Source organism: Acrocarpospora catenulata, assembly GCF_018476525.1.
Lineage (GTDB): Bacteria > Actinomycetota > Actinomycetes > Streptosporangiales > Streptosporangiaceae > Acrocarpospora > Acrocarpospora catenulata.
In genome coordinates this window covers 1-55995 of record NZ_JAHCST010000010.1, presented here as the reverse complement: position 1 = coordinate 55995, position 55995 = coordinate 1, and the positions used below count along the sequence as shown (strand labels likewise).

Here is a 55995-nt window from a genome sequence, read left to right as displayed (position 1 = left end):
AATTGCGTCCAGACCTCGTCGGGGTCTTCGAGAAGCCGGAAGAGCAGTGCCACCTTCTCCTCCGGCCACGAACGACGCCCGGCGTTGGATTTGGTGAGCCAGGTCAGCCGGTTTCTGGCCAGATCCATCGAGGGTTCCCTGACCACATCCCGGAGCCCGTTGAGCTGTGACGAGGTCACCTCCTCCGGCAGGAAACGGCCCCGCCTGACCGGATCGGCCATGATGAGCTCGCAAACGCGGTGCACTTCGGCGCGCCAGGCCGCCCGCTCGAAGATCCTGCCCTCAGTGTGGCCCCTCTCTCCCGGTGCGAGCGGCTCAACCCGCGCGGCGTCTCGATCCTGGGAATCCGCGAGGGTCGGCGTTCGCCCCTCGAAGCTTCGAAAGAGGAGCTCATGGTCGATCTCGATTTGCCCGAATCCTTCTGCCCGGCGTTCCCCTATTCCGGCGGCGCGCAACTCGTCCAGGACTTCGGCGGTCACCTGGCCGCCCTCGACGGTGAAGGTCAGGCAGGTTCCGGCGGCCAGGCCGTACAGGGTTGGGCGGGGCAGGCCCCAGCCGCGATGCCAGCTCTCGGTGCGGCCGGTGCCCATCGCGGTGACGGTAGCCGCCACGTCGTCCGGATTGCCCACTACTTGGGTGAGGCGCAGGTGCGGTGCGCCCGCTCGCGTGAGCGCCTGCGCCAAGGCGCGGGCGACGTCGGCGGGGTCGGTGCTCGGACGCAGCCGGCGGTCGCGCACCAGTAGGTCGGAGAGCAGCCACACCCGGAGCAGACCGGGTGTCCGCTGGCCGGCGGCCACGGCCGGGACGACCGGCCGTGCCTCGACCCGCACCCGCCCATAGTCGTCCTTGGCGGAACGGCCGATCCGCCAAGTCCCGCATAACCCCTTCTCCCAGTCCGGCGGCAGCGCTCCAGTCCGCACCCGCACCTCCGCGCGGAGCATCGTCCCGGCGGCCAGCGCCTTGTAGGTGTAGACCCCGCCGACCTCCTGAGTCGGTCGCTGCTCGCCGTCTCCGACCGTGTTGTGCATGCGCAGTGTGAAGGCGGGAGCCACCACGGCGCCCAACTCCTCGCCATCCACCACCACGTAACCGTCCCGGTAGGGCTTGCCCTCCGCCTGGTCTCCGGCCATTCGATTGCCGATGACGGCCTTCTTGTCGTTCTTCTTGTGCACGAGAACCCTCGGCACCGGCGACGTACGCGCCTTACCCGGCGACAGCGGCGTGGCGGCCGTGACCACCAGGTCGCCGGTACGGACGAGAGCGTGCGCCGGGCCGCCCAGCCGTCGGGCGACCTCCGGCATGAGACACCACCCGGGCAGATGCCCCTGTCCCTGCGTCAGGTTCCCCTGGACGACGGCTCCGGCCAGAACCGGTTCCTGGACGGTGAAAACGAGTTCGACCCGCTCCCATCCACGCCCGCCTGCCGCCGTCACCGGCGTGGGCCGGTCCTCCACCGCGTACGGCGAACCGCCCGGCGGCACAGGAATCGGCCTCTGGACCAGCACGGCGAAGTCCGGGACGACAGCGCGAAGTTCCAGCCGGCATCTGCCCGCCCCTCTGCGCCGCTTGCCGCCGATCCGCTCCAGCAGCCGCGCCCCGGCTGTGAGGAACGCGAGCGCGACCTCCTGTTGCGCGGGTTCCATCTCGTCGAAGCCCCGCAGAGAGGCGTTGCCGGTGAGCGTGACACCCGCCCTGGCCATCTCCTCGAATCGCAGCTTCTCGGTTTCCGCGGTCCCCGTGACGGGGTCGATCGCCACGCCCGGCTTGCGGAATGTCGCCGCCCACGCCACACGGGGCTGTCCGCGCAGCAGGTCTGTGAGACGCTGGGGCAGCCGAAGCGGACCGTCGAGGGCAAGCGCGGCCGGCCGCACCGGCTCCTCGCCCGCTCTGTACTGCCCGCCGAACAGGAATTCCAGCCAGTCGTGCCACGCCCCAGAAGGACCGGCGTCCAGCGCGTGCGCCACCACCTCGCAGGAGTCCCGCCAGACCCCGATGAGCGTCTTGGCCGGAACGATCGGCGCGTCCGGCGCGGTCGGCTCACGAGCCGCGTCACGCTGCACGAGGCGGTCGGCGTACCCCCTGATTCCGGTGCCCGTTCCGATCCGCCAATCGCTCAGCATGAGCAGGTTCAGTTCGATGTTCACCTGACTCCCCCACCGGTGATGAAAGGCGCGGCGGCCATGGCGTCGACCAGGCCGGTCACCAACGTCCCCTCGTGATCCCACACAAGTCGCCCGGAGTCGTCGCCCAGTTCGTCCAGTGCGCGCAGACGATTCAGATCCCCCGCGAACCGGGTCCGGAGCAAGCCCAGCCGGGCGTTTGCGACATCCACCCCGAGACACAGGCCCTCCCGCAGGTCGTGCGCGGCACCGCTCGGCACGAGCGGCTCGCCTGAGCGGGCGTCCTTACGCCCAAGCGCGGCGACACGCCCCTCCAGGTCGCTCCACCGTCTCCCCTTCGCTCGCGGATCTTCACTCCCCGCTCCCACGATGTACGGCGAGGCACTGGCAGCCGCTCCTCCTGACGCCATGATCGATTTCCGGAACCGGGTCAGGTCGGGAGCGGAGCTTTCCATCAATACGGCGAACGCCATAGCGGATGTCCACTCCTTGACCTGTTTGGCCTCAGACGTGATCAGCTCCTCGGCCAGGTCGTAAGCGAACCGGAACGGATAGTTCCGCTTGACGATCGCCACTCCCGCAGCCGCTGTCAGCCTCGGCAGGCCCGCTCTGTCCAACGCGGGACGCAACGTGGAGTCATGCTCGGTCTCCCGCTCGAACTCCTCCAGATAATGACGGGTGAACGACAACGCAACCTCACCGTGGCAAAGCACGGTCAGATCGTCGCCGCCGAGCACGAGCGGGAGCACCAGCGGCCTGCCTTCGACATTCCAGCGGCTCTGTTCAGCGGCCAGCCGGTCGAGTGCCAGATGGAACGCCTTCAGCGCGCACCTGTCCACGCCGCGCGACAGTGCGCGCAACTCCTCCAAATAGGTGGCATCTACCTCTCCACGCGGAGAGACGGCCCCATCGAGGCCGCCCTTACCGATCTCGCGGAAAAGCTGACCGAAGCCGTTCCCGTCCGCGTGCACCACAGCCACCCAGTCGGCCCTCAACCCCAGGGAATCGACGATCTTCGACATGGTCTGGGGTGTTGTCAGCGCGACCTCTGCCAGCCGTTTCAGCGCGGCCGGGAAATGGGCCAGCTTCGCCACCGAAGCCGCTGACCTCGTGACCAGCGGCTCATCGGGCGCCTCCCGGCGCAGCCCGGAAGCCGGCAGGCCCGTCGACTGGCAGTCCGCCACCAGCGGCAGCCGGAGAAACCTTGCCTGCGGTCCCGGCCTGCCCTCCTGCAGGGCGGCCAGCGCCTTGCCCGCCCTCTCCCGGCTCGCGGGTAGCGACTCGCCCTCGATCACCTCCTGGACGACCCCGCAGACGTCCAACCCGGGGGCTTCGCGCAGGGCCCGCCTGGTCAGCTCCGTGACGAGGCGCCGTCCCGCATCCGCCTCTCTCACCAGGGCGGTGACCATCCCCGCGCTTGCCGTGATGAGTTCGACGGCGTGGCCGTCCTTCAGCCGCCACTCCTCGTGAAACCCCGGAAACGTCGTCGCCAGCGCATCCTCCGCCCAGGAGCCGTTGACTCGCACAATCAGATCGGAGGCTCCGACGATCTCCTTCCGCTTCCGCGAGGAGAAGATGTAACGCTGCTTGCCCGCCGTATTGATCACGACGAGATACATGGCTCGCCTGCCTTTTCAGTAGATGTCTGGTACGGATGGGGGACGGCCTTCACCGACTGGCCGATCAGCCAGCCCAGCGCGAAGGCGACACTCGCCGGGGCTGCGATGAACAGCCGAGGACGCAGGTTCGCGTACTGCGGCCGCGCCCCGATCCAGCTGCGCCACGCTGCGTGGACATGCCGCACGGCCAGTTCGAAGTCGGCCGTCGTCTCCGGAAGGTTGGCCGGCTCGCCATCGATGACCAGCGCCGCCCGGCACCGCTCCCAACGTCCATCGGTGTCGGCGCAGCCATCACGTGCGGCCCGCAGCGCCTGGTCGACCATCAACGGAAGGTGCGCCAGGTGCACGACAATGGCCACCGCCGTGCCATCGGGCGCCCCCTCGAAGTCCGGCTCCTCGATCACCTTCGCCAATCCCGCAGCTCGTGACGTCTCGGCCGGGCTCAGCGGCTCCTTCAGGTGGCTGGTGATCCGGATCGAGGGAAAGAAGTCCGACCGGCCTAGCTCCGACCGCTGCGGCAGCACCACCTGGTGAGACAACTCGACCAACGCGTCAACTGGCTCCCCAGCCTGATCCTCTTCCCGCTTCTCCGGCTCAACCGGAGAAGCAGCCTGATCCCCAATCGCCGCCCCCGTGCCACGGCGAACTACGGGAAGGCCCCCGCCGGTGGCGCGCAACTTCCGCTGCACGTTGAACTTGAACATCGCGCCCAGCTCAAAAGCGTCAGGCAGGGAGGCATTGATGTACAGCGACACCGGCGTAGACGGATCCGCCTCGGACAACTCGGTCAGCCGCGCTGTGGCCAGCTCGTACGCCAACTCCAGCGAATCCCTACGCCTTTCGCGGACCTTCGCCAGACCAGCCAGGTCGTCACCCGGCCTCGGCGCCGGAACCGTTCGTCGTACGACGAAGCAGGAGTCGTGGCTACGGCGAGCATGGTCAGCCGCGGCTGCCGTCCACTGACTACTCCACGGCCCCCGCCAGGTGCTCTGCGGCAGGGAGATCACGATTCCCACACCCTTGGTGCGCTGCTGCCACAGGTTGACCCCCGCGAACATCAGCGCCGACACGAGGCACAACCCCGTCAGGAGAACTCGCTGATCGCCCAGCCACCCCTTGATCACGTCAGGCAGAGTCCCCGCAGCCACAGCACCGGCAATACCGGCAACGGCCACGACCCCCCATCCCGACACGACATCCAACAGCGACCTCACCCTGCCCACCCCGGCCCGCTCCCGGGAGATCCTGGTCACCTTGGCCCCCTTCACCACGTTTCCGCTCTCACCCTCTACAGATGGACGAAAGAAGACAGACCGATGAGTGGTGATGAGGACGCCACAGATCAGCTGCCAGTCTCGCCGGTCGACTTGTTGCCACCCCTCGTAGGGGCGATGAGGACGAGGCGTCCGTCAAGCCTGCCGCGCTCGCGTGGGGTGGTTGCGACCCCCCGTAGGGGCCGATGAGGACAGGACAGCCGAGCCCTTGATCGCACAGTGGAAGGTGCGGTTGCGACCCCTTGTAGGGGCGATGAGGACCGTGTACCTGGACACCGAGACCACCCACCTGGAAGAGTTGCGACCCCTCGCAGGGGCAATGAGGACGGCCGAGTTCGGCGACGAATGGCACTTCTACCTGTTGCGACCCCTCGTAGGGGCGATGAGGACCCGGCCGTGGACGTGCTGTGCCTTCAGGAGGCGCGGTTGCGACCCCTCTCAGGGGCAATGAGGACGGCCGAGTTCGGCGACGAATGGCACTTCTACCTGTTGCGACCCCTCGTAGGGGCGATGAGGACCCGGCCGTGGACGTGCTGTGCCTTCAGGAGGCGCGGTTGCGATCCCTCTCAGGGGCAATGAGGACGGCGACTGCCAGGGATGAAGGTGGCGAGCAGCCGGACTGGTCAAGTCCTCGCTCCGACACGTTACGCCGCCAGCCATAGTCTCGCCTCATGGCGGTAGTCGCGCGAGCCGCAAGGTGCATAGTATGTAGAGGTACTACACTCGATATAATGGGTTCGTGATCTATCATCTGGAGATCGTTACAGAGGTACGGGAGTGGCTCCATCAGCTTCGCCATACCGATCGTGCCAGCGCCATCCTGGTGGGTCAGGCGATCACCGCACTACTTGAGGAAGGACCCAGTCTCGGCAGACCCTTAGTTGATCGGATCAAGGACTCGAAGCTGCACAACCTGAAAGAACTACGTCCTGGCTCCACTGGGACGACGGAGATAAGGATTTTGTTTATCTTCGATCCGGCTCGTAATGCGGTCCTCCTCGTGGCGGGCGACAAGGCCGGACAATGGACCACGTGGTATCGAGAGTCGATCCCTGTCGCCGAGGCTCGATATGCGATCTATTTGAAAGAAAAGGAGGAATCATGAGCAGCACCCACGGATACGACCGCGAAAGCTTCCTTTCCGAATTCTTCCCTGACGCTGATGATCGGCTCGAGGTCGAGGCTGGCGCGCAGGCTCTCGTCAGCGTCAGCAGGGCCCATCGGCTGGCCGAGATGCGCAAGCGTTTGGGATTGACGCAGGCTGAGGTCGCAGCGCGAATGCACGTGCGCCAGGAACGCGTCTCCGCCATCGAACGCGCCAAAGTCGATACCAGTGAACTGAGAACCCTTGCCGCCTACATCAAAGCCCTCGGCGGACGAATGGAGATCATCGCTGACTTCGGCGGCGAACGCCTTGTAATCGGCTGACGCGAAGATGCTCGATGTGAGCGTTTCCCAAACTCGTCGACGACATGTTCGGCTGTGGACGATAGGCGAACGCCGCCGTGCTGGTCGTGATGATCTATAAACAAGATCGGCGCATCGACAACCCGGCCCGATTCGAGATGGACCTCAACTCCGTCGACCTGAACTCCTCGTCCGCGTCGTTGTCACTTAGGGCTGAACTGCCCCAGTTCTGCCGCGATTTCGCGGAAATTGAAGTCGGGCTCCTATCGCGGCGCATCGGAAATGCGAAATGCAGCGCTGCGACCTGTCGTAGGGGCGATGAGGACCTGGGAGACGGTTCACCTGCTCCTGACCACGATGTTGCGACTGCTTGTAGGGGCGATGAGGACCAGGGCAACCGGATCTCCCCACATGGTGGTGGCACCGTTGCGACCCCTCGTAGGGGCAATGAGGACTGGCTCGCCGGGATGGACCGGACACCCCGACGACTACCTCGAGTTGCGACCCCTCGTAGGGACGATGAGGACCCGAGGAGTGCCCGGAGACCACCATCGGCGGCATCTGGTTGCGACCCCTTGTAGGGGCAATGAGGACCTCCCGCACGCCGCACACTCCAGGTCACGCAGGACCAGTTGCGACCCCTCGTAGGGGCGATGAGGACCTCGCCAGCGGCAAGCTCCAGCCGGGCGATCGCCTCCCGTCGTTGCGACCCCTCGTAGGGGCGATGAGGACTCCCAGTCGTTGGGTCCATACTCAAGGTGATGAACGGGTTGCGACCCCTCGTAGGGGTGATGAGGACTGGGGTTGTCCGCGTCCTGGTTGGTGACAAGACATACGTTGCGACCCCTCGTAGGGGTGATGAGGACCGGAAGGTCACCGTCGTCGTGATCCACACCGGCTCGAGTTGCGACCCCTCGTAGGGGTGATGAGGACTACTGGGCGAGCCGGTGGCCGGTCGCCTCGCCGGGTTGCGACCCCTCGTAGGGGTGATGAGGACCCGTTCGCCGACGTGTGCACCCCGCACCCGCTGCCGTTGCGACCCCTCGTAGGGGTGATGAGGACTCACCGCGAGCTGCCTCGAAGGGGTCCGCTGGTTGTTGCGACCCCTCGTAGGGGTGATGAGGACCGCCGCTTGGGACGACTCCCCGGGCCGAGACCACTAGTTGCGACCCCTCGTAGGGGTGATGAGGACCCGATCGTGCGCGGGCTCACCACCCGGGTTGCGGTTGCGACCCCTCGTAGGGGTGATGAGGACCCCAGTGTAAAGACGCAGGTCAGGGTAGGTCTTGTCGGTGGTTTGGGGCCGGGTTTTGCAGTGAACCTCCGGTTGTGCAGGAGACCCGGGAGGTTTGCTGCAAAATCAAGATCGAAACGGGATGGGCTGGGTTAGAGGATATCGGTGGGGGCCGGCTGGGGGATGCCCCATTCTTGGCGTTGTGGGTTGGTGCCTGGGGGGAAGGTGAAGACCAGGACGCTGTCGTAGGACTGGTCGATTACCTCTTCTACGCGGTGGCGGAAGCGGCGGAGTTGGGCTGGGGTCAGTGCGCCTTCGAAGACGCTTCGTTGTACGTGATGCAAATATTGGCGGCAGAGGCGCAGGATGGCGGCGTTGCGTTTGGCCAGGGTGTCGTAGACGACCACGACGTACATGCGGGGTCACCACCAGATCCGGAACGGCTTGTACGGTGTGCCCTCCAGGCAGGTGCGGGTGAGTTGTAAAGCCTCCAGGTACAGCAGTTCTTCGTAGGCCACGTTCCGGCTCAGCCCCCGGTGCTGGATCGTCACGGCCAGTTCGTCCCGTACGGTCTGGATCACCAGCTTGCGGCCGGATTCGCTGAGCATCGCCTGGTTGACGTCCACGTCGAAGTGGCCGGGTTTGAGCTGCCCCCGGCCCGCGAGCCGGAGCAGGAGCCGTTCCGCGAACAGTGGCTTGAAGACCTCGGCGAGGTCCAGGACGAGTGAGTGGCGCTGGCGTTCCATCGAGCTGTGCAGGAAGGCGACGCCTGAGTGCAGTGGGGTGAGCCGGACTGCCGACAGTACGCGCGCGTAGACGATCCCGTTGACATAGCTGATGAAGGCGTTTCCGGCGTTGAGCGGAGGCCGGCGGCTCCGCCCCTCCAGGCGCAGCCACTCGGGCAGGCGAGTGTCCAGCACCGCCCACGCCGACCGGCGGAAGGTGCCTTCGGCGCCCATCAACTCCTCCTTGGTGGAGGCATCCGCGAGCGAAGCTTCGAGAACGGCCATCGGCCGGGCCAGGAGCTTGCGGTCGACCACGCGACGGATGTTCGCGGCGGCACTGGCCACGATGGCCCTTGCGACCCCAAGCGAGGCGCCGGGATCTTCGGCCAGTCTGACCTGAGCGATGACGGTCTGCCCCGAGACACTGGTCTCCGAGGTCAGCAGAGATCCCGCATAGTCCCCGTAATGGCTCAGGAAGTGGACGTTGATGCGGTGCTGGTTGAGCAAGCTGATCACGGACGTGTTGATGTCGACGGCCTCGCAGGCGACGATGTCCCGCACGTCAGTGATCGGGATGTGCACAGGAGCGCCTTCAGCCCGTTCGATGCGCAGTGATTGATCTTTGCGACGGATCCGGCAGGGCGCTGTCAACCAGTAGGTACGGGACGCGGTGGGCATCTATTCGTTCCAGCAGTAGTCGGCGTAGGAGCAGCCACGGCAGGCCGATCGAGCGAGCCGGGGTGGGGAGTCGGGCGCGGCCAGCACCGCCAGGACCTCGGCGATATCGGCCCGCGCCTGCTCGGCCGCCTGCTCCGTGTACGGCAGGCGTCTGGTGCGACGGGTCTTGGGATAGTGCAGGATGCCGCCCTGCGCGGCGACCCCCACATTGATGAGCCGATAGCAGTAGTGCATCGCCTGGGCCTCGTCCGCCCGGCTCGGTCGGGAGGACGACTTGACCTCGTGCACCCAGGCCGCGCCGTCGAGATGGTCGAGCCGCGCGGCGCCGAGGTCGATCGGTGAGCTGCGGGTGTAGGAGGTCTCGTGAACGGCCTCACCCAACTGGACGCTGACGCTGAGCTGCTCGGGACGTATCCCCCGGGCGTACAGCCAGAGTTGCCGGCGGCAGTGGTAGAGGTACTTGATATGCACACCGCCCACATCGTCGGCGCTGATCACAGCACTTCTCCCGGTTGGTAGACCTGGGCGGCCCGTCCGCGGATCGCACCGAGTCCGAACTGCTTGTCGTAGTCGGCCTCGATGACCCGTACGCCGAGACGCTTCTCCCACGTCGACAGCGGCGCGGCCCAGTACGGCATCGGAATCAGATAGCGCTCGGCGAGCAGCCGCCCGGCGGCCCGGCTTCCGGGCACCTGGTTGAGGCTCGCCTCGTAGTCGTCCTGATCCTGGGCGAGCACGGCTTCGGTGCCGTCGAAGAGTTCGTCGAATCGCTCGGCGAGATCATCACGGCTGGCGAACGGATGGGCGAACCCGAGAAAGGCGTCCGCGAACTCTTCCCGATGTTTCTGTACCTCGTCGAACCAGTCCTGACCCCACGGCGTGCCGTACACCTCGTCCAGCCACAACCTCGCCTGCGCCTCGTCCACCTCCGTCCCGTCGTTCCGGGTGAGGATCGTCCAGCCGAGTTCGACAGGCACCCGCGGGTAGACGCCATCGGCGTGGTCTCCGCCGCCCCTCCGCCGGGATACATATGAGGGCAGATGAACGACGACGTCGGCAGGCGGGCGCGAGGCGACCCGATTCACCCGGCCGAACCGCTGCAACAGCGCCTCCAGGGGTGCCGCGGAGGTGAACAGGCAGTCGAAGTCGACGTCCAGGCTCACTTCGACGACCTGGGTGGCCACCACCAATCCGCCTTGCCTGGGCTGACCTGTGCCGAATCGATCAATGATCGACGATTCCAGGGCTGCCCGGTCCATCCGCCGGAACCGTGAATGCAGCAGGAAGGCCGATGCGGCGTACGGAGCCAGCTCGGCGAACAGGTGCTGAGCATCGGCGACGTTGTTGGCCACGACCAGCACCGACCTGTCGGGCGAGGTCACGAGCCTGTCCCTGATCTCGCTCACCGAGGCCGGGTCGGTCAGGTGTCGCTCGCGCAGGGACAGCCGGTGCCGCGGTCGGCCCTCCGCCTTCCCCTCGGCAATGTGGACATCCCGTCGCAGCGTCTCCCGGAAGAGCCGCACCAGTGCATCCGGGAGCGTGGCCGAGAGCACGGCGATCCGCCCGCCAAGCCGCTCCCACAGCCGTCCCATGGCAAGGATGTAGCCGAGCCGTTGAGTGTCGTAGGCGTGCAACTCGTCGAGCACGAACACGGAGTTCGCCGCGTCGATCAGCGTTCCCGCGTGGGACGGTCCGGCCAGCACCCCGCGCAGGATCTGGTACGGCGTGCCCACACGTACGGTCTCCCGGAACAGCCGGGTCGCGGCGGCCCGGGAGACGGCTTTCCGCGCCTTGTTTCCATTATCTGCCTCCTCGTCCTCCGGGCAGATCGCGGCGGCCAAGTGGTAGGAGGCGGCCCTGGAGTGCATGACACCCACCAGTTCCTCGTCCCCAAGCAGACCACCGAGGCGTACGGCCATCGCGTTGATGGAGGCGAGGTAGGGCAGGGTGAAGAAGACCCGCGGCACACCTCCGGTCGCTCGGCCGATCGCCACGGTCTGCGCGGCTGCCCAGAGCAGGCCTGCCTCGGTCTTGCCCGAGCCGGTCGGCGCGCGCAGCAGCAGATGGCCGTCGACCTCGCCCGCCTCGATCTGATGCGGACGCAGTTCTCGGCCCCGGCTCGCGAACGCCTCCTCCAGCAAGGGCCGGAATTCCGGCCCGAGCGGCTGGTGCCCGTGCAGCGCGCTGTGCGCGGAGGAGACGTGGTCGGCCAGTGTCACCGCTCCCTGCAGGAGCACCGCCGTCAGCCCTTCGTCCGGAGACACCGGCATCTCCCACCGGTCCAGCAAGAGGTCGAAAACCTCGCGGGCGGTGCCGATCACGTCCAGGTCAGCCCGTACGTCATGAACGGCCGGCAGTCCCGCCCGCCTCGCCGTGTCGGCCAGCCATTCGGCTAGTTCGGCGGCCACGTCATCGGGAACCGGGGCGAGTCTGGCTCGCCATTCCGGTACGGACGCCCCGCCATACTTCCGAACGAGCGGCCTGCTGCCGCCCTCCAGGCAGCGGTGGTGAGTGGCGACGCCGGTCGCGGTCCAGGCGAGAAGATCCTCGTCGGTGATGAGGTTGGGCAGGAAGCCCAGGGAGACTACCTCGTGCCGCTCACCCCAGGCTCGAAGATGTCCTCTGAGCATGGCCTGGAACCCGTCAGGGATCTTTCCGGCGTCATGGCAGAGCGCGGCCAGGCAGGCTGCGGACCAGAACAGCCCATCGGTGACCTGGTCCGCCACGGTGATCGTTCCCACCCGTCGCCGCAACGCGAGCGCCCCGGCCAGCGTGGCAGCCAGGTGAGCTGTCAGCGCCTCCACCGGATCGCTCTTGGCGAGCGTGTCCCGGAGCGCCATATCAGCCCTCCGCCAGCCGCGCTGGATGGGTCGGCGGCAACTGGGCGACCACTTGGCCTTGGTCGTTCACCCAGCAGGCCTCCACGATGGTGTCGCTCCGTCCTGAGGCGTCGAAGTAGTAGCCGTCCCACCGGGTGCGCTGCCGGTCCAGCGAAACCGCGGTCGGCAACCGCAGCAGAACCCCTGAAGGCCGGACTTCGGTCTCCTCGGGAAGTACGGCCGCGCCCTGCCGTCCGGGGCCAGGCCGTACCGTCACCCGTCGGGTGGTGACCCATACCAGGTCCTGGCTTCGGCCCAGGCGCAGCGGCCAGACGGGCCTGCGTAGCCTTCGCTCCCACAGCTCCACGTCCTGGGTGAGCCACACCGTCAGCGTGACGTGAGCCAGGAATTCGCGTTCCCGAGGGGTGGGATCCGCCTTCTTACCGGTGGCGTCCAGCGGATGGTAGGTCTCCAGGTCGACGCCGACGCCGGAAGCGTGGAACGCCATGGCGAATCGCGTCTCGGGAGAGACTCTGTCCCAGCCCCCGGCCGCAGCGGCCAGCATGCCGCCCACGGTGGAGGGCGGCGGGCAGGGCAGCGCCACCTGCACCCCGGCGTAGAGGGGGTTGCGAAAGGAGACGACCGGCGCGGTGACCGTGACTTCAAGCGCCTCCACCGCGGCTCGGACTGTCGTCATGCCTTCGGGTCCTCGAACCACGCGTCCCGCTCACCACGCTCTATCTGGTCCGCCAGACCGCCGAGCAGAATCCGCGGATGATCGATGACCAGGCTGCCGGACTCGATCAGGTCGGCCAGCTCGGAACGGGTACGGTCCCGCTGGTCTCCGAGGAAACCGGGCGCCCAGCCGAGCAGCACCGGCCCGTCCAGTTCGTCCGCCCAGGCGGCCATCTCGGTACGCAGGACCGTGGGATCGAATCGCACCTGGTCGCTCCGGACCCCGAGCACCCGGGTGAACGGGTTGACACCGCCTTTGAGGGGAGCGAGCAGGACCAGCGCGGGGGTGCGGTCGCCGTAGTGCATCGACTGCTTGGCGCCACCGCGTACCGCCGCGAGCGTGCGCAGCAGCAGCGCGGCGCGACGTCGCCGTTCCCCGAGGCCCAGACGCAGCGCCGTACAGCCTCGGAAGGTGACCTGCTCGGCACCGCCGTCTCGTGCCTCCTTGGCGGCGGGCTCGGGCAGCGCCACCTTCAGGCCGCTGCCGTCGATCTCGAAGACGCCGATCCGGGGCAGGTCCAGCAGCACGTCCCCGGCCAGCTCCGCGCTGTAGAACTCGTGCCCGTGCAGGACCGGATTCTCACCGGCCGCGAAACCCCGGCTCATCGTGCCGAAATCCCGTACGGGCGGACGCGGCGCGACCGACACGAAGGTTCCTGTGGCGAGCACCGTGTCCCTTTGGCAGGTCTTCGCCTTGTCACCCTTGACGGCCACCATGTACCCGAACAGGTCGTCGTCGAGGTAGAGATCCGGCCGGCCCTTCGTGTACGCCTGCTGCTTCTGGCCGCTACCGGACCGGATGACCGGCGACATCGGCTCGGAGGCGGGCAGCGATTCGCGTAGCCAGCGGCGGAACGCCTGGGCGGAGACGTAGGGGTGGACGTCCCGGCCGATCCGAAGCTGCTTCACCCGGGCGACGTTGTCCTCGCCCAGCCCGTTGTTGGGCGCCCCGGCCACCACATCCAGGACGATCTTTCCCACCAGGTAGCTCATCTACGACTCCTCGCCTTTCATGAACGCGACGTCCTCGTCGTTGTCCTCGGCTGCCAGATCGGCGGCCACCTGCGCCCGGTCGGCGGGTGTGAAGCCCAGTTCGTGCAGCCGCCGTACGACCGACACGACCAGCAACTGCCGGTGAAACCACGCCTGCTCGACCTCGGGATCGAAGAGCAGCCGGAACTGGTCGTCCGTGATCAGCGGGCCGTCCACCCCAGGGACCGGAGCGAGCAGGGTGTCGATGTTGCGGCGCATCAGCCAGTGCCGCATGCGCTTCTGCTCCTTGAGCGTGGCGTTGAACTCGCGGAGCTTCCCCGCGGAGTTCTCCGCCGCCAACCAGGCCGCCACCTGCGCCCCGGCCGACCTGATCTCGTCGACCTCGTTCTGGTTCATCCGCATCACCTCGGTCACTAGGGAGAAGGACAGCTCGGCCAGGTCGGCTGCGTCGGCGCCGACCACCCCTTGATCGAGCCGCTTGGCCAGGTAGCGGGCGCAGGCCCCAGCGATCAGCTCCGGGGATCGGAACGCGTTCCGGGCGAGATTCACGACGCCGGGCCGGTCCGGCGTCGAATGAGCGCGCAGCAACGCGGGGAAACCACGCCGCCGCGACGGCTGCCGTGCCGAGCGGCGCAGCCACTCGGCGAGTGGCTGGTCCATGGACTGGATCTCCAGCGTCTGGCCCCGGTTGTTGTTGCTGAAGACGAGCAGTTCCACGCCCGCCGTCAGCCGGTCCTCGTGGTCGCGGAGCGCCTGTAGGGCCACGACCTCCTTCGCGCGGATGGCGCGGGAGTCTGGGAGGCCGAGGGCGATCAGTTGGCGGTTGCGCTCCACCCGGCGTGACACGGTCCGTGCCATGAAACGCTCGTCCCAGCTGTGCAGGGCGATCGACGGGCCTCCCGTGAGGCGGCAGCCGTACGGGAGGGCGTAGAAGCTGCACAAACACGGCCAGCACAACGCCATCCCCAGGTGTCCCCGTGGGGTGTTGTTCCGATAGAGGTCGCTTTCGGCCAGCGGCACGTCGACCTTGCCGAAGAAGCCGACGGCTGCCCGTCCGCACAGCACACACGCCACTCCTGGCCTGGCGCCGTACTCCGGCTCGCGACGCCACAGCCGTACGGCGGCGCGAATCTCCTCGTCCTCCCTTCTTGCATTGGTGTGATGATTCATCTTTGAGTTTGGGAAGAACGACAGGCTGGCCTTGAGCCAGAAACCGCGCTCACTCTTGGTGTCGCGGACCAGGGCCGCCGTTATCGCATGCTCCGTGATTGTGCCGACGGCGTCTCGGAACCCTTCGGCGGACAGACCTTCCGGCGTGGTTGTCCTGGCAAGAGCCGCCAGCGCGTACGCACCGACCCGCTGCAACGGGTGCGCGCTCAACGCGACGAGCAACCCCTCATCCTGATCGTCCTCGCTCACGCCGTGACCCAGCCGAAGCCGGCGGCGTTGGCCTGCCCGAGCCCCCAGCTCCAGATGGCCTGAAGGGTCTCCGGAGGACCCGCCAACTCGACCTCGATGGGCGCTCCCGGCTTCGCCCCCTGCGCTACAGCGAAGGAACGCTTGGCCCCCACCCAGGAGATCTCCGTGAGCGACACATCCGGATCCAGCCCCAGACTCTCCGCCTTACGCCGAAGATTCCGCTGAAAGAACACGGGGAACTCCCGGTCAGTCGGCAGCAGCCACGCTTGCCGCGTGGTCCGCTGGCCCGACTGGTCCTGACCGGCCCCCTTCATAACCACCGGAGTGCTGGTACGGAAGCGCCCTCGCCCGGATGCGTACGCCGGGGGTTCGACGACTCTGACCTGCAGAACGCGGAACGCGGCGCCGCCCCAATCGAGCAGTTCCCGCTGCTTGATCCCCTGTGTAAAAGCGGCCATCACCTCGAAGAGAGGGCTCCCCAGCTCAACCCAACCCCTCCCACCCACCGCGTACGCGCCACGCCGCCGCACGGCCTGCGGAAACACCGGAGCCCCATACCCCAGCGGAACCATGCCGTACGGCCCCGCCCCCTGGGCGTGCAGCCGCTGCCCCAATTCCGGCGCCTCCCGCGCAAGCAGGTCGTACGCCAGAGCACGGCCGGGCGCCAACACCTTCGCCCATGCAAGCTCACTGGCCCCCGTGGTGACCTCTATCCGTAACCTCACGCTTCCTCCCGTGCTCGTGCTTCACCCAATACAGATGGACGACGGCAAGCACGACCCGAACGGATTGCTCCTCGCGCAGGTCAGGGCTGGTGAGTAGCCACAGATCCTCAATGAGGGAGATCATGCGCAGACAATCGAGCTACGCTCCTCCCAAGGAGGCAAGGAGTAGCTGATGATCATGCTTTTTGCAGCAGACCTCCCGGGTTTTCTGCACAACCGGAGGTTCACTGCAAAAAGGCAGCCCAAAGCGTGAACCTTGCTTGAGTTCACCTGCGGCTTTACCTTTGGGTCCTCATCGCCCCTGAGAGGGGTCGCAACGTCATCGAGGACTACCCGAAGCGCGGCGAGCGCAGGTCCTCATCGCCCCTGAGAGGGGTCGCAACGCTGTTGGACGGTCTCCTTCCACGTCCTGTTCTGAGGTCCTCATCGCCCCTGAGAGGGGTCGCAACGGTGCATCGGCCGCGCGCCGGGGCCGGACTCCCCGCGTCCTCATCGCCCCTGAGAGGGGTCGCAACCGTGACGCATGGCGTCATCCGACGCGTCCAGCGGTCCTCATCGCCCCTGAGAGGGGTCGCAACACTGCGGAGACTGCCGCTCGGGCGAATGCCATTGGGGTGGTCCTCATCGCCCCTGAGAGGGGTCGCAACCCGGCGAACTGCCACATGCCCTGAGCGCTCACGCCCGTCCTCATCGCCCCTGAGAGGGGTCGCAACCCGGCGAACTGCCACATGCCCTGAGCGCTCACGCCCGTCCTCATCGCCCCTACGAGGGGTCGCAACTACGGCGGATGGCCGATCGCGCGGAACGGACGGGTCCTCATCGTCCCTACGAGGGGTCGCAACCTCAGTGACGACCAGGTGTCTTTGCAGGTGGCTACGCCGGTCCTCATCGTCCCTACGAGGGGTCGCAACCTGATGAGGTTTTTGGGGCAAGGGCACGGTGACCCTGTCCTCATCACCCCTACGAGGGGTCGCAACCGCACGCCATCGGTGCCGCGAGAAAGGCGTCAGGCGTGGTCCTCATCGCCCCTGCGAGGGGCCGCAACGCGCACTTCGCGGCGGGGTAGGCGGCGCCTCGCCCCTCGAAGGCTCAGACAGTGAGCAGGTAGGAGGCCAGCCAGAGGACGGGCATTCCGGCCAGTAGGGCGGTGCGGGGCGATCCGGTGCGGGTGACGGCGGCCACGGCCGCCGTCACGGCGAGTAGGGGTGGTATGGCCGAGGTGAGGGGGCTCTGGGCGCAGGTGGCGATCACGCTGGTGGTGGCCAGTGCAGTGAATGCCGCTGGGGCGACGAAGCCGGTCGCCCGTTCCAGGCGGTCGGGCAGGATGACCTGGTCGGCGAGCATGACGAAGCTGATCCGGAAGGCGTAGCTGCCCAGCCCCACGGCGAGTATGACAAGCCAGGGTGCGGTCATCTCATTTCTCCTTTGAGTCATTTGCGTACGCCATGGCGATCCCGGCGGCGATCGCCATGGACACCCCGAGGTGGAGGGGAAGGCCCGTGGTGGTCGCGGCCACCGACGCGGCGCAGAGCGCGGCGGCGCGTGCCGGGCGTGATCGCAGCCTCGGCACTACCGCGCCGATGAGGTAGAGCGGGCCGATGAACTCCAGGTGCAGCCAGCCCGGCAGGCGGGCGGCGGCGAACGCGCCGGTGGCGATGGCGGCGCACCAGGCGATCCAGAGCAGGGCCGCGCCGCCCAGGTAGTGGGCGTGTGCGGAGCGACGGTCGCCGGGGTGCTCGTACCGGTCGGCGCCCACCGCGAAGGTTGGGTCGACCAGCGCGTACGCGGCGATCAGCCGCCACCACCAAGGGGTGCCTCGCCAGTGCGGCGCCACGGCGGCGGAGTAGAACACCAGCCGGATGTTGATGAACAGCGCGGTGCCGATGACGACAAGCGGGGCAGCGCCTTGGCTCAACAGGTCGATCGTGGCCAGCTGGGCGCTGCCGGCGAAGATCAGCACTCCGGCGAGGAGGGCCGCCGGAACCGGTAGGTCGGCTCCCGCGCCGGCGACGCCGATCGCGAAGCCGAAGGGCGCGATGCTGAACAGCCACGGTCCCATGGCCCGGGCGCCGGCGACGATGTCGCGACGCTGGGCGGTCAGGCTGATCATGGTGTCCTCCGTCGTGCTCCTGTCGGGTCTGCATCGGATCACCACGGTGCCGGTGGCGGCCGGTTCGGACTTGGAGGAACAATGGAGAAAACCTGGAGCACCTGGATGGTGGTCGGCGGCCCGGAAGAGGAGCACGTTTGATCTTCAGCTTCGGCGACCGGGAGCTGGATCTCGACAGGTACGAGCTCCGCGTGGCCGGGGTGGCCCAGCCGGTGGAACGGCAGGTGTTCGACCTGCTCGTCACCCTCATCAGGCATCGTGACCGGGTGGTGCTCAAGGATGAGCTCCTGGACACGGTCTGGGGCAGCCGTTTCGTCTCCGAGTCGGCGCTGACCAGCCGGGTCAAGACCGCCCGGCAGGCGATCGGCGACAACGGCCGCGACCAGCGGCTCATCCGTACGGTGCACGGCCGCGGCTACCAGTTCGTCGGCGACGTCACTGAACTACCGAAGGTCCCGGCCGATCCAGCAGTCCAGGCACGCTCGGTCGTTTCGGGAGATTCGGTGGTTTCGGCCGAATCCGCCAGGCCCCCTGCTCAGCAGATCAGGTTCTGCGCCGCCACCGACGGCACCCGCCTCGCCTACGCCACAATCGGCTCCGGCCCGCCCCTGGTCAAAGCCGCCAACTGGCTCAGCCACCTCGACTACGACTGGGAAAGCCCGGTCTGGCGGCACTGGCTGGTCGAGCTGTCACAGCGCTTCCGCCTCCTCCGCTACGACGAGCGCGGCTGCGGCCTGTCCGACTGGAACATCGACAGGTTCGCCTTCCAGGACTGGGTCGAAGACCTGTCGACGGTGGTTGACGCGGCTGGGCTCGACCGTTTCCCCCTACTCGGCATCTCCCAGGGCGGCCCGGTGGCCATCGCCTACGCCGTACGGCATCCGGAAAGGGTCAGCCACCTGATCCTGCTCGGCACGTACGCCCAGGGCCGCCGCAAACGCGCCGCCACACCCGAGGACCAGGAACTCACCGAAGCCCGCATCGACCTGGTCCGCCTCGGCTGGGGCCGTCTCGACCCCGCCTACCGCCAGGTGTTCGTGTCCCGCTTCCTCCCCGAGGGCACCCAGGAACAGTGGCGCGACTTCGACGAACTACAACAACGTTCCACATCCCCCCAGAACGCCTGGCGCTTCGTCAACGAGTTCGCCGACATCGACGTCACCGCCCTGGCCCCGAAGGTCACCTGCCCAACCTTGATCCTCTGCGGCCGCCGCGAACCCGACAACCTCTTCGACCAGTCCCGGCTGCTCGCGACCTTGATCCCCGGCAGCCGCCTGGTCCCCCTGGACACCGCCAATCACCTTCTACCCGCCCAGGACCCGGCCTGGCCGCGCTTCCTCACCGAGGTTGACCAGTTCCTGCGAGACCCCGAGCGGCCACAGCGGTGAGAACGCCACCTAGTCATGGATCGTCTATATGGATGTACGGCGTGGGCGACGGAGTACCTCTCTTCCGATGCCGACGTGTCAGCCTCACCGATATCCTGTGACCCAGCCCATCCCGTTTTGATCATGATTTTGCAGCAAACCTCCCGGGTCTTCTGCACAACCGGAGGTTCACTGCAAAACCTGGCCCCAAACCGCCGACAAGACCTGCTCTGACCTGTGTCTTTACATTGGGGTCCTCATCGCCCCTACGAGGGGTCGCAACGCGTGCTTCTTCGCCTCCCGCTCCTGCTCCTTCAGGTCCTCATCGCCCCTACGAGGGGTCGCAACACGTACGTGAGCACCGCGTTGATCCGGTCGCGCAGCCCCTGTCCTCATCGCCCCTACGAGGGGTCGCAACCTGGCTAACAGCACCATCCAGTCGTCGATCCCGGGTCCTCATCGCCCCTACGAGGGGTCGCAACCTTGCGCATGTCGGGGAGTTCCTCGGGATGGTGGGGGTCCTCATCGCCCCTACGAGGGGTCGCAACACGGCTTCCTCGCTGCTGCCCGGGGTGGCGGGGGTCCTCATCGCCCCTACGAGGGGTCGCAACGCCTCGCAGTCGGAGGCGCCGAGCAGGACGCCGGTGCCCTGTCCTCATCGCCCCTACGAGGGGTCGCAACGTTGGCGGTCGAGTCCAGACGGCCGCCTGCTCTTGCAGTCCTCATCGCCCCTACGAGGGGTCGCAACCGGCTGCCGTAGACGGGGCACTCGGTGAGGTGCCGCGTCCTCATCGCCCCTACGAGGGGTCGCAACTACCAGATGTTGACCCGGGCGCAGCAGCCCCGGGTGCTCGTCCTCATCGCCCCTACGAGGGGTCGCAACGCGGCAATGTGCGCGTACTCCGGCGTGCCCTCCGGTCCTCATCGCCCCTACGAGGGGTCGCAACGCCACGGTCCGGGGCCGGGTCGCCTCGGTGCGCACAGGTCCTCATCGCCCCTACGAGGGGTCGCAACAGGTACATCATCCCGGGCTGCTTCTGCTTCCACAGTCCTCATCGCCCCTACGAGGGGTCGCAACCTCCGGGGTGTCCGGCGTGCGCGGTGGAGGCCGCGGTCCTCATCGCCCCTACGAGGGGTCGCAACGTGCCTGCACGGTGGGAATCGTCATGATGGCTGCTGCTCACTAGGACGACGGGATCTCCTTGCCGGGTAGTTCGGGTGGTCTGCATCGTCTGGTTGGTTCAAGCTGGGTGAGCCGGACCGCGCCCAGGGTTGTCCCAGCTGTTCCCGGGCCACCGATCGTGCCTGTTCGGCTGGTCGAAGAGGGGTACTTCTCCCAGGTTCATCGGGGCCTGTGCCCTGTACTCGCCGGTGTCGTCGTAACCGGTGTTACGGGGACGGGACGGGATGCGGTTCACGATCTCGTGAATCCAGCCGAGTCTGCGGCCGAGGCGGACGCGGATTTGGTCGCCTTCGGTGAGTTGTTGCCAGTCCTGTTCGCGGATTCCGAAGGCTTTGATGTTCCGGTCGCGGCCCTCGTCGATCGCGCACCAGTGGATGTACTTGGCGTTGCCTTCGCCCGCTGAACCGGTCTGGACTTGACGGAGCCGTACCACCTGGCCCTCGGTTCGTTCCCCGGTGGCAAGGTCGATGAGGGCGTAGGTCACGGGAAGCGCGGCCACCGCGAGGCCGACGGTCCATGCACCGGGCGATACCAGCCCCGAGGGCCAGACGTCGAAGGCCGAGGCGACAAGGAGCGCTATCCATGTCCAGAACCCGGTGAACGCGCCTGCGGCCAGTCCGCGCAGGATTGTGGCCCCTACCGGACGGCCCCACAGGAGTCGCGACGGGTAGCGGACGTTCACGACGTGCCACATGCCGCCGTAGTCGGACCAGGCGCGGCGATCGTCGGCCGGGGTGCTGACGGGCAGTCCGGCCACCGCGCGTGGCGCCAGGCCCAGCACGGCCGCGTACGCCAGATGGCGGCCCCAGATTGTCACCGAGGCGGCCGACTGCTCGGCGAAGCGGCCACCGGAGAAGTGTTCGCGGACCCCCAGCCAGTGCCCGGCGCGTTGGGCGCCCAGCGCGGTGCCGCGCTCGCCGTTCAAGCGGCCCATCAGGGCGACGAGCAGGAAGAACACCACGATGGCCGCGCCCATCCCCGCGTCTGATTCAGGGTCGGAGACCGCGGTAGCGATACCGGCCGCCGCCGCGGGCACCACGGCCGCCGCGGTGAGCAGCATGGCCTGCGCCCGGCTCCAGCGGGCCTGTGACAGGCCCCGCGACCGCGCATCGGCGATCACCTTCCGCCGGAAGCTCCGCCACCAGCGGCGGAGGTCGCGGGTTCCCTCGGCGAGGGCCCCGGTCGCCACCACGCCGTCGACCGCCAGGGCACGTACGTGGTCGTAGACGAGTTTCTCGTACGGCCGCAGGTTGCCGGGATCCCGGCGGAGCCGTACCAGGGACAGTTCGGGGCCGACCTCCTCGATTCCGACCACACCTCTGGCGGCGAGATCGAGCAGGGTGGCGGAGGACGCCTCGTCACACAGCCGCCATCCTCCGGTGATGAGGTCGACGACCGCGGGAGGCTCATCGGCCAGTTCGGCGGTGGCCGGTCCGGGGGCGACGTCCGGGTTGCGGGTGGCGTGGGCCAGCGCGAGCAGAAGCAGGAGCCACAGGCCGATGGCGACGGCCGTGGCAAGCCACGGAACCATGTCAGAACCGGACCTGTACCGGTCCGCGCTCCTCGTCCGGAGCCTGGAAGTACTCGCGCCGGCTGAACCCGGCGATCCCCGCGACGAGGTTGGCCGGAATGGTCTCGACCGCGTTGTTGTACGTCAGGACGGCGTCGTTGTAGTACTGCCGGGCATAGGCGATCCGGTTCTCGGTCACCGCCAGTTCCTCGGCGAGTTCACTGAAGTTCCGGCTGGCCTTCAGATCCGGGTACGCCTCGGCCAGCGCGAACAGGTTCTTGAGGGCGCCGGTCAGCAGGTTCTCCGCCGCCGCGTGCTCCTGCGGGGTGCTCGCGCCGACGGCACGGGCTCGGGCCGCGACCACGGCCTCCAGCGCTCCCCGCTCGTGCGCGGCATATCCCTTGACGGTCTCCACCAGGTTGGGGACGAGGTCGTGGCGCCGTTTCAGCTGGACGTCCACCTGCGCCCAGGCGTTGTCGACGCCGTTGCGCTTGCGGACCAGGCCGTTGTACGTCGCGACGAACAGGACTGCGACGAGTACTGCGAAAGCGATGAAGGTGAGGACGATGGCGGAGATCATGGGGGCTCCTCGGCTCAAGTCACATATGACAGTAGAGCGTTCGATCCCAGCTTTACCGGCATGTACTTGCACGGCACTTGCACCGCCGGGTTCACCCGCACCTGCCGCGCGCCCCCGCCCGATGACTGGCCACGGCAGCGGCTAACCACGTCGGCGGGGGAACCCTCATCCATATGGATGTATGGCATGACAGGGGCGTGGAGGGCCTCTCCTATTTTGCCGACGTGCCGGACCGACATGGAAATCCATATCTGTATGAGCAGATAGCAGAGATCATCCGAGGGCAAATCGCCTCCGGAGAGCTGCCGCCCGGATCCTTGGTGCCGAGTGAGAATGCACTCACGGACAATTTCAGCATCTCCCGGGATACGGCTCGGAACGTACTGAACCTGCTGCTCGAAGAAGAGCTCATCTACACCCTTCGAGGCGTAGGCACATTCGTCGGCCCACCTGACGCGCCACGCCAGGTCATCAAGCTCGACTCCAAGTTCCGCAAAATCGCGGCCGACCTGGCGAAAGAAATCAAGGACGGCGTCTTCCGCCCGGCGAATCCCCTGCCGAGCGAGATCCACCTCGTCCAGCGTTTCGAAGTCGCAACAGGCACGGTACGCGAGGCGATGGAACTGCTACGGGAACAGGGCTGGGTCTACACCGTCGCCCACGAGGGCACCTTCGTCTCCCCACCTGAAGACTGGCCGCAGGAGCAGTAACCGACCAGCCATCACCTGCGTAGACCCGTGCCGCTACCCGCTCATCCACCTGGATGTATGGCATCGGGAGGGCGCGGAGGCCCTCTCCTACGGTGCCGACGTGCCGGACCGACAGGGAACTTCGCATAGATATCAACTGATAGCGAATGAGATCCGAGAGCGGATCACTTCCGGAGAGCTGCCGCCTGGTTCTTTGGTACCGAGTGAGAATGCCTTGAAGGCCGATCTCGGTATCTCCCGGGATACCGCACGGAACGTACTGAAAGCGCTGCGCAGGGACGGGCTCATCTACACCCTTCGAGGCGTGGGCACGTTCGTCGGCCCGCCTGACGCGCCTCGCCAGGTCATCAAACCCGACTCCAAGTTCCGCGAAATCGCGGCCAAGCTGGCGGAAGAAATCAAGGAGGGCGCCTACCGCCCTACCCGGCCCATACCGAGCGAGAGCGACCTCACCCTGCGTTTTAAGGCCGTCAAAGGGACGGTACGCGAAGCCGTGAAGCTCCTCCGGGAACAGGGCTGGGTCTACACCGTCGGCCGAAGGGGCACGTACGTCTCCGAACCCGAAAACTGGCCACAGCAGCCTGGAGATTGAGCAGGGTCAGCGTGATCTCCCGGTTCCCGCGAGATCACGGGCTGCCGGGGTGGCGAGGGTGAGCAGCACCGCGACAGCGGCGGTGAGCAGTGCGGTGGTGGGGCCGGTGAGCTGGGCGAGCAGGCCTGCGAGGGCGGCGCCGGCGGGGAAGCCGCCCCAGGCGATCATGCGGGCGGTGGTGTTGACCCGGCCCTGGAGGTCGTCGGGGGTCAGTTCCTGGCGTTCGATGATGCCGTTGAGGCTGGCCAGGGTGTTGGCGGCCTGCCAGATCAGCAGGATGGCCAGGGAGAGGACCAGGTTCGGGGTGATGGCCCAGAGGGCGAGGAAGACCCCGTTGGCGGCCAGGGCGGGCAGGGTGATGAGGGAGGGCGGGAGGCGGCGGCGTAGGGCGGGGAGTGCGGTGGAGGCGAGCAGGGTGCCGACCGCGGCGGCGCCGTAGAAGAGGCCGAGTCGGGTGTCGTGGGGGTCCAGGCCCACCCGCTGGACCGCGACCACGACGATGAGGCCGAGTACGGCGCCCTCGGTCAGGCTGTTGCCGATGCCCAGCCAGGTCAGCGGGCCGACGGTGGGGTGGCCGGTGATGAAGCGGAACCCGGCGCGGATCTCGCCCGGGAGGTCGCGGTGGGCCGTACGCGGGATGGCGGGCAGGGTGAGGCGGGCGAGCAGGAGGGCGGCGGCGGCGAAGCTGAGCGCGTCCAGTAGCAGCGCCTCCGGGGCGCCGATGGTGGCGATGAGCAGCCCGGCGGCCGGGGGTCCTGCCAGGCCGATCAGGGTGCTGACGGTCATCAGGTCGCGGGTGGCGCGGGCGACGCCGTCCCGTCCGGCGAGGGCGGGGAGCGCGCCGAACGCGGCGGCGTCGAAGAAGACGAAGGCGCTCGCGGTGCCCGCCGCGACCAGCAGGAGTTGGCCTGTGGTGAGAAGGTCGAGAATCGCGGCGAGCGGCACGCTGCCGACCAGCAGTGCCCCGGCCCAGCTGGTCACGGCCAGGGTCCGCCGCCGGTCCCACCGGTCGGCGAGCGCCCCGGCGGGCAGGCCCAGCAGCAGGTACGGCACCGCCTCCAGGGCGCTGAGCAGGCCGGTGAGGGCGGCGCTGCCCGTGCGCTGGTAGATCAGGACGGGCAACGCGACCAGGGTGACGGCGGATCCGCCCCAGGAGACGGCGCGGGCGAGCAGGAACAGACGCATGGAAGCCCGTGGGCGAGGAGACTCTGCCATATCAAGCCTTCAGGAGGGTCCTATCAGAACGTTTCGGGGTGGCGGCCCGAGCGAGGCCGAACCTCAGAGCCCCGGGCAACGGCAAAAGGCCCGAGCGAGAGTCCGCATCAGAACCTCAGAACGCTTCAGGGTGGAGGGCCCGGGCAAGAGTGCGTACGCCGTCGATTGCCCGTAGTTCGGCGTAGTCGGCGGCGGGCGTGGCAACCAGGCGGTTGTTCCGTACGGCGCGGGTCTGGGCGAGGTGGGTGCGGAGCCACTGTTCGCCGGCGGCGCGGTCGTCCTCGGACGTGTGGTGGTAGATGATCACTTCGGGGTCGGCCTTGGCGACGGCCTCGGCGGAGATGGCGTCGAAGTTCCGGCCCTCGGGGATCATGCCGGCCAGTACGTCGGTCGCGCCGGAGGTGCGGAGGATGTCGGAGTACAGGCCGCCGGCCAGCGCGTACAGCTGCTTGTCGAAGATCTGGACCATGGCGGCGGGGACGGCGGGACGTCCGGAAAGACGCTGCCGCAGGTCGGCGAGGGTCCTGTCCACGTCGGCGCGGGCCTTGGCCGCGGCGTCCGGAACGCCGAGGAGGGCGCCGAGGGCGTCCAGGTCGGCGGTGGCGTCGGCGAGGGTGGCGGTGCCGGTGGTGGCGGGGCAGAACGCGGCGCCGACGTACACGGGGACGCCGAGTTTCTCCAGTTCGGCGATGGTGGGGAGTTGTTTGCCGTCGAAGTTGTACTCGCCGTCGGCCAGGACGAAGTCGGGCCGGGCGGCGAACAGGCTCTCCCGGGAGATCTGGCCGTCGGCCAGCACGGTCAGGCGGTTGTAGTCGGCTGCGTAGGCGGGCTTGGGCGGTGACTGGTTGGCCCAGACGTGCCCGGCGATCCGGTCCTTCAGGCCGAGTGCGAGCAGCAGTTCGGTGTTGGAGGGGAAGAAGGACACGATCCGCTGCGGGGGCGCGGTGACCCGGACGGTCCGCCCGCAGTTGGTGACCTGCGCGGGGAAGGCGCTGGCGGCGGGGACGGCCGGGGCGGAGGCCGAGTCCACGACGGAAGCGGGGTTCGGGGCGCAGGCGGTGACGCCGAGGGTCAGGGTGGCCAGCACAGCGAGGGTGAGTCTGTTGATCATGTGAGGGTCTCTCCGGTGTTCTTGAGCGGGGCGAAGCTGAGGTGGGACCGCCCGGTGAGCGGGTGACTGCCGAGGTGGGCGCGTACGCCGAACACCTCGGCGAGGAAGTCAGGCTGGAGCACGTCGGCGGGCGGCCCCGAGGCGGCGATCCGGCCCTGGTGGACGACGTGCAGCAGGTCGCAGTAGGCGGCGGCCAGGTTGAGGTCGTGCAGCGCGGCCAGCGTGGTCACCCGCAGGTCGCGGACGAGTTCGAGCAGGTCGAGCTGAGCACCGATGTCGAGATGGTTGGTCGGCTCGTCCAGCACCAGCACCCGGCCCTGCTGGGCGAGGGCGCGGGCGAGCAGGACCCGCTGCCGCTCCCCGCCGGAGAGCGTGCTGAACAGACGTCCGGCCTGGGCGGTCATCCCGACACGCTCCAGGGCCTCGGCGACGATCCGCCGGTCCTCGGCGGGGGCGGCGCGGTGGGGGGTGCGCCCGGTGGCGACGATCTCCAACGCGGTGAAGTCGAAGCCGTCACCCGAGTGCTGGGCGACGACGGCCGTACGCCGCGCGGACTCCCGGACCGACAGGGTCCGCAGGTCGGCCCCGTCCAGCCGGACGGCCCCCGCAGTGGGCCGGAGTGCCCGGTAGACCGCGCGCAGCAGGGTGGACTTGCCGCTGCCGTTGGGCCCCACCAGGCCGACCAGCAACCCGGGCGGCACCTCTATGTCCACTCCGGACACGATCGGCGTCTCGTCCACGGTGACGGTGACGCCGTCCAGGACGATCCGCATCAGAGCACCGCCGACTCGCGCCGCAGCAGCCACAGGAAGAAGGGGGCGCCGATGGCCGCGGTGAGCACGCCAAGCGGCAGTTCCAGCGGCGGCATCAGCGTGCGCGCGGCCAGGTCGGCAAGCAGCAGGAAGAGCCCACCGGTCAGCGCAACCAGGGGCAGCGTGCGCCGGTGGTCAGGCCCGGTCAGCAGCCGTACGGCATGCGGCACGACGAGCCCGACGAACCCCACCCCGCCCGCCACCGCGATCACCGCGCCGGTCAGCAGCGCCGTGACGGCCAGCAGTTCCAGCCGGAACCGGTGCACCGGCACCCCGAGGGTCAGCGCGGTCTCGTCGCCAAGCAGCAGCGCGTTGAGCCGCCGTCCGCGCGCCAGCAGCCAGGCGGTACCGCAGGCCACCACCGCGCAGGGCACGGCCAGGTCACCCCAGCCGACCCCGGACACCGAGCCGAGCAGCCAGAACAGCAGCCCCGACAGCTCGTCCGGGCGAGCGCGCAACTGGAGGAAGCTGGTCGCGCCCTGGAGCAGGTAGGACAGGGCGACTCCGGCGAGCACGAGGCGGGTCGCGGTGAGCGTGCCGTGCCTGCGGCCGAGCAGGAGCACCAAGGCCAGCGAGGCGCACGCCCCGGCGAAGGCGGCCCCGGCGACCCCGATCCCGGCCAGCCCGCCGAGCGTGATCGCGGCGACGGCGGCGAGCGAGGCGCCGGAGGTCACGCCGAGCACGTAGGGGTCGGCCAGCGGGTTGCGGACGACCGCCTGGAGCACCGCGCCCGCGACGGCCAGGCCGGCCCCGGCGACGATCGCGAGCACGGCGCGCGGCGCCCGGGAGCCCCAGATGATCTCGTCGTCGATGGCGTCGACGCCGGATTCCCGGTTGGTCAGATGGGCGGCGATCACCTGCCAGACGTCGGCGGCGGGCAGGTCGACCGCGCCGAGCGCGACGGCGGCGACCAGCCCCAGCGGCAGGGCGACGGCCACGGCGGCGAGGGCGAGCGGGTAGCGGCGCCCGGAAAGGAGATGGGTCAACGGGGTGCTCATTCAGTGCGGGAGGGGCAGGGCGCGGCGGGGCCGTCCTGCCAGGCTGGCGGCGAGCCGGGTGCCGCCGAGGAACGGCAGCCCGGCCGCTGTGTTGGCGTAGGTGCCCGGCGCGATCAGGCGGACCACGCGCAGCCCGGCCGAGGCCACGTCAGGGGTGGTCAGGTCGGCCAGCAGGACCTGCGGCCCGGGTGATTGAGCCGGCCGCGCGACCCGTGAGGCCAGCTCCGCCAGATCCCGGGGCGGCGGGACGCGCGGCGGATCGCCGCCTTCGGTGAGCGCCTCGGCAAGCTCGGCCTCGAACCGCTCCTGCACGGCGGGGTCCAGGAAGAGTTGCAGGTGGCAGCCGTAATCGACGACGTCGGCCAGATCGTCCCGGTACGCCGAGCCGTAGTCGCGGCCAGGCCGCCACGGCTTGAGCGGGCTGCGCGGGTCGGCCGCCGCCCGGCAGTACGGACCGTCCGGATCGTCCAGCCCGGCGACGAACAACTGGAGCTGCAACGCCTCCCCGTATGCCTTGAGCATCGCGCCCACCTGCTCGGCCCGTACCCCCATGCCCAGCGTGAGGTAGCCGGTCCCGAGGTCGCGGACCAGCGCCCCGATCACCTGAAGGCCGGTCGTCGTGGGAAAGGACAGGAACCGGGTATCCAGCCGGTCGAGCGGGCCTCGGGCGAAGGCGGCCAGCCAGGGCGGCGGTTCCACCGCGCGCAACCCGGCCCGGCCGTGCCAGGCGAGCGTCATCGCGTCCCGTTCGACGATCTCGCAGAGCGCTCCCCACGCCGCATAAGCAAGATCGGGCCCGGCGGCCAGACCCGCCTGGATGACCGGATTGGTACGCGGCGACGGCGGCGTGACATCGGCTGAGAAATACGACACCCATACCAGCCCGGCAGGCACCAGCACAGCTTGGCCGGTCACCAGATCGGTGGCCTCCGTCCACTCCACGGGCAGGTCCCGGGTGAACGGGTGGAGGGGGATGCGCTCGTACTGCTCAGCCGAGTAAAGGGCCAGGTCGGCGGGGTCGAGGGCGGGACGGTCCAGTTCGGCGAAGGCGGCTGTGCGCAGGCCGGGCGGGACGAGGTTGCCGCAGTACCGTTCGGCCGCCTCGCCGAGCGCCGCCGCGCGGGCAGCGTCCGGGTCGGCGAAGGCGTACCCGGCCCCGGCCGAGTCGGACGGCCACGGGCCGAACCTGGTCGTGTCGGCCAGGACGGCAGTGACCAGAGAGAACGAGGCGGGCAGTTGCGGAGGGATCGGGGCGGTCTCCAGGCGGCGCACGATGCCGGTGCGGGAGTCGATCAGGTTCTGATGCATGTCAGGCCAGCGGTAAGGGGTGGGGGAACAGGTCGTCTTCGGTCAGGTCCCGGTCGGTCAGGCCGAGCAGGCGCGGGGTCCGGTAGAGGCGTGCGCCGCCGCGCAGCGGGAAGGCGGGCGGGGCGTTGCCGACCAGTCCCGGGGCCAGCATCCGCACCACGCACAGGCCCGCGGCCCGCACATCCGAGGTGGTGAGGTCCACGCTGTACGCGGTGAGCCCGGCGGCGGCCAGCCGGTCCAGGTAGGAGCCGGGGTCGGCGGCGGACAGGTCGGCCAGGCGCGGGCCGGGGCCGGCGCGCAGCCGATCGAGGGGTGCGCCCTGCATGTCCGGGTCCAGGTAGAGCTGGGCGATGGCCGGAAGGTCGGTCAGATCGCGGTAGTCGGCCCGGAAGGCGTCCCGGTAACGGCGGTCTGCCCGGTACGGCCGGAACACGTGCCCCTCCAGGGTGCCCCCGGCCATCGCCTGCCAGACCTCGCCGGACGGGTCGGCGAGCTGGAGGGCCAGCGCGTACAGCCCGTACGCCTCGACCAGGGCTTTGACCGCCGCCTCGGCCGGGTCGGCGCGGCAGGCGCTGCCGAACGCGACGATCCGTTCCCGGGTGTCCTCCAGGAACGCGGCCAGCACGGGCACGCCGAACTCCGACGGCACCGGCAGCAGCCGGACCCGCGGTCCCTCACCGTCGGCGGGTTCGCCGAGCCGGGCGGTGATCCGCTCAGGGTCGGCCAGCGTGGGGACGGTCGCACCGCTCGCCCACCAGATGGTGGTGGCGTCCCGTTCGAACAACTCCTCCAGGGCGAAGCGTTCCGCCTGCGCTCTGGTGTGGCCCGCCGCGATCCCGGAGTAGGCGAGCGCGTGGGTGGCCGGTTCGGGTTCGCGCGGGCCGTGGAAGTAGTCCAGCCACACCATCGACGCGGGAACCAGGACCTCCGCCCCGGTGGCCAGGTCGGTCGCGGGCGTCCACGCCACCTCCAGGTCACGGGTGAACTTCCTGAACGGGAAGCCGGGTGTCGCGTACTGGGCCGCCGAGTAGAGCGGGATCGTCTCCGGGTCCAGCGCGCGTCCGCCGAGCCGCCGCCAGGACGCGGTGACCAGGCCGTCCGGTACGGCGTTGCCGCAGTACCGTTCGACCGCCTCGCCGAGCGCCGCCAGCCGGGCCCGCTCGGCGTCTCCGGCCGCCGCGCCGAACCCGAACCGGTCCGCGGTCCAGGCCGAGTGCCTGCGGGTGTCGGCGACCGCGGAGCCGTACCCGAGCCAGAACCGGGGCAGGCCGGGTCTGCGCCGCTGGCGGGCCAGCGCGGTCAGGACGCCGGTACGCGGGTCGACGAGCAGGTCTTCCGGAGATGTCACGAGAGCTCCAGGTGCAGGGCGGCGGTGTGCACGGTCTGGCGGACGGGAGCCGTCCGGGTGGTGGTGTAGCGGTCGGCGCCGGTGCCGAGGGAGCGGGCCAGCCGGGGGAAGTCAGCACCGCTGATCTCCAGCCTCAGCCGGGAGCCCGGCCCCGGGGTAACGGCGAACGGGCTCAACGGGATCCGGTGCGGGCCGGTGCCGCGCGCGCAGCCACGCCCCAGATCGAAGGCGCGGCCGTCGGCGGTGACTTCGACCAGCCGGACGACCCAGTCCACGTCGGCGACCGGCGCGGACCCGTCCAACTCCACCGATGCCCCGATCACCGTCCTGCCGTCCTGCCGGTCGGTGACGAAGCGGAGGGCGTCCGGCCTCGCGTCGAGTGTGCGGCGGTCGGCTCCGGGCGGAAGCGTGGGGTACGGATCCTCCGGGTCGTGGGTGAAGAAGGCGCCGAGCATGGCGGTGACGGGCTGGAGGGTTCCGTCACGGTGGGCGTGCAGGGTGTCTGTGGTGGTCTGCTCCGGCCACGCCTCCCAGACGTCGGCGGCGAGGTGGAACACCCGGGTGCCGCTCGTGGCGCGGCCCGCCAGGACGTCCCGGATCCAGGTCACGGCCAGGCCGCCCAGGTCCAGCAGCGATTCGGGGCCATGCTCCCTGTCCCCCACGGCGGTACGGCCGGCGAAGGCCAGGTCATGTCCCCATGGGCCGACCACCAGTTGTTGCGGTGGCCGCTGGGGCAGCGCGGTGCCGACCTGTCGCCAGAGCCGGAAGGTCTCCTCGGCCAGCAGGTCGTACCAGCCGCCGACGTGCAGGCCCGCGACCGGCAGCGCGGCCAGTTCTCGTTCGGTGATCTCCTGGTCCGGCCGGGCGTACGGCCCCGCTTCGATCACTTCGCGGAAGCCCGGTAACCGGACCCCCATGGCCTCGGGCAGCTCCACCACCGGCAGGTGGGCGAGCAGTTCAGGCCGGTTGTGGAAGACCGCGCCGACCAAGTCGTCCCTGCTGGTACGGCCGTCGGCCCTGGCCAGCCACCAGGCGGCGTGCTCGGCCAGCCGGAGCACCCCGCCCTCGAACTTGGTCCGGTGCATGGCCATCGACGGGCCCAGGCTCACCAGCGCCGGGACTCGCTCAGGACGCTCCGCCGCCAGCGCCCACGCGGTGTAGCCACTGTAGGAGCCGCCGTAGCCGATCAGATGGCCGTCGCTCCACGGCTGGGCGGCGATCCAGTCGGCGAGCGCCGCGCCGTCGCCGCGCTCGTTGCGGTAGCACTCCCAGACGCCGTCGGAGTCGTACCGTCCCCGCACGTCCTGCACCACGTAGGCGAAGCCGCGCGCCGTCCAGCCACGTCCTTCGGCCAGATGGCCGGTCCGGCCGTACGGGGTGCGGGTGACGACGGTGGGGACCGGCCAGTGTGCGGGGTCGGGGAGGTGGGCGTCGGCGGCGAGCGCGGTGCCGTCCCAGCCGGGGATCCGCAGGTTGAACTCGCTCACTTCGACCCGCTCACGAGGGGCAGCGGCAGCACCGGGTGGCGGGTGACCTCGCCGGTCGCCGGATCCACCACCAGCTGCCGATCAGCGGCGGCGGGACGGCCGGTGTCCCGCCAGGTCAGCACGTCGTTGACCAGCAGCCCGGCGGCCAGCGCGACCGCCCCCTGGTTGGGCCACGTCACCGGCGGCAGCGGTTCCCCGGACTCCAGGTAGGCCCAGTACGCGGCCAGCTCGTCCGGCAGCGCGGCGGCGGCCAGTCTGCGACCTCGCAGGTCCCGGTAGGACGCGGTCTCCCCCGGCACGGTCATCGGCCCCAGCACCAGCCGCGTGCCCTCGACGTGGCAGCGATGCCACACCACACCGGTGGCGTCCAGCCGCAACCACTCGCTGTCCGGCAGCCAGCCCGCGCACACCACCAGCACATCGGCGTCCGCTTCCGGCGGCGCCACCGTCACCCGCTCGCACCCGGCCAGCAGCTCCGCCACCGCCGCCGCCACCGGCGTGCCACCCCGCACCGACACCGTGATCGTCCGGTCTGGCATGGTCATCTCGCGCACCACACCACGCGCCCGCAGCACCTCGGTAAGCGGCTCCAACTCCGGGTCGGCGCCACCCTGGTACGCCTGCGCCCGCATCCGGGCCAGCAGCTCCGGCGGCCCGCTGATCCGCGCGAACCGCTCCTGCTCGTCACATGACCGCCAGGTTCCGTCAGGGCCGACGTACAGGTGATGGCCTGGGGCGATGCTCTCCATGTCCTTCTCTCACGCTCTGCGTCTCAACGGCTCGGGACCTCGGGAGGGGCGCGGGCGGCCCGCCGGGAAGACGGACCGCCCGCTCGGAGCTCAGGCGCTCCAGCTGAACGGGTTGTGCACCAGCGCGTTCGTCCCCGGGCCCTGCAGCGCGGGGAGCACCGGCTCAGCGGCCAGTTCCTCGAACTTGAACGGGTTGTGCACGAGCGCGTTGGTACCCGGACCCTGCAGGGCCGGCAGCACGGCCTGCGGGGTCAGCTCCTGGAACCTGACTTCCACAACTCCTCCTTCTGAAATGAAAACCGTTTTCATTCCGTCGCCGACCTTAGACCGCTTCGCCCGAAATGCGCAAGGGGCTGCCCGGCGACTTGGACCCCGGAGACGACGAAGGCCCGGCGGCCCCGTTCTGCTCGGGAGGGCCGCCGGGCCTGCGCATCCGGCGACCGCCGGGCTACGCGGGATGGTGTGTCACTCGGTCACGGAGTTCAGGCTCGGAGCCCGGTCCTCGCCGTCGATCCTGGACTGGACGCCGGGGGCGTTGTCCGTCTTTCCGTCGCCGCCCGCCGGCGGGATGGGCATCGAGATCGCCTCGCAGGGGGCGACGGCGCCCTTGACGATCTCCAGGGAGGTTGCGAGCGGGGGCTTGTCCGCGCCGTTCTCGGCCTTGGTGACGGCCAGTACGAGTGTCTCGCCCGCGGGGACCTGGCCTTTCTCGATCTTGAACGAGATTCCGTCGCCTTCGCTGCCGATGCTCACCGCGAACTGGCCCTGCGTGGACCCGTGCGCGCCGCGCGGGCCCTTGCAGGTCTGGCCGAACGGCAGGTAGTCGACCACCGCATCAACCCCCGCGGCGGCCAGTTCGGACTCCAGCCCTTCCGGATCGTTGAACTCGTTGATCCGTACGCTGACGGCCCCGTCGGAGCCCTTGGTCACTGCGTACGCCGGGCTCTCGGTGATCCCGGTCAGCAGCGTCACCGTGGTCGCGGCCGCCGCGACGCCCGCGACCGCGGCGGACAGCCCCGCGACGCGCCGCCTGGAGCCGCGCCGGATCGGTGTAACAGTGGTCATGTCGTCCTTCGCCGTTCTCGTCGTGATCTCTTCCTTGAGTGCACTGAGAAGGCGCTCTTCGAAATTGCTCATGCCTGTCCTTCCACGTACACAGCCGATGGCGAAGCGACGTCTTCAAGGGCACGTCTGGCCCGGTGCAGTCGGACTCGTGCGGTGACCTGGCGGATGCCCAGGGCCGCGGCGGCCTCGGTGACGGTGAGCTGATCGATCGCCACCAGCTCCAGCACCGCGCGTTCGCCCTCCGGAAGCCCGGCCATGGCCTCCAGAGCGCTGCGCATGCGGCGCTCGGCGTCGATCTTCTCCTCCATCCTGACGAGATCGTCGTCGTCCATCAGCCGCCGGCCCGCGACCCGACCGGCCGCCCGCGACTCCCGGGCCGCCTTGCGATGCTGGGCCGACACGACGTTGCGCGCGACGCCGTACAGCCATGCGATCTCGCTGCCCCGGCCGGGCACGTAGGTGTGCGCCGAGTCCAGGACCGCCAGGAAGATGTCCGCCGTCAGGTCGGCGGCCAGGTGCGGGTCACTCACCCGCCGGACCACGAATCGGGTGACGGCATCGACATGGCGGCGATAGAAGGCCTCAAAGGCCGCAGGGTCTTCGTTGAGGCGCACTGGCCTCGCTCCCTTCGTCGTTCGCCTTACACCCGTACTTGGACCGGGCGACGAGAAGCGTTTCCCAGCGGGTCAGGCGGGACGGCGCGGCCGGGAGGGCCGGGCGTCGAAAAGCGGGGGTCACGACCTTCAGGTCGGTGCCCGTCAGGCGACCAGATACCTGACGACAGCGTCCTGGTTGTCATTTCAGGGCACGTAGCGCCGCCGCGGCCTCCGCGATGCAGGCGGCAAAGTCAGGCGGCTCCTCCGTCGAGACCCAGCGCGCGAACGCGACGTGGAAGACCGTCACCGCGCTGTGGGCGGCAAGGTCGGCGGTGAGGTCGGTGACCCCGCGGGCGCGCAATGCCTCGGCCGTCGTGCCGGTCAGCGCCGCGAGCTTGAGCAGCTCGCGCTCCCGCAGGCTCGGGTTGGCCGCGATGATCCGGGAGCGGCGCACGGCGTGGTCGCGACGGTCCGCCAGGAGACCGGCGCTCGCGACCATCCCGGCCAGCGCCGCCTCGAGCGGCGAGTGGTCGGCCGGCGCGATCAGGATCGCGTCATATGCCGTCTGCTCCATGGTCCTGGAACCGTCGAAGAGGACCTCGCGCTTGTCGGCGAAGTGCCGGAAGAAGGTGCGCTCCGTCACGCGGGCGCGCTCGGCGATGTCGTCGGCGGTGGTCTCCTCGAACCCACGCTCGGCGAAGAGCTCCATCGCGGCGCGGATCAGCCGCCCCCGCGCGTCCGGCTCCCAGCGACCCATGCCCAGAAGTGTAGTGATGACAGTTGCTGACATCGAATGCTAGGTTGATGTCAGTTACTGACATGGCTTTGGAAGGGAACGCTGCCATGCGTGTCTTTGTCACCGGTGCCACCGGCTGGATCGGCTCGGCCGTCACCGACGAACTCCTCGCCCACGGCCACAAGGTCGTCGGACTGGCCCGCTCCGACGAGGCGGCCACCGCCCTCGAGGCGAAGGGCGCCATCGCCCACCGCGGCGGCCTCGACGACCTCGACAGCCTGGCCTCGGCAGCCGCGACCGCCGACGGCGTCATCCATCTCGCCTTCAAACACGACTTCTCCGACCAGGCCGGCGCCGGCCGCAGCGAGCGAGCCGCCGTCCAGCGCATGCTCGACACGCTCGAAGGCAGCGACCGGCCATTTCTGCTCGCCTCCGGGCTGGCATCGGGCGTCACCGGGCGACCGTTGACCGAGGACGACCCGTCACCGCACAGCGGTGCCGACTCGATGCGCGGCGGCAGCGAGAACCTGGCCCTGGAGTACGCCGGCCGCGGAGTCCGTCCGGTGGCGCTGCGCTTCGCCCCGACCGTGCACGGAAGGGGCGACCACGGCTTCACCGCGGCACTGACGAAGATCGCGAAGGAACGCGGAGCGGCCGGCTACATCGGCGAGGGCTCGGCCCGCTGGGCGGCCGTGCACCGCTCCGACGCCGGGCAGATGGTGCGGCTCGCGCTGGAGAATGCCCCGGCGGGTTCGCGGACGCACGCGGTGGCCGAAGGCGGCCTCCTCTCCCGCGACATCGCCGCCGCCATCGGCGACTACCTGGGCCTCCCGACGGTATCGGTCGCGCCGGAGGACGCCGAGGCTCACTTCGGCTGGATCGCACGCTTCTTCGGCATGGACCTCACCGCGTCGAGCAGCCGCACCCAGGAACTGCTCGCCTGGACGCCGACGGGCCCGACACTCTTCGAGGACATCGCCGCCGGCGCCTACGAGCTGCCGGAGTAACCGACTCCCGGGGCCGCCGAGCGTCAGAGGTCGAGTCTGGCGGGCATTGGTGCAGGGATGGTGCGGCCGGTGACGGTCGTAGTGCTGGACATACTCGGCCAGAACCGTCCGCACAGCCACCAGGCCCGGCAACGGCTCAATGCGGGGGAGACGTGGCAGGATCACCAGTCGATGTTCTGCATGCGGATCACGTCGGCCATCCGCGCTGCCAGCTCAGACGGCGTGCCCGTCAGGAGGGTGATCAAGGGGACTACAGGAAATCAGGGGCAGCTGAACCACTCCCCCGCAGATCGGCGTTTCCGCAGCTCAACCGCCAAGAGAGCTGATGGCTGTCTTCTGTCTAGTCCTCGCTGCAGTCGTACTCATCAATCCATACGTGGGCTCCCGCTCTGTGGAGGAACCCGATGACTTCTCCATCAAGGACGAGCCCGAGAGAGACGGAGCATGGCCCCTGTTCGAACGAACGGAGCATGACCAACGTGGCCACCTCGCCTTGAGCGGTCAGCTCTCCTATCCGATCCCAGGTGCCGGCCAGGCGGTTCATTACAGCTTCCGTCTGTTCGCTGAGCGAGGCGGTTTCCGGAAGTCCTGAGCCCATCACCCATTCGTGACGTGGCGGTATCAGACGCCCGCTTCGGCTCCCTCGGCGCCTGGCTGGCCGACCCGTTCGGCTCGGGCCGGAGAACGAGCAGTGGTCCAGGTGGCTGCCCGGCCCGTCCGGCGACTGTAGTCCAGGTGGCTGGCCGGCCCGTTCGGCTTGGGCCGGGGAGTGAGGAGTGGTCGCGACATGCCCGCCTTTCGACGCGCTGCCCGCCCGCGGCCTTGGTGGCGGCAGTCCCGCGCTAGCTGTGCAGTGTGGCCAGGTAGGTGGCGGCGTCGGGGATGTGGTCCTCTGAGAAGACTGGGATGCCCTCGCGGGTGAGTAGGGCGGTGGTGACGCCTTCGCCGGGGGTGGTGTGGCCGGTGAAGGTGCCGTCGTAGTGGTGGAGGGAGCCGCAGGAGGGGCTGGATTCTTTGAGGATGGCGAGTACGGCATTTGCGGCACGGGCCGCGTCCAGTGCGCGATAGGCACCAATAATGAAATATTGGGACACGTTGTCGCCGGTGGGGGTGAGGACTCGAGCTTTGCCGTCGAGCACGGCCAAGCCGTCGGCGCCGGGTTCGATTTCGGCTGGAGGGCGGGGAATGGGTAGGCCACCCGAAACCTCGGGGCAGAACGAGACCAGGCGGCCCTCCGCCCGCCAGGCTGCCAGTTGGGCGTCGTCGCTGGTCTTGGCCCTGCCGTCGTACCGCACCCGGCTGCCGAGCAGGCATGCGCTGACCAGTATGCGATCCATCATCCCATTCTCCCGCACCCGCCGACCGAAATGAACAATCCTCACGATTTCCTCACACCTTCTACCAAGGTGATAAATCCTTACCCGGGAGGATTAATCATTCCGCCGATTCCCGCCCCACTCAGAGATTCGGCTGGTTGATATTTCGGCCTTTCTCTACTCTTGGCCGGGTTCGTTCTTGTGACGGGCCGTCGAGACCCGGCAAGGGGGTGCGGATGATTGGGATCGAGGAGTGTCTGGCGGAGGCGATGGCCATCCCCGGGGCGCTTTGCGCGATGCTCGTTGACCACGCCAGCGGTACGGCGATCGCCGGTCAGGGCGCGGCCGATCTGGAGGGCTCGGCGGCGGGGTTGCGTGAGTGTTATCGGGCCACGCAGGGCGGACTGGCGATGTCCTCCCCCGATGGAACGGTCCGGATCGAGGACGTGATCGTCACTACCGACCACGGCTACCAGCTCATCCTGCCGATGGAGACGCCGTTCGACGGGCCGCTGCTGATGTGCCTGCGGCTGGACCGGGGGCGGGCGAACCTGGCCCTGGCCCGGTTGCGCCTGCGGAGCATCTCCCACCAGCTGATCGCGCCGTGAGCCATGGCGGACGCGAGCCTGGAGGCCACGCTCACCACCCTGGCCGCCGACGGGGCGACGGGGGCGCTGCGCGCGGGGCGGGCGGGGACGGTTTTCCTGGACCGGGGGCGGGTCTGCTACGTGGAGTGCGCGGGGACGCCGGGGGTGGAGGAACTGCTGGCCGCCTCGGGGAGGATCAGCGCGGGCGGGGTGAAGAGCACCCGGCAGGGGGCGACGGGGGACGGCGGGGACACGCTGGTGAGGCGTGGTGTGCTGACCCGGGGGGAGCTCCAGTTCTGTGTGCTCGGGGCCACCCTGGACGCCTCGTTCTTCCTGTTCGGCGGCTCCGGTGCGCCCAAGCTGAGGTTCCGGGACGGCGACCGGCACTGGCTGGGCCCGCACTGGTTCTTCGACGTGTCCGGCCTGTTCCGGGAGTGCCGCCGGAGGAGTGCCAGGTTGGACCGCGCCTGGGCGTCGGCCGAGCTGGACAACCACCCGATCACGCCGCGCCGCCACGTCCGCGCCCGGCACGTGGTGCTCTCGGCGCTCCAGTGGGAGATCGTGCTGGCCTCCGACGGCGTCACCCCGCCGGCCGAGCTGGCCCGCCGGATCGGCCGGTCGGCTTACTCGACGCTGCTGGCCGTACGGGAACTGGCGGCGGCGGAGCTGCTGGAACCCCCCGAACCCGCGAAGCCGAGCGAAGCCCCGAAGCCCAACGAACCCCCGAAGCCCAACGAAGCCGGGAAGCCGAACGAACCTCCGAAGTCAAACGAAGTCCCGAAACCAAACGACCCCCCGAAGCCAGCCGACCCCGCCCAGCCGGCCGTACCCGCCGCGCCCCGCGAACCCGCCGAGCCTCCCGGATCCGGGGACAGCGGCCCGGCCGTGCTGCCTCGCCGTACCAACCGGCCGGGGAACGGGGGCCTGGTCATGTCGGCGGGTGTGCCGGCGACCAGTGGAGATCCGACGGACGTGAATCTGCTCATCAGGCTGCGGGACGCGCTGGAGGCGCTCCAGTGATCACACGGCCGTGGCTCAGACGGGCCGGAAAGGCTTTCTCGATGGATGTGCGCCGCGAAATCTACGAGGAGATGCGGCTCCTGCGTGACCGGACCCCGGAGATCACCGGGGTGCTGGCCTGCACGATCGACGGCATGCTCGTCGCGACCGACCTGTCCGGCTCCATCGACCAGACGGCGGCGCTTACCTCGGCGGTGCTCTCCATGAGCCGCAGGATGGCCGACCTCACCAAGGCCGGCGACCTGGTGGAGACGCTGATCTCCGGCACCCGCGGCTACACGGCCTGTTACGCCGCGGGCCCAAAGCTGGTCCTCACCGTGCTGGCCGTCGAGGGCGCCAACCTCGGCCTGCTGCGGATCGAGGGCCGGAAGACGGCGGCGAAGATCGCCGCCATGGTTCCCAGCCAATGACACCGAAGAAGAAGACACCAGAGAAGGAGCATGCCATGGCGAACATGGACGTCTCGCTCAAGGAAATGATGGCCATCGACGGCGCGGCCGGCGCCGCCGTGGTCGACTACAACAGCGGCATGGCGCTCGGCGTACTCGGCGGGTCCAAGGACCTGGATCTCCAGGTCGCGGCGGCGGGCAACACCGAGGTGGTCAAGGCCAAGCTGCGGACCATGGACGCGCTCGGCATCCAGGAGGCCATCGAGGACATCCTCATCTCGCTGACCGGTCAGTACCACCTGATCCGGCCGATCTCGGGGCGCGGCGGCAAGGGCCTGTTCCTCTACCTCGCCCTGGACCGGGGGCGGGCCAACCTGGCGATGGCCCGCCACCAGCTGCGCGGCATCGAGGACAGGCTCGACATCTGATCCAGGGGTCAGGGCTCCCGCCCGGTCAGCTCGGTGATCGCCGTCACGAACACCGGCCAGAGCTCCCGGGGCAGGTCGTGGCCCATGCCGGGGAAGGTGAGCAGTTTGGCGCCCGGGATGGCGTCGGCCGTCGCGACGCCCCCGGGTGGCGTGATCAGCGGGTCCTCGTCGCCGTGGATGACCAGCGCGGGCACGGTCAGCTCGCGCAGGCCCTCGGTGCGGTCGGGGGCGGTCATGATCGCGATGAGCTGCCGGGTGGAGCCCGCCGGGTCGTACCCGCGGTCGTAGCTGAGGCCCGCCACCCGGGCGACGCGCTCGGGGTCGGGGTCATAGCCGGGTGAGCCGAGCACCTGCCAGACGGCTGCGGCGTTGGCGATCGCCTCCTCGCGGTTGCGGGCGGGCGGGCCCAGCAGGGCGGCCGTGCCCGCCTCGGTGGCCGGGGCCAGCGCGACGCTCGGGGTGGACATCATCGAGGTGAGGGTGCGGACCCTGCCCGGGTACTCGATGGCCAGGGTCTGCGCGATCATGCCGCCCATCGAGACGCCGACCACATGCGCGCTCTCCCAGCCGAGCGTGTCCAGCAGCCCGGCCGTGTCGGCGGCCATGTCCGAGAGCGTGTACGGCACCGCCGCCGGATCCCCGGACAGGGCCGCCAGCAGGTCGGCGGGCCCGCCGATATGGGTCGAAAGCCCCATGTCCCGGTTGTCGAACCGCACGACCTGATGGCCCTCGGCCACCAGGAGTTCGATGAACTCCTCGTCCCAGGCCACCATCTGCATGCCGAGCCCCATGATCAGCAGCAGCGGGCGGCCGGTTCCGAAGACCTCGTACTCGATCTCGATGCCGTTCACCGTGGTACGCATGGAAAGGAGAATTCCATTCTGTTTGTGGTCACGGCAAGAGCACGTACGGCTCACCCACCACCCGGTCCACCTCGCGGATGAGGGCGGCCGGAGAGATCGTGGCCCCGGTCAGCCGGAGGAGTTCGTGGCCGCCCCGGAGCAGCAGCACGGCCGGGACGGTGGTGATCTGGAAGTGCTCGGCGGCGCCGGGCGCGCGGGTCACGTCGATGGTGGCGCCGGTCAGCTCCTCGGCGTGTTCGGCCAGCACCCGGTCCAGCACGGGGTCGAGCCACTCGCAGGCCACCGAGTCCGGCTCGGTGAAGTCGATCATCACCGGGGCCTCACCCCTGAGCAGCGTGTGCAGGGCGGCCGGGTCGGCGATCCTCGGCCGGGTGGAGCGGGGCCGCCGGTCGCCCGGTGCCAGCATGCGGGCGTAGGCGTCGGCCCGGTCCGCCGGGGAGCTCAGGCCGTTGACCGCGAACCCGGCGAAGAGCAGGCGGGCGGCGACCGCCCTGGGCACCCGGTCGAAGTCGACCTCGCGCAGGGACGGCAGGCCGAGCAGGGTCTCCGCGTCCGCCTCCCCCGCCAGCGACAGCACGGTCAGCTTCCGGCAGCGGACCAGCCGCCGCAGTTCCCTGGGATCCAGGCGGCCCCCGGCGAGCCGCAGGTAGCCCAGGTCGGGCGGGATGGCCAGGGCGTCGAGGCCGATTCCGTCTATCGCGTCCCCCTCAATGGACAGCACCCCCAGCGGCAGTTCGGCCAGCCGCCCGAACACCCGGTCGCCGAGCCGCTGACCGCCCAGTTTCACCTTGATCAGCGGCGAATCCGGGAACGGGAAGTCTCCCGTCATCCGGTCCGACCGCAGCTCCAGGGTTTCCAGCCCGCGCATGTCGCGCAGCGCGTACAGGCCCTGGTCGGTGAAATCCCCGGTCAGGCTGAGATCTCGCAGGCCCGCCTGCTGTCGCGCGACGAACTCAAGGTCCCTGTCCTATACGCCCTGGAGTTCCAGCCCGTCCATTTCCGGCAGTTCCGCGAACCGTTCCGGACTGTCGGCCACATATGTCACTTCGGTCCACTGCGTCACGCCGAGGTCCCCAAGGGCGTCGATCTCCCCCATTTCCCCCTCGGCGTTCACATACCGAACAACCCCAGGAAGCCCTTTCTCCGGAAACCGGAGAATCCGCCCCCCGTCAGCTCCCCAAAATTCCCCCATGCCGGATGACTCCCAGGACATGGACCACGGGAAACGCGGTACTAGATCATCTTTAGGAACGTTCCCGGTAGCAGTGTGATAACGGGGCGTGCGGGGGTGACGGGAAATGTGATTCGATTCGACCGTTATGAGCCACTCATCTGCGCAGCGCGATCGGTGGCCTGCCCTGAGTCTTATGGGCATGCTCGGCGGCTCTGAACAGAACGCGCTTCTGACCACCGGTGCGACGAAGTCGTTTCTGGCGGGAGAGCATCTGGTGCAGGAAGGGGATCAGCGGGACGAGGTCTATCTCCTGACCAGCGGTTTCGCGAAGATCTTCGGGAACAGTTACGACGGGCGCGAGGTCCTGCTGTCGATCAGGACCGCCGGGGACCTGATCGGCGAGCTGGCCGCGCTGGACGGGGAACCCCGGTCGGCCACGGTGACCGCGGCCACGCCGGTGGAGACCCGGTGGTACACCGCGGAGACGTTCCACGCGCTGCTGAGACAGCATCCGCCGCTGGGTCAGGCCGTCCAGCGGTACGTGACCAGGAAGTTCCGGATGGCGACCAGGCACCGGATCGACGTGGGCGGCGCGTCCGTACGGGTACGGCTGGCGCGGGTGCTGGACCGGCTGGGGCGCTCGCACGGCCGGGCCACGCCGTCGGGCATCCGCATCGAGGTGCCGTTGAGCCAGGTCGAACTGGCCGCCCTGGTCGGCGCGGCCGAGCCCAGCGTGCACCGCGCGCTGACCGGGCTGCGCCAGCGGGGCATCGTGGTCACCGGCTACAAGCACACCCTCATCTCCGACCCGGCCGCGCTGGCCGCGGAGGCCGGCGAGGCGCCCTGAACCCGCCGTTTTCCGGCACCTAACACCAGCGTGTTATATGGGTCTTATGGCGAATCCCGCGATCCTCACCGTTGATGATGATCCGGCGGTCTCCCGTGCGGTCTCCCGGGACCTGCGGCGCAGGTACGGCGACCGGTACCGGGTGGTCCGGGCTGATTCGGGGGACAACGCGCTGGACGCGCTCCGCGAGATCAAGCTCCGCGGCGAGCAGGTGGCAATCCTGCTCGCCGACTACCGCATGCCGCAGATGAACGGCATCCAGTTCCTGGAAGCCGCGATGGACCTGTTCCCGCTGGCCCGCCGGGTGCTGCTCACCGCGTACGCGGACACCGACGCGGCGATCGACGCGATCAACGTGGTGGACCTCGACCACTACCTGCTCAAGCCGTGGAACCCGCCGGAGGAGAAGCTCTACCCGGTGGTGGACTCGCTGCTGGAGTCCTGGCTGTCGGTCCCGGTGGCGCCGGTCACCGAGATCCGGGTGGTCGGGCACCGCTGGTCGGCGCCGTCCTTCGCGGTCCGCGACTTCCTGGCCCGCAACCTGGTGCCGTACCGGTGGCTGCTGGCCGACGACCCGGAGGGGCAGCGGCTGCTGTCGGCGGCGGGGCTAACCGCCGACGACGTGCCGCTGGTGGTCACCGCCGACGGCAAGTCGCTGGCCTGCCCGACCGAGACCGACCTGGCCGTCAACATCGGCATGAGCACCACGCCCACCGCCGACTTCTACGACCTGGTGGTGGTCGGCGCCGGCCCTGCCGGCCTCGGCGCGGCCGTGTACGGGGCCTCCGAGGGCCTGCGCACCGTGCTGGTCGAGCAGCGGGCCACCGGCGGCCAGGCGGGACAGAGCAGCAGGATCGAGAACTACCTCGGCTTCCCCGACGGCGTCTCCGGCGCCCAGCTGACCGAGCGGGCGCGGCGGCAGGCGCTCCGGTTCGGCGCCGAACTGCTGACCACCCGGGAGGCGGTCGGCCTGGAGGCCGGAGGCACCAGCCGGGTGCTCCGGTTCGCGGACGGCTCCACCATCGCCGCACACACCGTGGTGCTGGCCACCGGCGTCTCCTACCGCATGCTGGAGGCGCCCGGCCTGGCCGGGCTGACCGGGCGCGGCGTGTTCTACGGCTCGGCCACCACCGAGGCCCCGAGCTGCACCGACCAGGACGTCTACATCGTGGGCGGGGCCAACTCGGCGGGACAGGCGGCGGTGCACTTCTCCAGGTACGCCCGGCGGGTGTGCATGCTGGTGCGCGGGTCCGATCTGCGCAGGTCCATGTCGCAGTACCTGATCGAGCAGATCAGCCAGATCGGCAACATCGACGTCTGCCCGTACACCGAGGTGTGCGCGGCGGACGGGGACGACCATCTGCGGCAGCTCACCCTGCGGGACGCGCGGACCGGGGCGTACCGGGAGGTGCAGACCTCGTGGCTGTTCATCTTCATCGGGGCCGAGCCGCGGACGGCGTGGCTGGACGACGCGGTCGTCCGGGACCGGCTGGGGTTCGTGGTCACCGGGCCCGACCTGCTCACCGAGGGGCGGCGACCCCCCGGGTGGACGTTGCCGCGCGATCCGTACCATCTGGAGAGCAGCATGCCCGGCGTGTTCGCGGCCGGGGACGTACGGGCCGAGTCGGTCAAGCGGGTCGCCTCGGCGGTGGGTGAGGGTGCGATGGCGGTGTCGTTGATTCACCGGTATCTGGAGGCGTGATGAGCGGCAGGCTGACTCCGGAGGAGCTGCGGACCCTCTTCCTGTTCGAGGCGCTGCGGGACGACCAGCTGGCGCTGCTGGCCGAGCACGGTCGGGTGGTCGGGTATCCCGGCGGGTCCCAGGTGTACGGGGAGGGCGAGCCGGCCACCTGTTTCGTGGTCGTGCTGCACGGGACGGTGGCGCTGCGGCGGCGTATCCACGGCGACGACGTGGAGGTGTCCCGCACCGAGCAGCGCGGCGCCTACGGCGGGGCCACCCAGGCGTACCTGGGCGACCAGGTCGAGCAGGTGTACATGAACACGATGGCCGCGATCAGCGACGTCGAGGTGTTCGAGGTGCCCGCCGACCTGTTCGCCGTCTGGATCAGGGAATGGTTCCCGATGGCCATGCACCTGCTGGAGGGCCTGTTCTTCGGGATGCGCAACAGCCAGCGCATCGTCGGGGAGCGGGAGCGGCTGATCGCGCTCGGGTCACTGTCGGCCGGGCTCACCCACGAGCTGAACAATCCGGCCGCGGCGGCGGTGCGGGCGGCCGCGGTGCTGCGGGAGCGGGTGGCCGGGATGCGGTCCAAGCTGGCGATGATCGCCGACGGGCGGCTGGACGGGACGCGCCTGCACAAACTGGTGGAGCTGCAGGAGGCGGCGGTGAAGCGGGCGGCGTCGGCGCCGGAGCTGTCCCCGCTGGCCGTCTCGGACGCCGAGGACGAGCTCGCCGACTGGCTGGACGAGCGCGACGTCACGGGCGGCTGGGACATCGCGCCCACGCTGGTGGCCGGGGGGATCGACGCGGACTGGCTGGAGCAGGTGTCGGAGGCCATCGGGCCGGACAACCTGGAGCCCGCGGTGCGCTGGATGGGGTACACCATCGACACCGAGATGTTGATGGGGGAGATCGAGGACGCGGTCACCCGGATCTCGGAGCTGGTGGCGGCGGCCAAGCAGTACTCGCAGCTGGACCGGGCGCCGTACCGGACGGTGGACGTGCACGAGCTGCTGGACGCGACGCTCACCATGATGCGGGCCAAGATCCCCAAGGGGGTCCGGGTGGTGAAGGAGTACGACCGGGGGTTGCCGCCGATTCCCGCCTACGCCGCCGGGCTCAACCAGGTGTGGACCAACCTCATCGACAACGCGATCGGGGCGATGGGCGAGACGGGCACCCTGACGGTCCGTACCGAGGGGGCGGGCGACCGGCTGATGGTGGAGATCGCCGACACCGGCACGGGCATCCCCGAGGAGGTCCGGCCGCGGATCTTCGAACCCTTCTTCACCACCAAGCCGGTGGGGGAAGGAACCGGGCTCGGGCTGGACATCTCCTACCAGATCATCGTCAAGAAGCATCATGGCGATATCCGCGTCGAATCCGTGCCAGGTGACACCCGGTTCCGCGTGTTCCTTCCCCTCAACGACGTCACCGACCCCCGATGACCAGCACATCCTGCTCGGTCTCCGGCTCTCCCGGCTCTCCGATCTCCTCCGAAGGCTTTTCGGGCTCGGGACGGCGGCGGGTGAGCAGGCGCTGCGCCACGAAGGTCACCGCGCCGGCGCCCAGGGCCACCACCACCAGCAGGTACGCCGGAACGCCGGACGCGGGCTGCGCCGGGGCCGTCACGGGCTCCGCCGAACTCGCGGGCACATTCACCTGAGCGGCGGCCGTGCTGTCCCACGGGTAGCCCGGCGGCTTGATCTCGCCCCAGTAGTCCTTGACCTCGGGCCCGCCGCGCATCGTGTCGTCGCGTTCCGAGAGCACCAGGCCGCCCGGCACGGTCAGCGTCCCGATCTCGTACGGCGAGAACCACCCCTGGATGGCCTCCACCCGCCAGATTCCCGCCGGGAGCTTGACCGCGACCGCGTAGTGCGCGGGCTCGGCCAGCCGCGACCCGGTGAACTCCAGCATCGTGCCGTTCCCGTTGTTGAACCGCAGCCCGGTCTTGCCCAGTTCCTCCTCAGTCCCGCCGTACGGGTGGTTGCCGTGCTGGAGTAACCAGTACCCCACCGTGTACGCGTGGCCCGCCTCGATCCGCCCGGGCAGCGGATCGAGCTCGGTGGCCGCCCACCCCCCGGCGTTCGCGGGGACCGCCCCGGCCAGCAGGGCCACCACAACCAGGACAGCGACTAATACTCGCCTCATCTGCATACCTCCTGCCCTCCGTACACCGCCGAGCCCGGGCAGGTTCCCGGCACCTTGATCGAACATGTGTTTGATACGGTGGCGAGTATGGAGACCATGTTTCAGGGTTCGCTGCTCGACTGGGGGGACGAGCCGGGCCCCGGCCGGCTGGGCGACACCGTGCGGCGCACGCGGCTCGCGCAGGAGGCCTGGATCGACCTGCGGCCCGGCTGGATCAGCGGCGCCGACGCCCTCTTCGAACGCCTCCACGACACCGTGCCGTGGCGGGCCGAACGCCGCCACATGTACGACCAGATGGTGGACGTGCCGCGCCTGCTCTGCTTCTACGACGAGGACCAGGAGCTGCCCGACCCCGTCCTGGAGGAGGCGAAGGCCCTGCTCAACGCCCATTACGCGGACGAACTCGGCGAGCCGTTCCGTACCGCGGGGCTCTGCCTCTACCGGGACGGGCGGGACAGCGTGGCCTGGCACGGCGACCGGATCGGGCGGGGCAACACGGAGGACACCATGGTGGCGATCATCTCCATCGGCGCCCCGCGCGCCCTGCTGCTGCGCCCGCGCGAAGGCGGTCACGCGCTGCGGCACACCCTGGGCCACGGGGACCTGCTGGTGATGGGCGGGAGCTGCCAGCGGACCTGGGAGCACGCGGTGCCCAAGTCGGCGAGGGTGATCGGGCCGAGGATCAGCATCCAGTTCCGGCCGCGCGGAGTTCGCTAGCCGATTCCCGTACAAACGATCTCGCTACCTCTACGATGCTCGGACAACCGAGCCGAAGGTGAGGCACCATGCGGGAGAGCGAACAGGCGCCGGACGGCATCGACACCGGGGTGCCCAGCGTGGCCCGCATGTACGACTACTATCTGGGCGGCAACGACAACTTCGCGGTCGACCGGGAGGCCGCGGAGAAGATCATCGCCCTGATGCCCGCCGCCCGTGAGGCCGCCCGCGCCAACCGCGCCTTCCTCGGCCGGGCTGTACGTTTCATGGTCGCCCACGGCGTCCGGCAGTTCCTCGACATCGGGGCCGGCCTGCCCACCCGGGAGAACGTGCACGAGGTGGCCCTGGACGCGGCCCCGGACTCCCGGGTCGTGTACGTCGACAACGACCCCATCGTGCTGCTGCACGCCCGCGCCCTGCTGGTGGACGACCAGCGCGCCACCGTGGTCCAGGCCGACCTGCGGGAACCGGCCAAAATCATCGACAACCCCGAGGTGCGGGCCGCGATCGACTTCGATCGGCCGGTCGGGCTGCTGCTGCTGGCCATCCTGCACTTCGTCCCCGGCGACCGGGAGGCCCGCTCGATCATGGCCGCCCTCCGGGAACCGCTGGCGCCGGGGAGCATGCTGGCCCTGTCCCACGGGTACGCCAGCCCGTCCGACGCCGCGTCGGCCGTCGCCGGCAGCGCGGTCTACGCCAGGACCACCACCGGCGGGATCACCACCCGCTCCCCCGAGCAGATCGACGCCCTGATGGAGGGGTTCGACCCCGTCGACCCCGGGTTGGTGCCGGTGGAGTCGTGGCAGACCTCCGTCACGCCCGACTTCGGCAAGCCCGGGCTGCTGGGCGTGGTGGCCCGCCTGGGTCAGCCGGGGAACCGGATGTAGGGCGGCGGAACGGCGTCGGTCAGCCAGACGCCGTTGGCGCTGCGGGTGAAAACGTGCCCGGCGGCGTGCATCGCGGCGGTGTCCACCACCAGGACGATCGGCTTGCCGCGCCGCGCGCCGACCCGGGTGGCGGTCTCCAGGTCCGGGGACAGGTGCACGTGGTGGCGGCGCATCGGCCGCAGCCCCTCCGTCCGGATGGCGGGCAGCGCGGCGGCCACCGTGCCGTGGAAGAGCTCCGCGGGCGGTTCCACCGGCTCCAACCCCAGGTCGACCTGTACGGTGTGCCCCTGGTTGGCGCGGATCCGCCCGTCCTGGAGGACGAACCGCTGCTTGTCGTTGGTCGCCACCACCTCGGTGAGTTCGTCCGGGGTGATGGGGAAGCCGTGCGCCTTGGCGGCGGCCAGCAGGACCGGCACCGCCACCCAGCCCTGCGGGTCGAGCGTGATGCCGATCCGGTCCGGCTGGTGGCGCAGGTGTTTGGAGAGGTACTTCGAGATTCGTACCGTTCGTCGTTCGTCAGTCACCGGACCATGGTGGGCGAACGGCGTTGCCGTCGGCTATCGGATTCCTTTCAGGCGACCGTCCTCTGGTAGCGGGAGGTGCGGCGGGCCAGGCCGTGCTCGTCCAGGGTGCGGATGATCACGCGGAGCGCCCGGCGCAGGGGCATGTCGCCCAGGTGGCCGTACCCGAGGACCACGCCGTTGCGGCGCGGGCCGTCCGGGTGGCCGTACTCGGCCAGTTCGGTGGCCAGCAGGTCGCGGGCGCGCAGAGTGTGCACGATCTCCCGGGCCCGCACATCCGGTGGGAGCAGGAGGGTGGCCGGCGCGCCGTTGTCCGCGCCCAGCAGGGTGATCTCCGCGAAGCCTCCCAGGGTGGCCCGGACCAGCTGCCGCTTGGGCGCGTACAGGGTGGACAGCCGGTTCAGCCGCCGGTTCAGCGTTCCCGACCGGAGCAGTTCGGCGGCGGCCTGCTGGGCGATGGCCGACGGCTGCTCGTGCCCCGCCACGACGCGGTCGGCCATGGCGTACGCCAGGTCGCGGGGGGCCACCACGTAGGCCAGGCGCAGGGCCGGGGTGAACACCTCATCGAAGGTGCCGATCATCACGGTGGAGGCAGGGTCGCCGATGGCCATGATGCTGGGCAGCGGGCTCCCGCCGCTGCCGAACACCCCGTCGAACGCCGGTTCCACCACGATCCGGTCATGCTCGGCCGCCCAGGCCGCCACCTCCCTGCGGCGCTCCGGCGCGAGCCGTACGCCGAGGGGGTCGTTGCGCTCGGGCGTCACGACCAGCAGGTCGCAGTCGTCCGGGATCAGGCCGGGGTGGACGCCCTCCTCGTCCACCGGCACCGGGAGCACCGGGCCCTGCTGGGACAGCGCGGCCCTGGTCCGGGGCGCGGCCGGGTCCTCCAGGCCGATGACCGTCTTTTCGCCCATCGCCTGGACCAGCAGGCGGACCGCGTCCGGGTAGCCGTTGGCGACGATCACCTCGTGCCGGTCCAGGACCAGGCCGCGGGAGTCGCGCAGGTGCAGGGCGATGGCCTGGCGCAGCTCCGGCCGGCCGAGCGGGGGCGCTTCCTCCGCGTACGGCACGCTGTGGCTGGCCCGACGCCAGGCCGAACGCCATTCGGTGAGCGGGAAGCCCTGGGTGCCGGCCCGTCCGGGTGTCATGTCGATCCGGACGTGGTCCTCGTCGGGTTCGGCCCTGGCGACCGGAGGGAGGGTTGCGCGGGCCTGGGCGGAGACGTAGGTGCCGGAGCCCTTCCGGCCGGTGATGTGTCCCTCGGCGAGCAGGAGCTCGTAGGCGGTGACCACGACACCGCGGGAGACCTGCAGCACGTCGGCCATCGTGCGGGTGGACGGCATCCGCATACCGGGAGCGAACTGGCCGATGTCGATCGCCTTGCGGAGCTGTTCCGCGAGCTGCTCATGAAGCGATCTGGACGATGATCGTTCCAGTTCGATCGGCACGGACAGCCGTTGAGCGTTGCGCATTCTTCCCCCTGACGCGCGAAACGTGTTCAGCGGCAATCCTGGGAGCGAGCCGTGTGCGCCAGCGTGTGCCGGGACAGCGCCCTAATGGCGAGTGGGGGGTTGTTTGTGTTCTTGGGCTAGTTCGCGGATGACGTGTTCTGCCAGTTCGGCGGCTGCGACCACGCTGGCCAGATCGACATTGTCTGGAATGTCGGATTCGAGGTGATAATGGGTGATAAGTCGATTAGGGTCCAGCGAGACGATGGTGGCGACAGGGAATCCGTGCCGGCGGGGGACTTCACTGTCGGTGCTGTTTCGGGACCGTAATCCGCGGGTGAGTGATACGTCGATGTCCTGTGCGCACTTGGCGACGAAACTCCGGAAAGGCTCCGCGTAATCGCGCATCCTGACAGGACCTTCGCCTTCCAGGAGAGCCAGGTGCCCTGATCCGAGGCTTTCGAGATTGATGAAGCACGTGTCGGGGTCCAGGGTGGCGAAATGCCGCCGAGCGAAGGCGCGGATACCCTCCTGGAGGGCCTCCTCCGCTCCGGCGGAGACGAAGACGACCCGGAGCCCGGTGATCGGGGTTCGGTGCAGGGACTCGGCGACGCAGACCAGGGCCGCTACGCCGGAGAGGTTGTCGTTGGCTCCGGGGACGGCCGGGCGGCGGGCGATATCGATCAGCACCGCCAGGTTGGTCGCGGTCAGGACCAAGCCCGCCCGCCGCAGGCCCCGGCTGTCGCGCAGGGCACCGGCCGCGATCAGCGCTGGGCCCAGAATGACCGGCCACCAGATGGGCGGGTTGGTGTGCACCGCCGCGATGAGCCGGGGAAAACGACGGATGATCCAGCGCATCACACGTTGGTCGAAGATCACCCCCGAGGGGGCCGCGTCGTGGTGGGCGAGCACGACCACAGTACGTGCCGCCGATCGGTCGCCACCGGAGGCGACCACGTTGTGGGCGCGCCGATGGGGAATCACCGCCCGCCGGAACCACCGGGCGCCACCGGCGACATCGTCCGCGATCATCGCGGCCACGGCCGCCGCGGCGGCTCCGGCTACCCAGCGCACGGCCGGGCGTCTCCCCCAACGCCCGGACACGACACCGGCCGCCAGACCGGCCACGCAGAGCGCGCCGATCGGCAGCGCGTACGATGCCGTCGCGCGTTCACGTTCGACGGCGGAATCGCAGCCGAGGCCCCCGAGTCGTTCGGCGAGCGCTTCAGCGACCTGGTGTTCGCCTGGCGAGGTGGGCAGACGGGGAATATCCGCATAGGCCCGGATTACTTCGTCGGCGGTTTTCCGCCGCCAGTCATTTCGCGTGCGGTCCACCTGGCACCCCCGTCGCCTCCACCAGTCGCTGATCGTTTCGCCTGGCCAGATGTTCCTGGAACCGTACATGGCGGAACTGGTAAACCGCTCCGGCGCGCCGCAGCAGCCCACGCCGGTGTGTGTCGTCGAGGAAGTCCATGAATCGCCACGGCAGCCGGCCGCGGAGCGCCAGCCAGACTTTCGCCATCACGAATCGCCCCCATACCGAGGTGGCGATTCCCATGTGGTGGTCGGCCAGCGCGTACCCGACTCCGAAAATCAGGGCGGGGACGACGGCGGCCTCGAGGCCGTACGCGAAGGTGTAGGCGATGCCGGTGGTAACGGCCAGCGTGGTGCCGAGGGTCAGGCTGCGCGCCAGGGCCGCGAGCCGTTCGGCGCGCCGGGTCGAGCGCGGGCTCAGCGCGCGGGTGACATCGGTCGACACGTCCAGCCACATGTTCAGTCCGTCGATGAGCCCGAACGCGAGCCCGACGATGACGCCGACCAGCACGCCGAACCAGGAGGACGAGATCGCCCAGGCCGTCACCCCGATCCCGGCTCCGATGGTGAAGCCGATGGCGACGTGGCGCAGGAACGCCGCCACACCCCGCCGGGAGGCGAACTTGACCTCGCTGGGCACCGCCCGCGTCGTAATCGTGAAATATCCGTCAGCGAGGCCGACCGCCAAGCCAAGACCGACGCCCTCGGCCACCGCGACATACAGCCCGCCTGTCTGATAACTGAGGAATCCCTGGGTCAGGCCCGCGGCCAACGCCACCAACCGGCCCACGGCCAGCCCCAGCCGATGCTCCAGGGACGCCCGTTCGTCGATCCCCATCAGAGCCGCGAGGAATCCGCCGCGCGGTGCCCCCGAATCGGACCGGAACAGCGCGGCGACCGGTTTCCGCAGCAGCCCTTCGACGCTCCACCGTTCCAGCTGCGGATTGCCGCCCAGCACGAGCACGACGGCGGCGAAGACCAGGGCCGCGATCGGGCCGAAGATGAAGCCGACGACACACGCCCCGCCCGCGGCGGCCAGCGCGTGCACGGCGACCGGCGGAGCCGCCGTCTCCAACTGCCACCACGCGATCCCCAGACGGCCTCGCCCGCTGAGTTCACGGGCCAGGAACGTCAGCCAGTCCTGGACGTCCTCCGCCGGTGGATCGCGTCGTTCGTCCGGATAGGTGGCCCGGATCAGCTCACTCAGCAGGTGCTCCTCCACCCGTTCCACCGAATCGAACCGCGAACTCAGCAGCACCGCCGCGTCACCCGGCTGATCGCTGTAGATGGTGCGGGCCAGCGCGACCATGAGCGGTGACCGCAGTGTCGTCGCCACCGGACCGTTCGGGTTGGCGCGCATCTCGTCGAAAACCGGAGTCCAGCGTCGTATGCGCGGCCCCGCCGTGGCCGCCCTGAGATACTCCTCCACCATGTCCCCGGTCAGCGGCTGAAGCATGACCGCCGCCCCGCCGGTGACGACATCGCCTCTGGTGACGGTGGTGTAGTACTCGTTCAGCCGGCTGGTCACAATGACCGGACGGTCCCGCCCCAGCCAGTCGTTGATGTCGATGATCGCCCGTGGCCGAGCGGGCTCGGCGAGTTCGTCCAGGCCGTCCAGAACGGGAAGGATCATGTTGTCGCGGAGGAGCCCGCGCGCGATCTCCCGGGCGTCCCGCTGCAACGGCGATACCAGCTGATAGCCCTCCGCGAGTTGCTTGACCAGCCACTCGGGGAAGGTGGCGGTGTCGGGATTCCAGGTATTCAGCGGGAAGAGAACCGGCACCGGCTGGCCTGGTTCCCAGCGTTCCAGCAGATCCAGCAGGAGCGTGAGCGCGAGAACCGACTTTCCCGAACCCAGCGGCCCGAGAATCACCAGTCGCCTGCTCGGGAGGCTCTCGAAGAAGTCCGCCACCCGCGTCAGGTCGCCCTCAAGCGGCACCTCCAGCCGCTCGATCGACGTTCCCCTGCCGCGGGGGCGGGGCAGCGCGTACGTCGGGTCGGTCAGCTCCTCTTCCTTCAGCCAGCTGACGTTCAGCGGCCAGGGATCGTCCAGCCGCCGGAGCCCCGCCTCCGTCTCCCACTGTTCCCGCACCGCCTCGGCGAGCTGCTCGGCCACGTTCCCCAGCCAGCCGGACTCGCGGTTCCGCCGCGTGCTCCTCCCCCGTTTGCCGGCCGCCCGCGCGGTGAAACGCTCCACCTGCCCGGCGAGCACCCCACCGACGGCGGTCAGCACCCCCAGGATGGCCGCCCACGTTCCCGACTGATCTTTGTTCACAAAGAAGATCAGGACGGAGAGAATAAGGACGGCTCCCCACACGAGAACGAAGATGGTGAGGAAAAGCCCACTGCGGCGCCGCCGGACCTTCTGGCCCATGCCTACCCCTTGGCTTGATCTCCGCAAATCCCCAGACAATGCAATCAGCCCACCATCGCCCGCCACAAGCTACATTCCTAGCTAATTGACAAATGGCACCACCCAACACCGGGATATCCCTAAATATCGCGCGGTGGAGTAATGCCGAGCTGTCCCCAGGCAAAGTGGGGTCGTCGTGCCGGCCGCGCTGTCGCAGCTGCACACCTCGCGGTACGGGTACGAGCTGCGCCAGTCGCTGTCGGAGAGCGGCATGCCGATCGAGGAGGGCACCCTCTATCCCCTGCTGCGGCGGCTGGAGGCACAGGGCGTGCTGACCAACGAGTGGCGCACCGACGGGGGTGCGCCGCGCCGTTACTACGTGCTCAGCGAGGGCGGCCGGGAGCTGTACGAGCGGCTCACCGGGGCCTGGCGTGGTCTGAATGACACCATGGATCTTCTGCTGAAGGGCGGGGAGGAACGCCCGGCCGACGAGAGGGCCAAGGCCGCCATCGTGCTGATCATCCTGGGCGCCCTGCTGGACGCCGGCCTGAAGCTACGCCATAAGATCCAGCGGACCGGCATGTTCACGACCACCGTGGGATGAACCGGGCCTGCCGCACTGGTGGAACATTCGGACGTCTCAGCGGCCGGCCTCCCGGCGGTTGCGGCTGACGAGGCCGACCCAGGCCACCAGGACGATCCCCACCGCGAAGGCGATGCCACCGGCCACGAACAGCAGATCGATCGGGCTCTCACTCTCCACTGTGGCGTCGGTCGCCGCCGCCCTGTCCAGTCCGGAGGTGCTCCCGGTCGTGTCCCCCGACGGGCCGGGCGCCGCCTCGGGCGCGGTGGCGACGTCCTGTGCGACGACGTTCGCCGTTTTGGTCGCCTTGGCGGGCTTGGTGGCGGTCACGGTGACCTTCCACTCGCCGGTCGGCAGCGGCTCGGCGGCGTTGTAGAGGTTCTGGCCCTCGGGTGCGGACATCAGCTGGACGGGGCCGAAGGTGCGGCCGTCGGTGGCGGTCGCGACCAGCGTCGCCGCGACGACGTCTGTAACCGGGTTGCCGTCCTTCTTCCAGGTGACCAGCACGTTGACGTTGTGGTCGCCGTCGCCGACCACCTCCAGCTTGATCGGCTTCTCGTCGGCGGAGGCCGCCGGCGCGCCGAGCAGCAGCACGAGCCCGGCCAGCACGAAGGTGACGGCATATCTCAGTGCCTTGTTCATGAATCGTCATTCCCTTCGGGCCACGGCAGTGCCCAGTCAGCAGAAGGTGTCTTCTGTCTCGTCATCGGGCGTCCGGGACGTGTACCAGACACGTCCCGGACAGCCGGTGGCGTCCCGCCCCTCCCGGGTCAGGACTGGTTGAACAGCGAGAGCGTCAGGGTCGAGTGGTACTCACCCGCGGCCACGTCGACCGGGGTCCGCAGGGCGAGGTCGGCGTTGACCTGGTGGGTGCCGATCTCGTCAGCCGAGTTGGCGGTGGAGATCAGCAGTTCCTGGCCCTGCAGACCGACGGCGGGGGCACCGGTGCCGTCGGAGACGACGCTGGAGACCGGCTCACCGGCCGCCACCGCGCCGGTGGAGGAACCGGACAGCAGGTGCGGAGCCCAGCCCAGGTACTCCGGGCCGATGGTCTTGGCCGGGTCGCCGGTCGCGGTGAACTGGCTGGACTGGCCGACGACCGCCCAGAAGTCACCGGCGGGGATCTCGTCCGGGAGGCGGGTGTCGGTCACGGTGACCGTCGGCAAGGTGCCGGTGAACTGGCGGGCGGCGGCGTCCGAACCGTTCTCCGTCAGGGTCACCCCGTTGTTGTCGGCCACGGTCATCGACACCTCACCCGGAACACGGATGGGCGCGATGTTGACCGAGATGTCGATGCCGTCGCTGGGCGGGTCGTCGGCCGCCATCGCGGGAGCGGCCATACCGGCCAGCGCCAGGCTCAGCACCGATACGGCCAGTATCTGGGTGGTTCTTCTCATGCGTGTACTCCATGTATGGGGGGCGGGGCCGTCCGGCCCCGATTTGCTGAGAGGTGGGGGGGGGGGGCCCGGGCGCCGGACGCCCGG

55 protein-coding genes and 3 CRISPR repeat arrays (1 of these 58 only partly in view) are annotated in these 55995 nt (G+C 69.4%); of the genes, 16 read left to right on the top strand and 39 right to left on the bottom strand.

Annotated elements, in window-relative coordinates:
• The 3 genes in view from KIP79_RS12655 to KIP79_RS12645 are tightly spaced (each overlapping or abutting the next) and all read right to left on the bottom strand, a layout consistent with a single transcriptional unit that may run on beyond the window.
• Window positions 1–2144, bottom strand: partial view of an RAMP superfamily CRISPR-associated protein gene (locus KIP79_RS12655; RefSeq protein ID WP_214104958.1) — the 5' portion only. It extends 190 nt beyond the left edge of the window; the window shows 2144 of its 2334 coding nt (coding positions 1–2144); the start codon lies at window positions 2142–2144; its stop codon lies beyond the left edge, outside the window.
• Entirely contained in the window at window positions 2141–3739 is a 1599-nt protein-coding gene (locus KIP79_RS12650; RefSeq protein WP_214104957.1) for a Cas10/Cmr2 second palm domain-containing protein, read from the bottom strand. Before KIP79_RS12650 ends, KIP79_RS12655 begins: the two co-directional genes overlap by 4 nt.
• Window positions 3724–4992, bottom strand: a complete 1269-nt coding sequence (locus tag KIP79_RS12645) for a hypothetical protein (RefSeq protein WP_214104956.1) — start codon at window positions 4990–4992, stop codon at window positions 3724–3726. The genes KIP79_RS12650 and KIP79_RS12645 overlap by 16 nt, the downstream gene beginning before the upstream one ends.
• A gap of 760 nt (window positions 4993–5752) precedes the next feature.
• Here KIP79_RS12645 and KIP79_RS12640 point away from each other — a divergent pair.
• Together KIP79_RS12640 and KIP79_RS12635 are read left to right on the top strand one after the other, a co-directional pair.
• Window positions 5753–6118, top strand: a complete 366-nt coding sequence (locus tag KIP79_RS12640; RefSeq protein WP_214104955.1) for a type II toxin-antitoxin system RelE/ParE family toxin — start codon at window positions 5753–5755, stop codon at window positions 6116–6118.
• Complete coding sequence (locus KIP79_RS12635; protein WP_214104954.1) at window positions 6115–6441, top strand: XRE family transcriptional regulator; 327 nt, start codon at window positions 6115–6117, stop codon at window positions 6439–6441. Before KIP79_RS12640 ends, KIP79_RS12635 begins: the two co-directional genes overlap by 4 nt.
• Window positions 6442–6716: 275 nt before the next feature.
• Window positions 6717–7675: a CRISPR direct-repeat array (repeat unit 30 nt; unit sequence GTTGCGACCCCTCGTAGGGGTGATGAGGAC).
• A gap of 131 nt (window positions 7676–7806) precedes the next feature.
• Here KIP79_RS12635 and cas2 read toward each other — a convergent pair.
• From cas2 to KIP79_RS12585, 10 genes are all read right to left on the bottom strand, one after another.
• Window positions 7807–8070, bottom strand: coding sequence for a CRISPR-associated endonuclease Cas2 (gene cas2, locus KIP79_RS12630; RefSeq protein ID WP_214104953.1), 264 nt, complete (start codon window positions 8068–8070; stop codon window positions 7807–7809).
• Between the two features lie 6 nt (window positions 8071–8076).
• Complete coding sequence (cas1b, locus tag KIP79_RS12625; RefSeq protein ID WP_214104952.1) at window positions 8077–9057, bottom strand: type I-B CRISPR-associated endonuclease Cas1b; 981 nt, start codon at window positions 9055–9057, stop codon at window positions 8077–8079.
• Entirely contained in the window at window positions 9058–9555 is a 498-nt protein-coding gene (locus KIP79_RS12620) for a CRISPR-associated protein Cas4 (RefSeq protein ID WP_214104951.1), read from the bottom strand.
• A complete protein-coding gene (gene cas3, locus KIP79_RS12615; RefSeq protein WP_214104950.1) occupies window positions 9552–11897 on the bottom strand; it encodes a CRISPR-associated helicase Cas3' in 2346 nt (781 codons plus the stop codon). Before cas3 ends, KIP79_RS12620 begins: the two co-directional genes overlap by 4 nt.
• A gap of 1 nt (window position 11898) precedes the next feature.
• Window positions 11899–12573, bottom strand: a complete 675-nt coding sequence (gene cas5 / locus KIP79_RS12610; protein WP_214104949.1) for a CRISPR-associated protein Cas5 — start codon at window positions 12571–12573, stop codon at window positions 11899–11901.
• The gene (cas7i, locus tag KIP79_RS12605) at window positions 12570–13604 is read right to left on the bottom strand and encodes a type I-B CRISPR-associated protein Cas7/Cst2/DevR (protein ID WP_214104948.1); all 1035 of its coding nucleotides are present in this window, start codon (window positions 13602–13604) and stop codon (window positions 12570–12572) included. The genes cas5 and cas7i overlap by 4 nt, the downstream gene beginning before the upstream one ends.
• The gene (locus KIP79_RS12600) at window positions 13605–15023 is read right to left on the bottom strand and encodes a hypothetical protein (protein WP_214104947.1); all 1419 of its coding nucleotides are present in this window, start codon (window positions 15021–15023) and stop codon (window positions 13605–13607) included.
• Window positions 15020–15748: a CRISPR-associated endoribonuclease Cas6 gene (locus tag KIP79_RS12595; RefSeq protein ID WP_214104946.1), complete on the bottom strand. Its 729-nt coding sequence runs from the start codon at window positions 15746–15748 to the stop codon at window positions 15020–15022. The genes KIP79_RS12600 and KIP79_RS12595 overlap by 4 nt, the downstream gene beginning before the upstream one ends.
• A 288-nt stretch (window positions 15749–16036) precedes the next feature.
• A CRISPR array of direct repeats spans window positions 16037–16793; the repeat unit is 30 nt; unit sequence GTCCTCATCGCCCCTGAGAGGGGTCGCAAC.
• 44 nt (window positions 16794–16837) lie between these two features.
• On the bottom strand, window positions 16838–17161 hold the full coding sequence (locus KIP79_RS12590) for an AzlD domain-containing protein (RefSeq protein WP_214104945.1): 324 nt from the start codon (window positions 17159–17161) through the stop codon (window positions 16838–16840).
• Between the two features lies 1 nt (window position 17162).
• Complete coding sequence (locus tag KIP79_RS12585; protein ID WP_214104944.1) at window positions 17163–17858, bottom strand: AzlC family ABC transporter permease; 696 nt, start codon at window positions 17856–17858, stop codon at window positions 17163–17165.
• A 137-nt stretch (window positions 17859–17995) separates the two neighbouring features.
• On the opposite strand from KIP79_RS12585, the gene KIP79_RS12580 reads away from it, so the two are divergent.
• Window positions 17996–19246: an alpha/beta hydrolase gene (locus KIP79_RS12580; RefSeq protein WP_214104943.1), complete on the top strand. Its 1251-nt coding sequence runs from the start codon at window positions 17996–17998 to the stop codon at window positions 19244–19246.
• Between the two features lie 232 nt (window positions 19247–19478).
• A CRISPR array of direct repeats spans window positions 19479–20368; the repeat unit is 30 nt; unit sequence GTCCTCATCGCCCCTACGAGGGGTCGCAAC.
• 98 nt (window positions 20369–20466) lie between these two features.
• Here the strand turns inward: KIP79_RS12580 and KIP79_RS12575 are convergent.
• Together KIP79_RS12575 and KIP79_RS12570 are read right to left on the bottom strand one after the other, a co-directional pair.
• The gene (locus KIP79_RS12575; RefSeq protein WP_214104942.1) at window positions 20467–21939 is read right to left on the bottom strand and encodes a DUF2207 family protein; all 1473 of its coding nucleotides are present in this window, start codon (window positions 21937–21939) and stop codon (window positions 20467–20469) included.
• 1 nt (window position 21940) lies between these two features.
• Complete coding sequence (locus KIP79_RS12570; protein ID WP_214104941.1) at window positions 21941–22498, bottom strand: LemA family protein; 558 nt, start codon at window positions 22496–22498, stop codon at window positions 21941–21943.
• A 173-nt stretch (window positions 22499–22671) separates the two neighbouring features.
• Between KIP79_RS12570 and KIP79_RS12565 the strand changes: the two genes are divergently transcribed.
• Entirely contained in the window at window positions 22672–23208 is a 537-nt protein-coding gene (locus tag KIP79_RS12565; protein WP_214104940.1) for a GntR family transcriptional regulator, read from the top strand.
• Between the two features lie 100 nt (window positions 23209–23308).
• Window positions 23309–23800: a GntR family transcriptional regulator gene (locus tag KIP79_RS12560; RefSeq protein WP_214104939.1), complete on the top strand. Its 492-nt coding sequence runs from the start codon at window positions 23309–23311 to the stop codon at window positions 23798–23800.
• A gap of 6 nt (window positions 23801–23806) precedes the next feature.
• Here the strand turns inward: KIP79_RS12560 and KIP79_RS12555 are convergent, their stop codons facing one another.
• From KIP79_RS12555 to KIP79_RS12500, 12 genes are all read right to left on the bottom strand, one after another.
• Window positions 23807–24985, bottom strand: a complete 1179-nt coding sequence (locus KIP79_RS12555; RefSeq protein ID WP_214104938.1) for an MFS transporter — start codon at window positions 24983–24985, stop codon at window positions 23807–23809.
• Between the two features lie 145 nt (window positions 24986–25130).
• On the bottom strand, window positions 25131–26126 hold the full coding sequence (locus KIP79_RS12550; protein ID WP_214104937.1) for an ABC transporter substrate-binding protein: 996 nt from the start codon (window positions 26124–26126) through the stop codon (window positions 25131–25133).
• A complete protein-coding gene (locus KIP79_RS12545) occupies window positions 26123–26899 on the bottom strand; it encodes an ABC transporter ATP-binding protein (protein WP_214104936.1) in 777 nt (258 codons plus the stop codon). Before KIP79_RS12545 ends, KIP79_RS12550 begins: the two co-directional genes overlap by 4 nt.
• A complete protein-coding gene (locus KIP79_RS12540) occupies window positions 26899–27924 on the bottom strand; it encodes a FecCD family ABC transporter permease (protein ID WP_250213137.1) in 1026 nt (341 codons plus the stop codon). The genes KIP79_RS12545 and KIP79_RS12540 overlap by 1 nt, the downstream gene beginning before the upstream one ends.
• A gap of 12 nt (window positions 27925–27936) precedes the next feature.
• Window positions 27937–29244 (bottom strand): YcaO-like family protein, encoded by a 1308-nt coding sequence (locus KIP79_RS12535; protein WP_214104934.1) that lies wholly within the window; start codon window positions 29242–29244, stop codon window positions 27937–27939.
• A gap of 1 nt (window position 29245) precedes the next feature.
• Entirely contained in the window at window positions 29246–30592 is a 1347-nt protein-coding gene (locus KIP79_RS12530) for a YcaO-like family protein (RefSeq protein WP_214104933.1), read from the bottom strand.
• Window positions 30589–32079, bottom strand: coding sequence for a CocE/NonD family hydrolase (locus KIP79_RS12525; protein WP_214104932.1), 1491 nt, complete (start codon window positions 32077–32079; stop codon window positions 30589–30591). Before KIP79_RS12525 ends, KIP79_RS12530 begins: the two co-directional genes overlap by 4 nt.
• A complete protein-coding gene (locus tag KIP79_RS12520) occupies window positions 32076–32828 on the bottom strand; it encodes a TOMM precursor leader peptide-binding protein (protein WP_214104931.1) in 753 nt (250 codons plus the stop codon). Before KIP79_RS12520 ends, KIP79_RS12525 begins: the two co-directional genes overlap by 4 nt.
• A 90-nt stretch (window positions 32829–32918) precedes the next feature.
• A complete protein-coding gene (locus KIP79_RS12515) occupies window positions 32919–33104 on the bottom strand; it encodes a streptamidine-related RiPP repeat protein (RefSeq protein ID WP_214104930.1) in 186 nt (61 codons plus the stop codon).
• A gap of 189 nt (window positions 33105–33293) precedes the next feature.
• Window positions 33294–33893: a hypothetical protein gene (locus KIP79_RS12510; protein WP_214104929.1), complete on the bottom strand. Its 600-nt coding sequence runs from the start codon at window positions 33891–33893 to the stop codon at window positions 33294–33296.
• A gap of 68 nt (window positions 33894–33961) precedes the next feature.
• Window positions 33962–34507 carry an RNA polymerase sigma factor gene (locus KIP79_RS12505; protein ID WP_214104928.1) on the bottom strand — a complete coding sequence of 182 codons (546 nt, stop codon included), beginning with the start codon at window positions 34505–34507 and terminating at the stop codon, window positions 33962–33964.
• A gap of 181 nt (window positions 34508–34688) precedes the next feature.
• On the bottom strand, window positions 34689–35246 hold the full coding sequence (locus KIP79_RS12500) for a TetR family transcriptional regulator (protein WP_214104927.1): 558 nt from the start codon (window positions 35244–35246) through the stop codon (window positions 34689–34691).
• Window positions 35247–35332: 86 nt separating this feature from the next.
• Between KIP79_RS12500 and KIP79_RS12495 the strand changes: the two genes are divergently transcribed.
• Window positions 35333–36232, top strand: a complete 900-nt coding sequence (locus KIP79_RS12495; protein WP_214104926.1) for an SDR family oxidoreductase — start codon at window positions 35333–35335, stop codon at window positions 36230–36232.
• Between the two features lie 340 nt (window positions 36233–36572).
• Here the strand turns inward: KIP79_RS12495 and KIP79_RS50030 are convergent, their stop codons facing one another.
• The gene (locus KIP79_RS50030) at window positions 36573–36932 is read right to left on the bottom strand and encodes a DUF4279 domain-containing protein (RefSeq protein WP_372453569.1); all 360 of its coding nucleotides are present in this window, start codon (window positions 36930–36932) and stop codon (window positions 36573–36575) included.
• Window positions 36933–37074: 142 nt separating this feature from the next.
• The gene (locus tag KIP79_RS12490; protein ID WP_214105082.1) at window positions 37075–37569 is read right to left on the bottom strand and encodes a 2-thiouracil desulfurase family protein; all 495 of its coding nucleotides are present in this window, start codon (window positions 37567–37569) and stop codon (window positions 37075–37077) included.
• A 215-nt stretch (window positions 37570–37784) separates the two neighbouring features.
• Between KIP79_RS12490 and KIP79_RS12485 the strand changes: the two genes are divergently transcribed.
• The 4 genes from KIP79_RS12485 to KIP79_RS12470 are packed head-to-tail and all read left to right on the top strand — an operon-like array spanning window position 37785 to window position 39972.
• Window positions 37785–38156: a roadblock/LC7 domain-containing protein gene (locus KIP79_RS12485; RefSeq protein WP_214104925.1), complete on the top strand. Its 372-nt coding sequence runs from the start codon at window positions 37785–37787 to the stop codon at window positions 38154–38156.
• A 3-nt stretch (window positions 38157–38159) separates the two neighbouring features.
• Entirely contained in the window at window positions 38160–39155 is a 996-nt protein-coding gene (locus KIP79_RS12480) for a hypothetical protein (protein WP_214104924.1), read from the top strand.
• Between the two features lie 41 nt (window positions 39156–39196).
• Window positions 39197–39565, top strand: a complete 369-nt coding sequence (locus KIP79_RS12475; protein ID WP_214104923.1) for a roadblock/LC7 domain-containing protein — start codon at window positions 39197–39199, stop codon at window positions 39563–39565.
• 35 nt (window positions 39566–39600) lie between these two features.
• Complete coding sequence (locus KIP79_RS12470; protein WP_214104922.1) at window positions 39601–39972, top strand: hypothetical protein; 372 nt, start codon at window positions 39601–39603, stop codon at window positions 39970–39972.
• 8 nt (window positions 39973–39980) lie between these two features.
• On the opposite strand, the gene KIP79_RS12465 is transcribed toward KIP79_RS12470, so the two are convergent.
• From KIP79_RS12465 to KIP79_RS48280, 3 genes are all read right to left on the bottom strand, one after another.
• On the bottom strand, window positions 39981–40835 hold the full coding sequence (locus KIP79_RS12465) for an alpha/beta fold hydrolase (RefSeq protein ID WP_214104921.1): 855 nt from the start codon (window positions 40833–40835) through the stop codon (window positions 39981–39983).
• Window positions 40836–40863: 28 nt separating this feature from the next.
• Window positions 40864–41703: a thioredoxin family protein gene (locus tag KIP79_RS12460; RefSeq protein WP_214104920.1), complete on the bottom strand. Its 840-nt coding sequence runs from the start codon at window positions 41701–41703 to the stop codon at window positions 40864–40866.
• A 99-nt stretch (window positions 41704–41802) separates the two neighbouring features.
• A complete protein-coding gene (locus KIP79_RS48280) occupies window positions 41803–41931 on the bottom strand; it encodes a hypothetical protein (RefSeq protein ID WP_256447237.1) in 129 nt (42 codons plus the stop codon).
• Between the two features lie 277 nt (window positions 41932–42208).
• Here KIP79_RS48280 and KIP79_RS12455 point away from each other — a divergent pair, with 277 nt between their 5' ends.
• From KIP79_RS12455 to KIP79_RS12445, 3 genes are read left to right on the top strand one after another with little or no spacing between them, the layout of a single operon-like run.
• Entirely contained in the window at window positions 42209–42856 is a 648-nt protein-coding gene (locus KIP79_RS12455; RefSeq protein ID WP_214104919.1) for a Crp/Fnr family transcriptional regulator, read from the top strand.
• A gap of 46 nt (window positions 42857–42902) precedes the next feature.
• Entirely contained in the window at window positions 42903–44558 is a 1656-nt protein-coding gene (locus KIP79_RS12450; protein WP_214104918.1) for an NAD(P)/FAD-dependent oxidoreductase, read from the top strand.
• Window positions 44558–45985: an ATP-binding protein gene (locus tag KIP79_RS12445; protein WP_214104917.1), complete on the top strand. Its 1428-nt coding sequence runs from the start codon at window positions 44558–44560 to the stop codon at window positions 45983–45985. Before KIP79_RS12450 ends, KIP79_RS12445 begins: the two co-directional genes overlap by 1 nt.
• On the opposite strand, the gene KIP79_RS12440 is transcribed toward KIP79_RS12445, so the two are convergent.
• Window positions 45969–46688, bottom strand: a complete 720-nt coding sequence (locus KIP79_RS12440) for a hypothetical protein (RefSeq protein WP_214104916.1) — start codon at window positions 46686–46688, stop codon at window positions 45969–45971. The genes KIP79_RS12445 and KIP79_RS12440 overlap by 17 nt on opposite strands.
• 87 nt (window positions 46689–46775) lie before the next feature.
• Here KIP79_RS12440 and KIP79_RS12435 point away from each other — a divergent pair, with 87 nt between their 5' ends.
• Window positions 46776–47405 carry an alpha-ketoglutarate-dependent dioxygenase AlkB gene (locus tag KIP79_RS12435; RefSeq protein WP_250213135.1) on the top strand — a complete coding sequence of 210 codons (630 nt, stop codon included), beginning with the start codon at window positions 46776–46778 and terminating at the stop codon, window positions 47403–47405.
• 68 nt (window positions 47406–47473) lie between these two features.
• Window positions 47474–48292 (top strand): SAM-dependent methyltransferase, encoded by an 819-nt coding sequence (locus tag KIP79_RS12430; protein WP_214104915.1) that lies wholly within the window; start codon window positions 47474–47476, stop codon window positions 48290–48292.
• Here KIP79_RS12430 and KIP79_RS12425 read toward each other — a convergent pair.
• From KIP79_RS12425 to KIP79_RS12410, 4 genes are all read right to left on the bottom strand, one after another.
• Window positions 48271–48816 (bottom strand): RNA 2'-phosphotransferase, encoded by a 546-nt coding sequence (locus KIP79_RS12425; protein ID WP_214104914.1) that lies wholly within the window; start codon window positions 48814–48816, stop codon window positions 48271–48273. The genes KIP79_RS12430 and KIP79_RS12425 overlap by 22 nt on opposite strands.
• Window positions 48817–48863: 47 nt before the next feature.
• On the bottom strand, window positions 48864–50285 hold the full coding sequence (locus KIP79_RS12420; RefSeq protein WP_214104913.1) for an aminotransferase-like domain-containing protein: 1422 nt from the start codon (window positions 50283–50285) through the stop codon (window positions 48864–48866).
• Between the two features lie 81 nt (window positions 50286–50366).
• Complete coding sequence (locus KIP79_RS49405; RefSeq protein ID WP_214104912.1) at window positions 50367–51596, bottom strand: M28 family metallopeptidase; 1230 nt, start codon at window positions 51594–51596, stop codon at window positions 50367–50369.
• Window positions 51577–53949 carry an NACHT domain-containing protein gene (locus KIP79_RS12410; protein WP_214104911.1) on the bottom strand — a complete coding sequence of 791 codons (2373 nt, stop codon included), beginning with the start codon at window positions 53947–53949 and terminating at the stop codon, window positions 51577–51579. Before KIP79_RS12410 ends, KIP79_RS49405 begins: the two co-directional genes overlap by 20 nt.
• Before the next feature lie 175 nt (window positions 53950–54124).
• On the opposite strand from KIP79_RS12410, the gene KIP79_RS12405 reads away from it, so the two are divergent.
• Complete coding sequence (locus KIP79_RS12405) at window positions 54125–54532, top strand: PadR family transcriptional regulator (protein WP_214104910.1); 408 nt, start codon at window positions 54125–54127, stop codon at window positions 54530–54532.
• 36 nt (window positions 54533–54568) lie between these two features.
• Here the strand turns inward: KIP79_RS12405 and KIP79_RS12400 are convergent, their stop codons facing one another.
• Window positions 54569–55153, bottom strand: a complete 585-nt coding sequence (locus KIP79_RS12400) for a hypothetical protein (RefSeq protein WP_214104909.1) — start codon at window positions 55151–55153, stop codon at window positions 54569–54571.
• 128 nt (window positions 55154–55281) lie between these two features.
• Complete coding sequence (locus KIP79_RS12395) at window positions 55282–55908, bottom strand: hypothetical protein (protein ID WP_214104908.1); 627 nt, start codon at window positions 55906–55908, stop codon at window positions 55282–55284.
• Between the last annotated feature and the right edge of the window lie 87 nt (window positions 55909–55995).

Coding starts and splice junctions, on each gene's coding strand:
- KIP79_RS12650 (WP_214104957.1), bottom strand. CDS start 3,739: ATGTATCTCGTCGTGATCAATACGGCGGGCAAGCAGCGTTACATCTTC.
- KIP79_RS12635 (WP_214104954.1), top strand. CDS start 6,115: ATGAGCAGCACCCACGGATACGACCGCGAAAGCTTCCTTTCCGAATTC.
- cas2 (WP_214104953.1), bottom strand. CDS start 8,070: ATGTACGTCGTGGTCGTCTACGACACCCTGGCCAAACGCAACGCCGCC.
- cas1b (WP_214104952.1), bottom strand. CDS start 9,057: ATGCCCACCGCGTCCCGTACCTACTGGTTGACAGCGCCCTGCCGGATC.
- cas3 (WP_214104950.1), bottom strand. CDS start 11,897: ATGGCGCTCCGGGACACGCTCGCCAAGAGCGATCCGGTGGAGGCGCTG.
- cas5 (WP_214104949.1), bottom strand. CDS start 12,573: ATGACGACAGTCCGAGCCGCGGTGGAGGCGCTTGAAGTCACGGTCACC.
- cas7i (WP_214104948.1), bottom strand. CDS start 13,604: ATGAGCTACCTGGTGGGAAAGATCGTCCTGGATGTGGTGGCCGGGGCG.
- KIP79_RS12590 (WP_214104945.1), bottom strand. CDS start 17,161: ATGACCGCACCCTGGCTTGTCATACTCGCCGTGGGGCTGGGCAGCTAC.
- KIP79_RS12585 (WP_214104944.1), bottom strand. CDS start 17,858: ATGATCAGCCTGACCGCCCAGCGTCGCGACATCGTCGCCGGCGCCCGG.
- KIP79_RS12575 (WP_214104942.1), bottom strand. CDS start 21,939: ATGGTTCCGTGGCTTGCCACGGCCGTCGCCATCGGCCTGTGGCTCCTG.
- KIP79_RS12570 (WP_214104941.1), bottom strand. CDS start 22,498: ATGATCTCCGCCATCGTCCTCACCTTCATCGCTTTCGCAGTACTCGTC.
- KIP79_RS12565 (WP_214104940.1), top strand. CDS start 22,672: ATGGATGTATGGCATGACAGGGGCGTGGAGGGCCTCTCCTATTTTGCC.
- KIP79_RS12555 (WP_214104938.1), bottom strand. CDS start 24,985: ATGCGTCTGTTCCTGCTCGCCCGCGCCGTCTCCTGGGGCGGATCCGCC.
- KIP79_RS12550 (WP_214104937.1), bottom strand. CDS start 26,126: ATGATCAACAGACTCACCCTCGCTGTGCTGGCCACCCTGACCCTCGGC.
- KIP79_RS12545 (WP_214104936.1), bottom strand. CDS start 26,899: ATGCGGATCGTCCTGGACGGCGTCACCGTCACCGTGGACGAGACGCCG.
- KIP79_RS12535 (WP_214104934.1), bottom strand. CDS start 29,244: ATGCATCAGAACCTGATCGACTCCCGCACCGGCATCGTGCGCCGCCTG.
- KIP79_RS12520 (WP_214104931.1), bottom strand. CDS start 32,828: ATGGAGAGCATCGCCCCAGGCCATCACCTGTACGTCGGCCCTGACGGA.
- KIP79_RS12510 (WP_214104929.1), bottom strand. CDS start 33,893: ATGACCACTGTTACACCGATCCGGCGCGGCTCCAGGCGGCGCGTCGCG.
- KIP79_RS12500 (WP_214104927.1), bottom strand. CDS start 35,246: ATGGGTCGCTGGGAGCCGGACGCGCGGGGGCGGCTGATCCGCGCCGCG.
- KIP79_RS12495 (WP_214104926.1), top strand. CDS start 35,333: ATGCGTGTCTTTGTCACCGGTGCCACCGGCTGGATCGGCTCGGCCGTC.
- KIP79_RS12490 (WP_214105082.1), bottom strand. CDS start 37,569: ATGGATCGCATACTGGTCAGCGCATGCCTGCTCGGCAGCCGGGTGCGG.
- KIP79_RS12485 (WP_214104925.1), top strand. CDS start 37,785: ATGATTGGGATCGAGGAGTGTCTGGCGGAGGCGATGGCCATCCCCGGG.
- KIP79_RS12480 (WP_214104924.1), top strand. CDS start 38,160: ATGGCGGACGCGAGCCTGGAGGCCACGCTCACCACCCTGGCCGCCGAC.
- KIP79_RS12475 (WP_214104923.1), top strand. CDS start 39,197: ATGGATGTGCGCCGCGAAATCTACGAGGAGATGCGGCTCCTGCGTGAC.
- KIP79_RS12470 (WP_214104922.1), top strand. CDS start 39,601: ATGGCGAACATGGACGTCTCGCTCAAGGAAATGATGGCCATCGACGGC.
- KIP79_RS12465 (WP_214104921.1), bottom strand. CDS start 40,835: ATGCGTACCACGGTGAACGGCATCGAGATCGAGTACGAGGTCTTCGGA.
- KIP79_RS12460 (WP_214104920.1), bottom strand. CDS start 41,703: ATGCGCGGGCTGGAAACCCTGGAGCTGCGGTCGGACCGGATGACGGGA.
- KIP79_RS48280 (WP_256447237.1), bottom strand. CDS start 41,931: ATGGGGGAGATCGACGCCCTTGGGGACCTCGGCGTGACGCAGTGGACC.
- KIP79_RS12455 (WP_214104919.1), top strand. CDS start 42,209: ATGCTCGGCGGCTCTGAACAGAACGCGCTTCTGACCACCGGTGCGACG.
- KIP79_RS12450 (WP_214104918.1), top strand. CDS start 42,903: ATGGCGAATCCCGCGATCCTCACCGTTGATGATGATCCGGCGGTCTCC.
- KIP79_RS12445 (WP_214104917.1), top strand. CDS start 44,558: ATGAGCGGCAGGCTGACTCCGGAGGAGCTGCGGACCCTCTTCCTGTTC.
- KIP79_RS12440 (WP_214104916.1), bottom strand. CDS start 46,688: ATGAGGCGAGTATTAGTCGCTGTCCTGGTTGTGGTGGCCCTGCTGGCC.
- KIP79_RS12435 (WP_250213135.1), top strand. CDS start 46,776: ATGGAGACCATGTTTCAGGGTTCGCTGCTCGACTGGGGGGACGAGCCG.
- KIP79_RS12430 (WP_214104915.1), top strand. CDS start 47,474: ATGCGGGAGAGCGAACAGGCGCCGGACGGCATCGACACCGGGGTGCCC.
- KIP79_RS12420 (WP_214104913.1), bottom strand. CDS start 50,285: ATGCGCAACGCTCAACGGCTGTCCGTGCCGATCGAACTGGAACGATCA.
- KIP79_RS12410 (WP_214104911.1), bottom strand. CDS start 53,949: ATGGGCCAGAAGGTCCGGCGGCGCCGCAGTGGGCTTTTCCTCACCATC.
- KIP79_RS12400 (WP_214104909.1), bottom strand. CDS start 55,153: ATGAACAAGGCACTGAGATATGCCGTCACCTTCGTGCTGGCCGGGCTC.
- KIP79_RS12395 (WP_214104908.1), bottom strand. CDS start 55,908: ATGAGAAGAACCACCCAGATACTGGCCGTATCGGTGCTGAGCCTGGCG.